This window comes from Curtobacterium sp. BNK-1 (assembly GCF_048685235.1).
Lineage (GTDB): Bacteria > Pseudomonadota > Gammaproteobacteria > Enterobacterales > Enterobacteriaceae > Pantoea > Pantoea agglomerans.
Genome location: NZ_JBLQTJ010000001.1, coordinates 3,777,912 through 3,835,582, shown reverse-complemented (window position 1 = coordinate 3,835,582; position 57,671 = coordinate 3,777,912). Strand labels below are relative to the sequence as shown.

Genomic DNA, 57,671 nt, shown 5'->3' with positions numbered 1-57,671 from the left:
CCCGGCGCTGTCTGAAATCTACCTGGTGGAGGGTGACTCCGCAGGCGGCTCGGCCAAACAGGGCCGTAACCGTAAAAACCAGGCGATTCTGCCGCTGAAAGGTAAGATTCTTAACGTTGAAAAAGCGCGTTTCGATAAGATGCTCGCCTCCCAGGAAGTGGCCACGCTGATCACCGCGCTGGGCTGCGGTATTGGTCGCGACGAGTACAACCCGGACAAGCTGCGCTATCACAGCATCATCATCATGACCGATGCCGACGTCGATGGTTCGCACATCCGTACCCTGCTGCTGACCTTCTTCTATCGTCAGATGCCTGAAATCATTGAGCGCGGCCACGTTTATATCGCCCAGCCGCCACTCTATAAAGTGAAGAAAGGCAAGCAGGAGCAGTACATCAAAGATGATGAAGCGATGGATCAATACCAGATCGCTATCGCGCTTGATGGCGCGACGCTGCACACCAATGCCAGCGCGCCGGCGCTGGGCGGTGAGCCGCTGGAGACGCTGGTCACTGACTTCAACAGCACTCAGAAGATGATCAAGCGTATGGAGCGCCGTTATCCGATGGCCATGCTGCGTGCGATGATTTATCACGACACGCTGAGCGACCTGACCAGCGAAGCAGAGGTTACAACCTGGCTGAATGGTCTGGTGAGCTATCTGACTGAACGCGAAGCGCATGGCAGCACCTATCTGGCACAGGTGCGTGAAAACCGCGAATCAAACCTGTTCGAGCCGGTACTGCGCGTCCGTACCCACGGTGTAGATACTGACTATCCGCTGGATGCTGATTTCATTCAGGGTCCTGAGTACCGCAAAATCTGCGCCCTGGGCAGCAAGCTGCGTGGTCTGCTGGAAGAAGATGCTTATATCGAGCGTGGCGAGCGTCGTCAGCCAGTGGCAAGCTTCGAACAGGCGATTGAGTGGCTGATTAAAGAGTCACGTCGCGGCCTCTCGGTCCAGCGCTACAAAGGTCTGGGCGAGATGAACCCGGAGCAGCTGTGGGAAACCACCATGGATCCAGACAGCCGTCGTATGCTGCGCGTCACCATTAAAGATGCGATTGGCGCTGATCAGCTGTTTACTACCCTGATGGGCGATGCGGTTGAACCGCGCCGTGCCTTCATCGAAGAAAATGCGCTGAAAGCCGCCAATATCGATATTTAACCGGCATCAGAGATGAAAGGCCATCACCCAGGTGATGGCCTTTTTTTGTGCCGTCCGGGCGGAAAACCCGCCAGGGCGTGCCTTCCTGCCCGCATGCTGCGATCCCGATCACGTTTTAACCCGGTCAGCTCCCTTACTCTTGCCCCTCTTTGCGCATTTACCGCGCACTATTCCACACAGGGAGTAACACCATGATTGTTTGCGATCGTCACGACTGGGACAGAGAACGTCACGCCTTTCATCCGGTAGTCGATCAGGCGATAAGCTGGATTGCCAGCACAGATTTCAGCCAGCTGGAAACCGGCAAATATGAGATCCTGCCCGACAACAAAATGTTCTGTCTGGTGCAGGAGATGATGACCGAACCGGCCAGCGCACGCAAAGCGGAGTCCCACTTCAACTACATCGATATTCAGTATCTGCTGGCAGGCACCGAAAATATTGGCGTGGCCCGTGCCCATCCCGACCAGCACATCACCGAAGATTTTGCCCAGCAGCGAGACGTCGTTTTTTATCAAAAGATATTGAATGAGTCTGTGATTACGCTGATGCCCGGCATGTTCGCGCTCTTTTTCCCGCACGATATCCATCGCCCCTGCTGCGCCCCTGGCGAACCCGCAACAATCCGAAAAGCCGTGATTAAAATCCACCGCGATCTCTTTACCGCCTGAACCTGGTGGTCAGCTGGCCGTTCTCGCCTGCCATGAAACTGGTCAATGTGCGCTGAATCGCGCTAGCATTGAACAAAACCCAGACGCTACGAGGACTCTATGGCTATTAAATTGATCGCTATCGACATGGATGGCACCCTGCTCAACCCGCAACATGAGATCACACCGGCGGTGAAATCCGCCCTGGATCGCGCCCGTCAGCAAGGGGTGTCGATTGTTCTGACCACCGGCCGGCCGTTTGTGGGTATCCAGCGCTATCTCATGGAACTGGATATGCAGACGCCCGGCCAGTACGCGATCAGCAACAACGGTGCGCTGGTCCATCAGGCCGAAGATGGTGAGTGCGTGGCGGAAGTGACGCTGACCTTTGACGACTACCTCTTCATTGAGAACCTGGCGCGTGAGCTTGGCGTACATTTCCAGGCATTCGACAAAACCCATCTCTATACCCCTAACAAAGACATCAGCGAATACACCATCCATGAAGCGAGCCTGACCGGCATTCCGGTGCGCTACCGCGCGGTGGAGGAGATGGATCGTGCCATGCGCTTCCCGAAACTGATGATGATCGACCGGCCCGCTCTGCTCGACGCAGCGATTGCCCGCCTGCCCGGGCATGCTCAGCAGACTTACACCATCCTGAAGAGCGCGCCTTATTACCTCGAAATCCTCGATCGTCGGGTGAATAAAGGCCAGGGCGTCAAAATGCTGGCTGAGAAGCTCGGCCTGAAGCAGGAAGAAGTGATGGCGATTGGCGATCAGGAGAATGACCTGGCGATGATCGAATACGCAGGAACGGGTGTCGCAATGGGGAATGCCATTGACTCTGTTAAGAAAATTGCTCAGTTCATCACCAAAACCAATATGGAAGATGGCGTCGCGCATGCCATCGAAGAGTTAGTGCTGTAACGGCCTGTTCTCTGCCGGGCCGCTTCGGCCCGGATCCCCTAACCCGGCAAAAATGCTGCACCGCAAAACAGAATCGCGTAATTTGTCTGGCAACTCTTTCTCCGTGGGTTTCATCATGTCAGAAAAACAGATCACCTTTGCTGCCCGTCAGCATCAGCTCACCAATATTAATGTCTGGACTGCCGACAGCCAGTGGCTGGCGTTTGACGTTCGTCCATCGAGCGCGTCGTTTACCAGTCAGACCATTGAGCGGGTCAATGTGATGACCGGTGAGGTGGAGGTGCTCTATCAGGCCCGGCATGGTGCTCACGTCGGCGTCGTCACGGTCAGTCCCGATCTGCCACCGCGCTACGTCTGCATTCATGGCCCGGAACATCCCGATGCCAACTGGCAGTATGACTTCCACCACCGGCGCGGGGTGATCGTTCAGAACGGTGCAGCGGTGAATCTGGATGCCTGCGATATCACGCCGCCGTTTACCCCTGGCGCGCTGCGTGGCGGCTCGCATGTACATGTCTTCAGTCCCGATGGTTCTCGCCTGAGCTTTACCTACAATGACCACGTGATGCACGAACTGGATAGCCGGCTCGATCTGCGCAACGTCGGCATCGCGGTGCCCCTTTGCGCTGTAACGCCCGAAAAGCAGCATCCGCGCGAATATGACGGCACCTTTTTTTGCCTGCTGGTGAGCCAGACGCATGCGGAACCGCTGCCAGGCAGTGACCAGATTAATCGTGCCTGTGAGGAGTGCTGGGTCGGTGAGCGTGGCTACCAGAAGCCGGACGGCAGCTGGCAGCGCTGGGCGATCGCCTTTATTGGCGACACGCTGACGGCGCAGGGTGAAAAACGGCCTGAAGTTTTTATTGTTGATCTGCCTGATGCGCTGGAGGATTACGCCCGCGCCGGAGAGATGCCGCTGGAGGGCAGCAGCCAGCAGTTACCTGCGCCACCGGCTGGCGTGCAGCAGCGTCGCCTGACGCACAGCCGTGGTGTGGCTCTGCAACCTCGCCACTGGCTGCGCGCCGCACCGGATGGCAGCCAGATAGCGTTTCTGATGGCGGATGCCGCAGAGGTGATCCAGCTCTGGACGGTCTCCCCCAACGGCGGCGAACCGCGTCAGATCACCCGACTCAGCCACAGCATTCAGTCCGCCTTTAGCTGGCATCCTGACGGCCAGGCGATCGCTTTTATCTGCGATAACAGCGTGATGCGATGTGACGTTGAGAGCGGCGCATGTCAGCGTCTGACCCGCAGAACGGAAGAGGCGCCATCAGGTGACGCGGTGGTCTGGTCACCTGATGGTACACAGATTGCTTATATGCGTGAGGTGAATGGCTGGCGGCAACTCTTTACGGTTGCGGCAGTGACCGCATAGGAGGCATAGGCTGCGCCTGCGCCAGGCTTTCCTGCGTATGCGCCAGCCTTTCGCTCTGCAGGATGCGTTCACGTGGAGAGTCGAGAGATTTATCTTTGTCGCTGCGGTAGTAGTCCCACGGCAGCAGCAGCGTATCCAGCACGGCAGAGAAAGGAAGATCGATTAACGCCAGCGGCTTCAGCGCCCAGCTGGTATCACCATCGGACAGCATATCAGCGCTGGCACGGGTGCCTGGATAGTAGCCCTGACTCGCACCTGTGTGAGACATCACGCTGGAACAGCCGGTTGTTGCCATTGCGCAGCACACCACTCCAGCCAGAGGTAAGGTCTTCATCAATTTCATCATCATCATCCCTTCAGTCATGGCATAAGCCTGGCTGAGTTTGCTTGCCAGACAACGTCAACACTCTGGGGCGAAGTCCGTCTGGGTCTGGCAAAAGTAGTCCTGAGTGTATGCCATTTCCTCAAATTGGCGAAAAAAATTGCATTTCACCCTCTTGAAAATGGTCTTGTGGCACCCATTTTTAGTTTACGGACGCACTCACCGTTGCCGCAAGGGACAGTGGGGTGCCGTATCCAGCCTGTCCAGTAGTGGAAGGTTGCCAAAACTTGCTGAAATTCAGGAGTCTTAATATGCGTAATTTTGATCTCACCCCACTTTATCGCTCTGCTATCGGTTTTGATCGCCTGTTTAACCTGCTCGAATCTAATCAGAATCAGAGCAATGGCGGCTATCCTCCCTATAACGTTGAACTGGTCGATGAAAATCACTATCGCATTACTATTGCGGTGGCCGGTTTTGCTCAGAGCGAACTGGATATCACGGCGCACGATAACGTGCTGATCGTGCGGGGTGCCCATCCTGAAGAGCAGACCGAGCGTAAATACCTGTATCAGGGTATCGCCGAGCGTAACTTCGAGCGTAAATTCCAGCTCGCCGACCACATTGTGGTGCGCGATGCCCGTCTCGAAAATGGTCTGCTGAGCATCGATCTTGAACGTCTGGTGCCGGAAGAGGCGAAACCACGCCGTATTGAGATTCTGAAGTAATATTGAGGTTCTGAAACAGTCATTAAAAACGCCGCGTTAGCGGCGTTTTTTTTGCCCTTATATCTGAAGGCAGATTTACCCTTACGGCTGCGTTCGCATCGCTAAGCGCTGACCCAGCACGCCACCAAACACGTTGACCAGCAGCCCCAGTATAATCACCACCGCACCCAGCATCTGCTGCCCGGAGAGATGCTCATCCAGCACCAGCGCGGCGGTAATAATCCCCACCACCGGCACCAGCAGCGACAGCGGCGCGACGCGCCAGGTTTCGTAGCGACTCAGCAGATTCCCCCAGATAGCGTAACCCACAATGGTGGCGACAAACGCCAGATAGAACAGCGCCAGCACGGTCTGCAGGCCGATATGCAGCAGGCTGTAAACGATGGCGGCCTGACCATCAAACAGCAGCGAACAGGCAAAGAAAGGAACGATCGGCACCAGCGCACTCCAGACCACCAGTGACATGATCGGCACGCTGCGGTTCCGCATAATAATCTTATTGGTGATATTACCCAGCCCCCATGAGAGCGCCGCCGACAGCGTCAGCATCATGGTGGTCAGCGTAATACCGGCGCTGGTCTGCCCTTCCATGCCTGCCGTTGCCAGCAAAAACATCCCCAGCGTAGCGATGATAATCCCGACGATATGATTCCAGCGCAGCTTCTCCGCCAGCAACAACGCGCCCAGCAACAGGGTAAAGAATGCCTGCGCCTGCAGCACCAGCGAGGCCAGACCGGCAGGCATGCCGAGCTTGATCGCCAGGAACAGAAAGGCGAACTGACCAAAACTGATGGTCATGCCATAAACCACCAGCCAGCGCAGCGGAATCGGCGGGCGACGCACAAAGAAAATGGCGGGAAAGGCGACCAGGGTAAAACGCAGCCCGGCGAGCAAAAAAGGCGGCATACCCTGCAGCCCCAGCTTGATCACCACAAAATTGACGCCCCACGCCACCACCACGCACAGCGCTAACAGCATATCTTTTACCGACATCAGAAACTCCTTGTCCTGCCGTCAGGCGGTAACCGCAATCGGGGTCGCGATATCGGCACAGCAGCCTTCACCCACGATGCGAAAATAATCATCTACAGCCAGCGCGATCGACTTATCCAGCTCGCCCGCGTTAAACCATAACGTTCCGACCTGTTGCAGCCGGGTATCCACCCGCAGCGCCAGCCGGTCATCAAAACTAAACGGCGGTACCGCGCCCATCACACAGCCCGTCAGCGCCTGCGCCAGCTCTGGTGCGGCAAAAGAGGATTTTTTGCCGCCGATGGCGCGCGCCGCACTTTTGAAATTGATCCGGCAGTCGCCCGGCACTATCGCCAGCAGCTGACGCGATGGCGCACCGTCCGGCATGCTGACCTCCAGCACCATCGCTTTGGCCGCCTGGCCCAGCAGGTTACCGCGTATCTGGCTGATCTGTTCGGTCTGCCCTATCGCCTCATGTTCCACCACGCGGTAGCTGGCCTGCTGCTGATCCAGCAGCGCAGTAATTTTTTCAAACGTCGTCATTCCCTTCTCCTGTTCTGGCACAGCCCGGCTTAGCTCCAGGCGATAGCGTGTTTCATTTTTTTATCGGTCAGCCCGAAAAAGAAACCCATGGTGATACGGGTATCGCCTTCGACCCGATCGATCTCATGATAAAACGCAGGATTAAACAGATAGATATCGCCACTGCGTGGTGAAAATTCGCAGATCTCGCTGTTTTCAATCACCCCACTGCGATAACCCAGCTCCCCGGCGGTTTTGAACTGCTCATCCTCTGGCGACCACTTTTTGTTGTAGATGCGCAGTGCCCCACCCGCGTTGCACTCCTGCAGGCAGACCACGCAGCTGAGCTGATGCAGGATTTGCGTCACCACCAGCGAAGTCTCTGCGGCGTCGCGCACGATATTGTCGTTATGCAGCGGGTTCGCGACGCCATTGGCATGAAAGCGCACGATAGAACCGGCATAGTCTCCACAACCCGGTTCGTGGGCGATGCGTAAACTTTCTAGCCGCAGCGCATGCTGAACCCAGCGGTAAATCTGTTCGCGCAGCGTATTCAGCGAGGGCGGCAACGCCGGCTGGATATCGCGCAGCTCGGTAAAGTAGTTATCGGGAGCCGCAGTATGACGCGCCAGATAGGGGCCGAGCGTGGTCAGCGCGCCATTGGGATAGTGGGAGACACGGATCTTTTCCCGGCAGCTCTGCAGGTCGGTCACCACCGCTTCCCGCACCTCTGGCGTCAGGAAATTACGCAGCACCAGCAGCGGCACCCGTGCGGTAACGATGTCATCCAGCCAGGTCGATTCCACAAACATGTTGGGATTAATCACGCGGAACTGATTGAAAATTGCCATGTTTATCACTCCCTAAACGGTATTTCATAGAGTTCATGATTGTTCATTCGCCGCCAGTTGCCAGCGCTGCCTGGTATTGCCACGGGTTCAGAGGCGATCAGCGTGCAACCATCCTGTTGCTGAAAATGCATCGTAAAATAGTCGGGCCAGGGCGTGTCGTGCGGATACCACTGCCACGCCCAGGCTTTGTCACGGGTGACGAAAATGGCATTCCCTGCGCTGCCGCCCGGCTCTACCTGCGCCATCTTTGCGCGCAGATAGTCGCGGGTGAAATCGGCAGGCGTGGTCTGATCCACCAGATAACGCAGATACTCTTCTGAATCGAAGCGCGATTCGGCCAGACCGAGCTGGCGGTAAATCGTCGGCAGAAAGCCGTTATGCATCATGTACCACTGATGTCCGGCGCTGTTGCGCCACAGCGGATGAGAAAACGCCAGTCCCTGATTTTTACTCAGCGTGGCGTGCCGCACATGCACCGCCAGAAACCGGCTGCGCAGCCGATCCACATCGATACCGGGCAGCGCTTCTGCGAACGCGCCGGTGCCGTGCAGGGTACGAATCTCACCCTCTTCGAGCCACAGACAGCCCCAGCCGTTAGGGTGTGATTTGATCGGGCCATCGTGTTCGGCGCTTTCACCGCAGCTCATGGCGCGCGCCGCCTCCAGAATCTCTGCGCTGTCGAACCGGCCATGCGCCAGAATCATCCTGCACATACTTTATCTCTCCCGGCCGCCACCGGCTGCGCGGCAATCACCTGCTGAAAAGTGGTCATAATCGGCTCACGCGCTGTGGCCGTCAGGCTGAAAGTGGCCAGAATGCCCGCGTGACGCGTCAGGTCGGCATAGAGCGATGAGCGTGACGAAACCTGTAACGCAGGCAATCTGAGTGGCGGTAACAACGCGCCCTGCTGATGCTGATCGATCCAGCGTTCGGCAGCCTGCAGCTGCGCCGGTTGCCGCAACCGCAGCTGGCCGACCGCACCGGGTGTGGTGAAGGCAAAGACAGGTAACGCGCCACCCGCCTCCAGCCGGAAGGTGACTTCCGCCCAGTTGATGCCGGTCGCCTCCTGCACCAGCGTCGCCACACCCATGCCGGAGAGCCGGAACCCCATCTCCAGGAAATGCGGCACGCCGTTGACCACAATAAAATCGATATGAAATGCACCCTGACGATAGCCAAAGGTTTCACAACAGAAGGTCATCAGGCTGCTGAACGAGGCCGGCAGGGCCGCTGCCGCCATCGCCACATGCCCCGACTCATAAAAGCTGACGCAGCCCTCAGCATCCCGGTGCTGCTCAATCACCTTCTGGCAGCAGGTCAGCGCCTGGGGATGTCCCTGATGCACTACGCCCTGTAATGAAAACTCATCGCCAATCAGTGCGCTTTCCACAATAAAGCCGCTGAAGCCGCGTCCGCCGTAGTTCATGGTCTGCACCAGCTGTTTCACTACGCTATGCAGCTGATCGGCATGCTCAATCAGCCAGATACCCAGGCCGCCGCCGCCATCCACCGGCTTCACGACGCAGGGATAGATCAGCGCCTGTCCGGCATCCAGAATGCTGAGCGGCGAGGCGAAAAAGCGGAACTCCGGCTGCGGGAAGCGCGGCCAGGCTTTTTTCAGCGCCATACGCTGCGCATATTTATCCAGCGGAATAAAGGCAGCGGGCGCATCCGGTCCGGCCAGCATCTCGCGCAGTCGTCCGGCGCTGGCGTTGTAGGCTTCAAAGCCCGCCAGCACCACCAGCGGATGCGCCAGTAAACCGGCGTGCAGATAGGCCTGCATCACCTCCCAGGGATTTTCGGGGCGATCGAGGCGAATGATCAGATCAAACGGCAGAGCCAGGCTTAACGACTGGTAATCGACGAAATCACCCATTTCAGCCAGCACGGTAAAATAGCCGTCGCGCTTCGCCACCGCGCAGTAAGGATTTTGCCCGTCGCGGGTGGCGCCAATTTGCAGAAAAATCTTTTTCATCGCCTCGCCTTACCGGGTTAACGCCCGGAAATGATTTCTGTCACGATGTCATTCAGTACACCGTTATTGACCTGAATCACCGCTTTGTGGGGATCAAAACGCAGCACGCGCGACAGCGGATCGGCGCTTTTGCCCTCCAGCAGCGAACTGACCGGCTTGCTCTGCCAGCAGTGCCGCATCTGCGTCAGCGTCATGCCGGAGAGCCGGGTTAACTGCTGTGCCAGCGCGCGATCTTCACTGCGTTGCTCAAGCAGATCGCGGATGGCCGCCTCATCCAGCGTAATCTGCTGCTGCATCAGCCAGTGTCCGAGCTGCTCTCCCTGCGCCAGGAACGGGGAGTAGATCATGCAGATCAGCTGATCTTCGCTGAGGTCAAACGCCTGTATGGCGAAGTCCGCCGCGCGCTGCCGCTGCCGCTGGATCGCGGCGTCATCCTGATAGCGTGCTGCCATCTCATCGATTAGCGCGGGCGGAAAATCTTTCTTCACCATCAGTCCCAGCGCAAAGCGCACATATTCGCGGATCCCTTCGGCATAGTGGCGCTGCAGCAGCGTTTCTGCCCGCAATCCGCGCAGGTGCGCCATCAGCGTCGGATTACCGCAGTCGGATTCGGAAAAACTGAACATCAGCGCATCAAAACGGAAGCGCATAAATTCGCTGAGCAGTGCCCAGTGCGCGCCCGCTTCATAGGCGGTGTCCTGATAGATGTTGAAGAACAGTGGATTGCGCGCCAGCTGGTGGGTGATGCGGTGCGCAGGCGTCAGCTGATCGGCGCCATAAACATCGCTGAAGTAGCGCTCTGCCACGCCATCCAGCGTCTGCAGAAACCCGCTGAAGCCCCGGGTTTTGTCCGCCACTGGCGCATCAAACAGCCGTGAGAGGTGCCGCGCCCAGGCGACATAGGCGGCCTGCTCCTGTGGCGAGTCGCCGGTAACAATCAGATCCACGCCACCGTTGTAGTCTGCCGCCAGGCCAAAGGAGTTCACCATGCTGAGATTACAGGCGTTGCAGAAGGTCGAGCGCGCGTCGGCGCGAAACCGGTGGCCATTCATCAGCACGTCATTGCGGTTCTGCTGCCGCACGCTGTCCGGCATCGGCAGGTCGCGGTCAAACGGCCGGATCAGCAGGCCATCCACGACCAGACACTCCACCCGCTCATCGTCATGCATCGCCAGCGACTGATAAACGCGGTGGATATTCTCCATTACGCTCTGATTCATCGCCGCATGGCGATTGGTGCTGATCCGCAGATGAAAGGTGCTGCCCTGCTGCTGCCAGATCAGTCCCTGAATGTAACGCACGTAAGCCACCATGTAGCTGCTATCTTTTCCTCCGCCATAGGCGAGCAGCACACGGTTATTCTCCAGCTGCTGCTGATCCGGCAACGCTGCCAGCAGGCGAAGAGAGCAGCGCTGAGCAGACTCAATGATGGCGGGTGACAGATACGCTTCCATCTCCTTCATCATGGCGGGCAGATTATTCATTTCTCACGTTTTCCTCAGGTGAACAGAATCACTTTATGGTCTGAAGCCCGGGGCTGACGGGGTCGCCGGGCCGTTTAGCGTTATGAATAATTAAGAGATGCAGCCTAAAGTACTTTGAATGTACTCTGTTGAATATGCACAGATCAGCGCGATATGGGGTGGAACAGATGGCCGATATTATCGGGGAACAGGAGAGTCAGAGCAGTCGTTACCGCCAGATCGCAGAACAGATCAAGCAGGCCATTCATGCCGGTTCGCTGGCACCTGACAGCCGTCTGCCGTCGGTGCGCACGCTGGCGACGCAGTACAATGTCAGCCTTACCACCGCCCTGAAGACACTGCGCACGCTGGAAGATGAGCGCTACGCCGTTGCCCGCCCCAAATCGGGCTTTTTTGTTGCCCCGCAGCGGCCCTCTTCGCGTCAGCTGCCCGCCGTCAGTGAACAGCCGCGCGCCATCGCGCCGCTTGATGAGCAGACAGAGCTCCATCTGGCGATGCTTGGCTCAGACTGCCGGGTGCGTCTCGATCTGGCCAACGGCGACAGTGCGCTCTATCCGGTCAAGCGCATCGGCCTGCTGATGCGTCAGATGGGCTACAGCAAACCGGCCCTGCTCGGGAATACGGTGAAGGGCACCGGCTATGCGCCGCTGAAAACAGAGATTGCCCGCCGGGCAGTGGGTTACGGCTGCAATATCAGTGCTGACGATATTCTGATCACCAACGGCTGCATTGAGGCGATCTCGCTGTCGCTGCGCGCCACGACCCAGCCGGGCGATGTGGTCGCCGTGGAATCACCCTGCTATTTCGTGCTGCTGCAGATGCTGCATAATCTCAATTTACGAGTGATTGAAGTGGAAGCCGGGCCGGAAGGGTATGTCGATGTCGCGAAGCTCACCGGGCTGTTTCAGCGCAAGGCGGTGCGGGTCTTTCTCACCCTGTGCAACGTCAACAATCCGCTGGGAAAAAGCATTCCCAACGAGCATAAGGCCTATATTGCGCGGCAGGCGGATGAAAACGACGTGGTGATTATTGAGGATGATATTTTTGGCGATACTGCCTTCGGTGAACGCCGCCCTTTCCCGATGCGCGCCTTCAGCCCCAACGCCATTCTCTGCAGCGGCTTCTCTAAAACCGTGGCGCCAGGCATTCGTATTGGCTGGGTTCACAGCGTCAACTACATGCGCAAAATCGCCTCGCTGAAATATACCTCAACCATGGGCACCTCGGTGCTGTCGCAGGCGGCGGTGGCGGAACTGCTGCGCAGCGGCGGCTATGATGCTCATCTGCGTAAGCTGCGGCGTGAGCTGGCACGACAAATCCGTGAAATGCGTCAGTCGGTGCTGCGGGAATTTCCGGCGGGAACCCGGGTTTCCGATCCGGAAGGAGGCTATGTGCTGTGGGTTGAGATGCCCCGACAGGCGCTGAACGTGCGCGAGCTGTTTCTGAAAGCGCGCAACGCGGGCATCGGCATTGCGCCGGGCCACATTTTTGCCACCGACCAGCGCTACGATCACTGTTTCCGGCTGAATGCCGGTTTTGGCTGGAATGCAGAGGTGGAACAGGCGATTCAGCAGCTGGCACAGTGGTGCCAGCTGTCGTTAACCGATTCGCAGGATTAGCTGTCGCGCCAGGCGTTCTCAACCTCTTCCGCCAGAATCTGCACCGCCCGCTCAATGTTCTCTGCATCCGGCACGTAATTCATCCGCATACATTGATGGGTGTGCGGCCACGCCTGCTCCAGTCCCGGGAAGAAGAAGTGGCCCGGCACCATCAGCACGCCGCGCGCTTTCAGCCGCTGATAAAGCAATTCGGTGGTGATCGGCAGATCGCGGAACCAGAGCCAGAGGAAAATCGCCCCTTCCGGCTTGTGGATCAGGCAGCGGTCTTCCGGCAGATAGCGCCGCAGGATCGCAATGGTCTGCTGCACCTTCTGCTGATAGAACGGCTTAATCACCTCTTCGGAGAGCCGCAACAGATCGCCGCGACGGATCATCTCATTGGCAATGGCCGGACCGATACTGCCGGGCGCCAGACTGATGATGCCGTTCATATTGCTCAGCGCGGTGATGGTCTTCTCGTCAGCGATAATGATGCCGCAACGCGCACCCGGCAGGCCGAGCTTCGACAGACTCATGCAGAGAATGATGTTGGGGTTCCACAGCGGGCGCACCTCGCTGAAGATGATGCCGGGGAACGGCACGCCATAGGCATTGTCGATCAGCAGCGGCACGTCATGCTGCTGTGCCAGCGCATCGAGCTGCATCAGTTCATCATCGGTGATCACGTTGCCGGTGGGGTTGGTCGGGCGCGATACGCAGATCAGCCCGACCTCTTCATTCATCGGCAGATGCTCAAAATCGACATGATATTTAAACTGACCTTCAGGCAGCAGCTCAATGTTCGGCTTCGCCGACACAAACAGCCCCTCTTCCAGGCCGGCATCCGCATAGCCCAGATACTCAGGCGCCAGCGGGAACAGCACCCGCTTTTTGCTGCCATCGGCCCGGCGCCCCGCATACAGGTTAAACAGATAGAAGAAGGCACTCTGGCTGCCGTTAGTCAGCGCAATGTTCTGTGCGGTGATGGGCCAGCCAAGCTGATCGCTCAGCAGCCCGGCCAGCGACGCCAGCAGCGTCGCTTTTCCGCGCGGGCCGTCGTAATTGCACAGCGCCTCGCTGAGTTTGCCTTCCTCATGCATCTGCTGCAGCAGTTGCTGAAAGTAGTCGTTCATGGCCGGGATCTGCGCCGGATTACCGCCGCCCAGCATGATGGTGCCGGGCGTTCGCAGGCCCGCGCCCATATCTTCCATCAGACGTGAGATGCCGGAATGTTGGGTAAATTTGTCGCCGAACTGAGAAAAAGACATAGCGGTTAAATATTTGTGATAGCGAATCGGGGGTCCACCATAACGCCCGCCATGGGCGGGCGCAATGGAAAGGCGAGGGGATTACTTCAGCGCCTGCGGGTTCACGCAGTTTTTCTCGACGCTTCCACCGAGTGCAGCGAGGAGATTCTCTACCGCATCCTGCATCATGCCGTAGCGGGTTTCGTGGGTGGCAGAACCGATATGCGGCAGCGTCACCACATTGGGCAGCGACAGCAGCGGAGAGTCGGCAGAGACCGGCTCCTGCTCAAACACATCCAGCCCGGCGGCATGCAGTTTGCCCGCCTGCAACGCGGCGATCAGCGCATTCTCATCCACCACCGGCCCGCGACCGGCGTTGATCAGCACCGCATCCGGCTTCATCAGTTCAAGCTCGGCGGCACCGATCAGATGGTGCGTCTCTTCAGTCAGCGGCAAACTGATGCAGACGAAATCACTCTGCTTCAGCAGCGCCTCCAGCTCACAGCGCTGTGCGCCAAAGCGCGACTGCGCCTCTTCATGCTCGCGGCGGGCGTTGTAGAGGATTTTCATGCCGAAGCCAAAGTGGGCGCGCTGCGCCAGCGCCATCCCGATACGTCCCATGCCGAGAATACCCAGCGTTTTATGGTGCACGTCGATGCCGAACTGTGCCGGACCGATGCTCTTCTGCCAGTTGCCCGCTTTGACCCAGGCATCCAGTTCCGGCACCCGACGCGCGGTGCTCAGTACCAGCGCCATCATGGTGTCCGCCACGGTTTCGGTCAGCACGGTGGGCGTGTGCATCAGCACCACGTGACGCTGATTCAGCGCTTCTACATCAAAATTGTCATAGCCTACAGAGACGCTGGAGCAGACGCGCAGATTGGGCATCTTCGCCAGCAGCTCACCATTCACTTTACCGCCCGATCCCAGCAGACCTTCTGCCTGTTGGAACGCCGCAGCATGTTCCTGCTGGCTTTCCGGCGAGAGATCGCTGATTTCCGTCACGTCACACTGTTCAGCCAGGCGAGCATAGAGATCATCGGGCAGTTTTTTATAGAGAATTACAGCGGGTTTCATTCGGTGGCTCCCGGTCAATAAGTAGCGGGCGGCTTGCAGGCCGCCCGGAGAAATAGAGGCTAACGTTTACGCTTTCAGGCGGGTTTCGCACCCTGCAGCGGCGGCGCTTTGTTCTGCGCCGGTTTCACAATCAGCGTCAGCCACACCGAAACCAGCAGGGCCGATCCCATAAAGATGTAGGACGCGGACGGGCTGCCGGTGGCTCCATTAAGATAGCCGACAATCCATGAACCGATAAACGACCCCAGCGCACCCATACTGTTAATCAGCGCCATTGCGCCACCGGCGACATTGCGTGGCAGCATCTCAGGAATAATGGCGAAGAACGGCCCGTAAGGCGCATACATCGCGGCACCGGCAATCACTAACAGGGTGTAGGACATCCAGAAATTGTTCGATCCCACCAGATAAGAGCCGAGGAACGCCAGCGCGCCCACCAGCAGCAGCGGCCAGACGAACAGCTTACGGTTCTGGGTTTTATCCGACGCCCAGGAGACCACCACCATCGCAATGGTCGCCGCCAGATAAGGCACCGCGGAGAGCCAGCCCGCTTCTACCATGCCCATCTGCGTGCCGTTACGCAGAATCGACGGCAGCCACAGCACAAAGCCATAGACGCCGATGCTCCAGGCAAAATATTGCAGGCAGAGAATGATCACGTTGCGGTTGCGGAACGCTTCGCTGTAGTTGCGCACCGCTTTAATATTTTCCTGCTCTTTCTGTAGTTCAGCCTGCAATGCCGCTTTCTCGGCATCGCTCATCCAGCGCGCCTGTGCCGGCTTATCCTGTACCAGGAACCACCAGGCGATAGCCCAGACCACCGCCGGAATCCCTTCGAAGATAAACATCTCACGCCAGCCAAACGATTCGATCAGATAGCCTGACACGACCGACATCCACAACACCGTGACCGGATTACCCAGGATCAGGAAGGTGTTGGCGCGTGAACGTTCCGACCTGGTAAACCAGTTGCTGATGTAGATCAGCATCGCGGGCATCACCGCGGCTTCCACCACGCCCAGAATAAAGCGAATGGCCGCCAGCATCGGAATGTTGCTGACCACACCGGTCAGTGAGGCACAGCCGCCCCACAGGATCAGGCACCAGAAGATCAGTTTCTTGACGCTGCGGCGTTCGGCGTAAATTGCACCCGGGATCTGGAAAAAGAAGTAACCCAGGAAGAACAGCGCACCCAGCAGCGAGGACATGCCTTTGGTGATGCCGAGATCGTCATTAATCCCGGCAGCAGAGGCGAAGCTAAAATTTGCACGATCGAGATACGCCAGGCTGTAGGTGATAAACACGATGGGCATGATGAACCACCAGCGTTTTGGCGCGATTGTCTGCTTTTTCATCGGGAACTCCTGTGACTGTAGAGGGGCGCGAACTACACGTCGCCCAGTTGCTGACGCGTCGGCAGACCTTCGCTGTCACCAATGACCTGAATCGCCATCGAACCAATTTTGTTGCCGCGACGAATCGCCTGCGGCAGCGACTGACCTTCCAGCAGGGCGCTGATGACGCCAACGGCAAAGCCGTCTCCGGCGCCTACGGTATCCACCACGTTGTCGACTTTTATCGCCTCAACCTGGCCCTGCTCGCCCTGCGCCGTTTTATACCAGGCACCGTCACAACCGGTTTTAATCACGACCGCTTTCACGCCCTTATCGAGATAGAAATCCGCGATCGCTTCTGGCTGACGATAGCCGGTCAGAATCAGCCCCTCTTTTTCGCCCGGCAGTACCCAGTCGGCATACTCCGCCAGCAGATTGAGCTGCTTACGCATCTCCTCTTCGCTGCGCCACAGTACCGGCCGCAGGTTAGGGTCAAACGAGATAGTTTTACCGCGCGCACGCATCTCTTTGGCGGTGTGCTTCAGCAACTCCAGCGAACTCTCTGACAGCGCCGCCGCCACACCGCTCAGGTGCAGATGTCGCGCCGAACCAAAATAGTCCGCGTTAAAATCGTCGACCGACAGATGGCTGGCCGCCGAGCCTTTACGAAAATATTCCACCAGTGGATCAGAGCCGTCATCGACTTTGGACTTGAGCTGAAAACCGGTGGGATAGCGCTTATCGACCGTCACCCGGGCGTGGTCGATACCCTCTTTTTCCAGCTGCTGGCAGATAAACCGGCCAAAAGCGTCATCGCCAATACGACTGACCCAGCCCACTTTCAGGCCAAGACGAGCCAGGCCGGTCGCCACATTGAGTTCAGCGCCCGCCGCGCGTTTAACAAAGGTCTCTGCTGCGGCCAGGTCGCCGGTTTCACGGGCGATGAACATCGCCATCGCTTCACCGATAGTGACAACATCAAGCGGACCGTTGTGATGCATAGTGTGATGCGTGGTCATCTTCACTCCTTACACGTTACGCAGCAGCGACACGTAGTGGCGTGTCACCGCAGTCAGATCGTCGCCTTCCAGCGGAAATTCAATACCGCGCGGTGCCTGTGCGGGCAACTGTTGCAGCAGTGTGCGCCAGTGGTCATCAGCCTCATCCAGCGCAATCGCGCGGTAGCTATCCTGGTGCGCCACGGCGGCTTTGACATGCACATAGCCCACCTGCGCAGCCAGCTGTTGCGCCGCCTGATCGGCATCCTCACCGGTCCAGCACCAGTTACCCATATCAAAGGTCATGCTGATCGGCAGATCCGCTTCCCTGACCGCCGTGAAAAAGGCGACTGACGGAGCCAGTCGGCCATGCTCAGTCTGGTCGTTTTCTACCGTCAGCTGAAACGGCAGATCCGCCAGCAGCGCCTGCAACGCTTCGCGAGGCAGCGCACCGGTGAACTCTCCCAGCGCCACTTTCAGCCGCTGAGCGTTTAACTGGCGTGCTTCTTCAACGTAGTGGGTTATACGGGGATTGATTTCGCCGCCGTCACAAAACAGCGTATCGGGCACCGAATAGCTGCTGTGCAGCTGATGCTGCGCCACCGCCCGGGCCAGTGCCGGCAGATCGGCCAGTGCCGCGTCATCAAGCAGTTCGCGGCGGATTTCGACCCCGTCTGCGCCCGCCTGCTGGATAATCGGCAGCAGCGCACGCTGACCGCCGAGAGCGGCGATCTGTGCGTGGCCATATGCGGCGGTCACCACGATGATGTCAGGTTTCATGTTCTACTCCATGGCAGGGTTCTGCCCATAACGAATACAAAAACCCTAAATGGAACCGGTTCCAAAGCAAAGCAGCAAACTGTGAAATTATGATCGTGCTCACGAAGCGAGCACGTAAACGGAAGGTTAAATCTGAAATTCAGTTAAGAGGCTGGCTGGAGCCGCGAACGATAAGTTCGCCAGAGAAGACCTGCTCGGCAACCGGCAATCCGCTGCCTTCGATGCGCGTAATCAGCCGTTCCAGCGCACTGTAGCCAATCTGCCAGGTGGGCTGTTTCAGCGTGGTGATACCGACACCGGCCAGCGCCGCCCACTCCAGTTCGTCAAAACCGAGCAGGCCGATATCGCGGCCCCAGTGCAGATTGAGTCGCTGTAGCGATCGCGCTACCTGCAGGGTCAGCGCCCCGTTGGCGACCATCACTGCGCAACGTTTGCCGGTGTGACGCTGATGAAAGGCCAGCAGCGCCTGATCCAGCGCGGCGGGCTGATGCAGCGCCACTTCCGTATTCTCATGCTCAACCTGCGGATGCTCTGCCAGTAGCTGGCGGAAGGCCTGCAGGCGCTCACGGCGCGTGTTGACGCTGCCCAGCGGCTCGCTAAGAAACAGCAGCGCATCATAGCCATTGTCGACCAGATGCCGCGTTGCCGTTTCAGCTGCCTCGGCGTTATTCAGGCCCACCACATCGCAGGGAAAATCGGGGATTTTACGGTCAATCAGCACCATCGGCAGCAGGGATTGTTGCAGATGGTTCAGCACCTCTTCGCGCATCCCGACGGCGTTTACCACAATGCCCTCAACCTGATAGCTGCTCAGCAATTGCAGATAGTGCTGCTCCAGATCCACTTCGTTATTGGTGTTACACATCAGCAGCGTGAAGCCCTGCTCGCGGCAGGCAGCTTCAATACCGCTCATGACATCAACAGAATAGGGATTGGTGATATCGGCGATAATCAGCCCGATCAGGCGGGTACGTCCGCGCTTCAGGCCGCGCGCCATCTGACTCGGGCGATAGCTGAGATCAGCAATAGCCTGTTCGATCCGCGCTTTCAGACCGGCAGAGAGCAGATGCAGTTCACCATTGAGATAGCGTGAAACGCTGGTTTTACCGGTTCGTGCCGCGTGAGCAACATCGCTGATGGTGGCGCGAGGCGGCCTGATTTTCATGAGATATCCTGCGTAATAAGAAACCCGGCAGAGACTAGCACAAGCAAAGCCCGGCGCAAAAAGCGCTACGCCGGTAATTGCAGCCAGGGTTGCCACAGGGTCTGTAACGTTTCCGGCGGTGCGCCATCAATCAGCCGGATGACCATTTCAGCCACCTGTTCACCGGCCTGATGCGGCGTCGCCTGGCGAATGGCGACAATGGGATGATCGAGAATCGCATCTCGCGGCAATCCTTCCCAGCCCGCCAGCAGAATGGCACCCTCGCCCGCTGCACGCCCCGCCAGTTGCAGCGCCAGAGCCGCGCCTTCAGCCAGCGCAGCGCAGTCGGTGATGATCACTTCCGGTACTGGCCCCTCTGCCAGCCACTCCCGGGTTTGCTGATAGCCGGCGCGACGCGACGGCGCCACCGCCGCCATCGCATAAGGCGTAACCTCCCCCAGCGCCGTCAGATAACCCTGACGCCGGTCACGCACCCGCGTACTGTTTTCATTGCTGCCAAGCCAGGCTATCTGCTGCCGTCCCTGCGCCAGCGACCAGCCCACCGCCAGCTGTGAACCGGCAAGGTGATCAACATCAAACCACGCATAGGTCGATGGCAGATCGCTGCGGCCCAGCGCCAGAAAACGAAAATTGGTCTGGAGCAGAGCATGAAGCCGACTGTCTTCTGGCGTAGTGTGGCCGACGATCAGGGCATCAACGGCGCCACTGCGCAGCAGGCGTGTCAGCGTCGCCTGACTCTGCTGCTTATCCGCCAGCAACAGCAGGTTAATGTCATAACGGGCAAGGTGATGCTCCAGCGCCAGCAGCATGTCGCTGAAGTCGCTGCCATTCAGGGGAGAGGCACCGATCGGGTAGACGAACCCCACCGCGTTAGCACGGCCGGTTTTCAGACGCCGGGCCGCCGCATTAGGCCGGTAGCCACGCCGCTGCGCTTCCTCTTCGATGCGTTTACGCGTCTCCTGAGCGACATCCTGATAACCGTTGAGGGCGCGGCTGACGGTCGTTACGGAAAGACCTAAAACCGCAGCGATGGCTTTAAGAGACATACGAAGGCGTCCATTGATCAATTTTTGATCAGGCTACCATAAAGCCTCTGCTGGCTCTATTCGCAGAAACATTACAGATACTTTTAACGCGATGCTTTACAGAAAAAAGGCGCCCCCGTGCGGGGGCGACCGCGTTTATCCCAGCGGGCTGAGCGTGATCTCAACACGACGGTTTTGTGCTTTGCCTGCTTCGGTGCTGTTGCTGGCAACCGGGTTATCCGGGCCTGCACCTTGGGTGCGCAGGCGATCGCTGGCAACACCCTGCACGATCAACGCGCTGGCGACGCTTTCAGCACGCTGCTGTGACAGACGCATGTTCAGCGCGCGGGTGCCGGTGCTGTCGGTATAACCCACTACGTTTACCGCGGTTTTCGGATACTCTTTCAGCACCATTGAAACACCTGTCAGGGTGTTCGCGCCGGCAGGTTTCAGATTGCTGCTGCTGGAGTCGAAGGTGACATTATTTGGCATATTCAGGACGATGTTATCGCCATTACGGGTCACGCTGACGCCCGTTCCGCGCATCTTGTCGCGCAGTTTCGCTTCCTGCACATCCATGTAGTAGCCCACGCCACCGCCCAGTGCGGCTCCGCCTGCAGCACCAATCAGCGCACCTTTACGGCGATCTTTCTTCGACGAGGAGAGTACACCGACACCGGCACCCACTAACGCACCCAGGCCTGCGCCCACACCTGACTTACCCGCCTGAGATTCGCCGGTGTAAGGATTGGTGGTACAACCTGGCAGGGCCAGACTGCCGCTTAATAACAAGGTGATGGCGATTAATTTCTTCTGCATTTTTGTTCCCTTACATTCGACACACAGGGGAAAACCTTTCCCATAAGTGGCACGATTATGCCGCCTGGTGGCCGGGAATGTAGTGAGGAAAAATCCTGATTTAGCGGGAATTACGCCTTTTGGTTGTCAGGATGACAAAAACAGTTGCTCTGATGATCGTTTATCAGCCCGCAGGCCTGCATAAAGGAGTAGCAGATTGTGGGGCCGATGAATTTGAAACCACGCTGCTTTAGCGCCTTCGAGAGCGCAATGGCCTGCTCTGAGGTGGTGGGAGCCTGACTATAGTCAGGATAATGGTGGACGATTTGCGCGTTATCGACAAATTGCCAGACGAAGTGGCTGAAATCCTCGCCTTGCGCTTCCATCTGGAGATAAGCACGAGCGTTGGCGATAATCGCCGCGATTTTACCGGCGTGGCGGATAATGCCGCTGTTGAGCATCAGCGTGTCGATCTCTGCCGCATCCATCAACGCTATGGCCTGCGGATCAAACTGGTGAAACGCCGCCCGATAGTTTTCCCGCTTTTTCAGCACGGTTATCCAGGATAACCCCGCCTGCTGTCCTTCCAGACAGAGCATCTCAAACAGCGCACGCTTGTCTCTCTGTGCCACACCCCACTCCCTGTCGTGATAAGCCAGATAGAGGGGATCCTGCGTTACCCAACCACATCGTTGCATCGCATTGTTCCTTTATAACGAGAATATTTTAGCGGTCCGCTTGATCTTAGAATTAATCGGTTGATAGTTAAACGATCACCGGTTAAATAACAGAGACGGGCCGAAATTTAATTTAAACGCCGGATAATAACTTCAGCCTTGCCTGGAGAAGCGATGTTGCCGAGAAGCGGTTGGAAAGGTCTGCGGATCTGCTGTGCTGTATGGCTGTTAATCTTAACGCAACCGACTTTTGCGCGCGGCGGCATCTCTGCGCCTCAACATCCCGACTTTCTGCCCGACTACGATACGATTCTGGCGGAGAAGATCGCCCTGACGCCACTCGCCTTCAGCGATGAGAGCCGCGCCCTGTTTGAAGCCGCCATCAACTCTCCCACCGCGTCACCCATCGCCGTCCACAGTGAAACCGGCAGCGTAGGCACCACCCCGCTGGGAAAACGCTATCGGGCTGGGGTTGACCTGCCCATTGCCCCGTCATTTACCACCGGGCCGGTGGCGCAGTATGCCGTTGATCCGCAGCAGATGAACTGTCTGCAATGTGACTACAGCGATCAGCAGAGTCGTGAGCAGAGCGCCAGCGTCGGCTGGCGCATCGATTCGCAGCAGGGATGGATATCGCCCTGGGCGCAGCTGAGTTATCACTATCTGCTGGCAGACACGCCGCAGAATCCCCGGCGTGAGGCGACGAACGGCACCGATCAGTCCGAAGGCATCGATCTGAGCATCGGTGCACAAGTGCCTCTGAACGATAATCTGGCGGCTTTCGCCGCGTTTTCACAAAGCGAAGCGCTGAATAACCAGGAGCAGCAACTTTATACCTTTGGCTTCAGCGCCAGCTTCTGACCGAGGCATGAAAAGAGAAAGGGAATCGGGCGTTTAAAATATAATGAGTCCGCTAATCATTATACTGGTAACACTATGCGCAACGATTTGACAATTATTGGCCGTGAAATGACGGTCTTCATACTGGCAGCACTCTTTCTCGCTCTGATGATATTGCCCATCTATATTGATGTGGCCTGGATGAATGATGCGCTGCACGAAACTTCTTTTACTGAAACCACCCAGGAAATCATGCTGGCGGTGATTGCCGCCCTGTTCTTTATTGCGGCCCAGCGCCGTCCGGCTCAGCGCGGCGCGCTGACCTTAGTGGCGGGCTTCTATAGCTGTATGCTGATCCGTGAACTCGACTTTGTGTTTGATGCCATCCAGCATGGCAGCTGGATCTGGTTCGCCCTGGCGGTGACGGCCGGTTGTCTGGCCGTCGCGCTGCGAACGCCGAAAAAAACCCTGCATGCGCTGGCCAGGCTGCTGCAGCACCGCAGCTGGCCGGTGATGGCCTCCGGCTTTTTAGTGGTGCTGGTCTTCTCACGACTGTTTGGTATTCATGCGTTGTGGCAGCACCTGATGCTGGGCGATTACAACCGCGTGGTGAAAAACATGGCCGAAGAGGGTACCGAACTGCTGGGTTACGGCCTGTGCTGGCTGGCCTCGGTTCGCTATCTATGGCAGACCCGTCCGGCCGCCGCGGCCGTCAGCGTGCACGCCACCGAATCTGCACCTGCCCGTCACGCCACTTCTCCGCTCACCTCGCACTGATCCGCACTCTTGCTTTTTAAGCGATCCGCATCATTAAAAAAGGTACAATAAACACTTCTGCGTCGGCGACGGGTTCCCGGCGCAAGGTGTTCGTTAACCTCAGGTCTTTTCATGTCAGCTAAAATCTTAACTTCAACGCTCATTGGCCTGGATGCCTTCCGACAGGATCCGCTGACTGCCCTGCAGCAGGCGGAAAAGGGCACGCTGGCGGTGTTAGATAATTATGCGCCGGTGATGTACGCCATCACACCTAAGCGTCTGGCTGAGCTGCTGGCGCTGGAAGCCGCCGCCCGGCAGCCGAATGATGTGGCGCTGGATGACAGCCTGTATGACGATTCTCCCGCCGCGATCCATACGCCGGCTGGTAAGTTCGCCATGTATCAGGGCTGGCAGCCGGATGCCGACTTTACGCGCCAGGCCGCGATCTGGGGTGTGTCGCTGGGCGAACCAGTGACCCCCAGCGAGCTGGCGGCCTTTGTGGCTTACTGGCAGGCGGAAGGCCGGATGTTCCATCATGTACAGTGGCAACAGAAACTGGCACGCAGCATTCAGATGAACCGTGCCGCAAACGGCGGGCAACCGAAGCGTGATATCACGCAGTTGCCCGATCCTGACCGTACCATTCCCGATGGTTTCCGAGGTGAATGATGAAAACGCCAAACGATCTCTTTAACCGTCTGAAAAAAATGATGCCCGCAGGCACACGTCCTAAATTTGCCAATGGCGAAGAGCTGCTGGCGTGGAATCAGGAGCAGGGTCGCCTGCGATCAGAGGCGATTGTGCGTGAGAATCGCGCAATGAAAATGCAGCGCGTAATGGGCCGTTCCGGCATTCGCGAGCTGCATATGAACTGCTCATTTGATAATTACCGGGTAGAGAATGAGGGGCAGCGCAAAGCGCTGGAACTGGCGCGTCAGTATGCCGCTGAATTTGATGGCAGCATCGCCAGTTTTGTCTTTTCAGGCCGTCCCGGCACCGGTAAAAACCATCTGGCCGCCGCGATTGGCAACGACCTGATCCTGCGCGGTAAAAGCGTGCTGATCGTGACGGTTGCTGATTTGATGTCGAGCATGAAGGGCACCTTCAGCGGCAGCAGCGGCATTACCGAAGAGCGGCTGATTCAGGATCTCAGCAGTGTTGATCTGCTGGTGATTGATGAGATCGGTATGCAGAGCGAATCGCGCTACGAAAAAGTGATTATTAACCAGATTGTCGATCGCCGATCCTCCTCGAAACGCCCGACCGGCATGTTATCCAACCTCGACCATGCGGGCATGAATACGCTGCTGGGCGAACGTGTCATGGACCGTATGCGCCTCGGCAACAGCCTGTGGGTGCGCTTCGACTGGGAAAGCTATCGCAGTCGGGTACGCGGCGACGAATATTAAACAGTGACCCGGCAGCGCCGGGTCACTGCGCTTATCGGGCCTGAAGCCCCTCTTTATAACGACGCGCTACACCGCCTTTGCCCTTCCGCCCATGCCCGGCGCAGCCGGACGCGCTGAGTCAGGATCATCCCGACGTCCGGCCACTGGTGCAGCAGAAAACCCGGCATTAATCCCACGATCTGATCGCGGTCACGATCTTAGCTACAGGCGATCGGGTTGTGTGAAACCGCCCGCAAAAGTGTGGGATGTGGAATACGTATGGGCTGATACACTCAATTCTTACTCCTCTGTTGAGTGAACCCGTAATGAAAACGAACGGCAAAGGCCCTGCACTACTGAGACTGAATAACCAGAAACGGGTGATGACTCAGCTGCGTAAGCTGCGCGTGACGTCGCGTCAGGATCTGGCGGAGACGCTGACACTCAGCAAAAACACCGTATCCTTAATCATTGATGACCTGCTGGAGCAGGGCCTGATAGAGGAGCTGGGGCCGGTCAGCGTCGCGTCAGCCGGACGGCCTAAAATCGGGATTACCCTGCGGCCGGAAAAGCTCAAGAGCGCAGGCATCATGGTGGAACGCAACGTCATCCACTGGCGGGTCTGCGACTATTTTTCACAGGTGCTGGCTGAAAAGACGCTGCGCACCGATACCAGTAACCCGACCCGACTGCTGGCTGAGCTGGCGATGCTGTGCCGGGAACTGATGAAAAGCTATCCTGATTTGCTCGGCATTGGCCTGGGTTTTCCCGGTATCGTCGATCCCCGGCGCGGCTGGATGCATATTTCATTGCCCCTCGAATGGCAGGATGTTGACCTGCTGGGCGCGCTGAGTAAGCACGTCAGTCTCCCCATCCGCATTATGAATAATGTCAAAGCCGCTGCGCTGCTGGCGGTACAGCTACGTGGATTATCTGTGGAGAGCGGTCACTTTTATCTGCGTATTTCCGAGGGAATTGGCGGCGCACTGGTACAGCATGGCGAAGTATTTACCGGGCACAGCTGGACGGCGGGCGAGGCGGGACATCTGGTTGTCCAGCCCGACGGCCCGCGTTGCAGCTGTGGCCGCCGCGGTTGCCTGGAAGCGCTGGTCAGCCAGCCTGCGGTTAAACAGCAGCTGGCGCAGCGTCAGCCTGGCCTGAGCTGGCAGAACCGCGACAGCGCGCCACGGGTGGTGGATGAGGTGATGGCGCAGGCGGGTGGCTATCTGGGTGCGGCGCTGAGTCAGATTATGCTGCTGCTCAATCCCGCCACCATCATCATTGATTGTCCGTGGAACGCCAGTGAAGTCTTCTGCAAGGCGGTGCGCACTACCGCACACGGCAACGCGCTGGCCTTTACCGCCGCACATACCCTGCTGCACTTTCCTGAGCAGCGGATCGATCCGGCCAACGGGCTGGCGCTGGCGGTGCTGGAGCAGAGTGAGCAGCGGATGATCTAGTGGCTCAAGCCGCCCTCATTCATCCGGTATCCATCCACCTCAGACTGAACGCTTCCTGCTACAACACATTCTCCCCAAAATGCTGGCGATACTCTTTTGGCGTGGTGTCGTAGCTTTTGCGGAAGACCGAATAGAAGTATTGCAGCGAAGGATAGCCGCACATCTGCGAGATCTCGTTGATGTTGAGCGATGAAGAGGCCAGCAGTTCGCGCGCTTTTTCCAGTTTTTCACGGTGGATCATCGCATGGAGGGTGTCGCCGGTCTCATCCCGAAAGCGTTTTTCCAGATTAGAGCGCGACAGCCCGACTGCATCCAGCACCTGCTCCACTTTGATCCCCTTACAGGCGTTGAAGCGGATGTAGTGCATCGCCTGAATCACCGCCGGATCGCGCAGCGAGCGGAAGTCGGTAGAGCGCCGGGCGATGACTTTCACCGGCGGCACCAGGATACGCTGAAGCGGTAAGGGCTGCTTATCCAGCAGCCGATGCAGCAGTTTGGCCGCCTGATAGCCCATCTGCCGTGAGCCCTGCGCCACGGACGAGAGCGCCACGCGTGACAGATAGCGGGTCAGCTCCTCATTATCAATCCCGATCACCGTAAGCTTCTCCGGCACCGGTATTTTCAGATGCTCGCACGCCTGCAGCAGGTGTCGCGCCCGTGAATCCGTGACGGCGATAATGCCGGTTTGCGGCGGCAGTGTCTGCAGCCAGTCGGCGAGACGGTTCTGGGCGTGCTGCCAGTTTTCCGGCGCGGTTTCCATGCCCTGATAGACCACGCCCTGATAGCGCTCACGTCCCACCAGCTGGCGAAACGCCTGTTCACGCTCCTGTGCCCAGCGCTTGCCGCTGGAGACCGGTAAACCATAAAAGGCGAAGCGGTTAATGCCCTTCTCTTTCAGATGCAGAAAGGCTTTCTCCACCAGCGCGGCGTTGTCAGTGGCAATGTAGTGCACCGGCGGATAATCCTCCTGCCGGTGGTAAGAGCCGCCAACGCCGACAATCGGCACGGAGACATTCGACAGCAGGGTTTCGATAGAGCGATCGTCGTAATCGGCGATCACCCCATCGCCCAGCCACTCCCGGATGTTGTCGATGCGGCAGCGGAAATCTTCTTCGATGAAGATATCCCAGTCAGTCTGCGAAGCCTGCAGATACTCACCGACGCCCTCCACAACCTGACGGTCATACACTTTGTTGGCGTTAAACAGCAGGGTAATGCGATAGCGTTTCTCATGCATGATGGCGCGTTCCCTTAAATCCTCAGCGCATTGCATAACACGGCTGAAAGGGGCAAAAAAATTGTTTGCGCCACAATGTGATCGCCCGCGCGATTACACCCGACGCCGCGTTGCCGTATCCATCCACACCGCCAGCAGCAGAATCGCGCCTTTGACGATGTACTGCCAGAAAGTCGGCACATCCATCATGCTCATGCCGTTATCCAGCGAGGCCATAATAAACGCCCCCATGACTGCGCCCGCAACCGAACCTACGCCACCCGCCAGGCTGGTGCCGCCGATGACACAGGCGGCGATAGCGTCGAGTTCCGCAATGTTACCCGCCGACGGCGAGCCTGCGCCCAGTCGTGAACTGAGGATCAGCCCGGCAATCGCCACCATCACACCGTTGATGGCAAACACCGCCAGCTTGGTGCGCGCCACGTTAATGCCAGACAGGCGCGCAGCATCAATGTTGCCGCCGATGGCGTAGATACGACGGCCAAAAGCAGTGCGGGTTGCCATAAACATGCCCGCCAGCAACAGCACGGCCAGCAGTAACACCGGGGTCGGCACGCCGCGATAGTCGTTGAGCAACCAGATGGCACCCAGCACTAAGATGGCGATGATCGCCTGACGCCCGACGGTGCCGCTGGCTGCGCCCTGCGCCAGTCCGAGCTGCTGACGACGCAGCCGCAGCCGCCACTGCCACAACATAAACAACGCCACACCGGCAAAGCCAAAGCCGAAACCGACGCCGCCCGGCAGATAACTCTGACCAATCTGCGACATGCCTGGCGTGATCGGCGCAACCGTAGTGCCATCGGTAATTCCGACCAGAACACCGCGGAAAGCCAGCATTCCCGCCAGCGTCACGATAAACGAAGGCACTTTACGGTAGGCCACCCACCAGCCATTCCACGTGCCAAGCAGCAATCCCATCACCAGCGTCACCACGATGGTCAGCGGCAACGGCCAGCCGAGCCAGACGTCGAATATCGCCGCCGCGCCACCCAGCAGGCCCATCATGGAACCTACTGACAGGTCGATCTCCGCCGAGATAATTACGAACACCATACCCACGGCCAGAATGCCGGTAATGGCGGTCTGACGCAGCAGGTTGGAGACGTTACGCGCACTGAGCCACGAGCCGTCTGTGGTCCAGGTAAAGAACAGGGCAATCAGCACAATTGCGCCCAGCATCACCAGAACCTGCAGATTAGGCAGTGTGAACCTGCCCGGTGACGGTTTGCCCGGCGTGCCGGAGAGGCGGCTTTGGGTACTTTCACTTTTAAGCATAATGTTCACTCCGCAGGGCAGCTTCCATCACCTGCTCCTGAGTCAGGTTATCGTTAATCAAATCGGCTTTGATCTGCCCTTCATGCATCACCAGCACCCGATCGCTCAGGCCCAGCACTTCCGGCAGCTCAGAGGAAATCACAATCACCGCGATACCCTGCTGAACCAGCGCATTGATCAGCAGGTAGATCTCCTGACGTGCGCCCACATCAATGCCGCGCGTCGGTTCATCGAGGATCAGGATTTTTGGATTGAGCAGCAGACATTTCGCCAGAATTGCTTTCTGCTGGTTGCCGCCGCTTAAACGGCCAATCGGCAGTTCTGATGAGGAGGTTTTCACCCGCAGCCGACCGATCGCGTCGTTGATCGCCTGCTGCTCCTGCGCTTCATCCAGCGTTGAGAGCCGGTGGCTGAACTGGTCCAGCGCCGCCAGGGTAATATTTTTTCCCACCGCCATCAGCGGCACGATGCCATCTTTTTTACGATCTTCCGGCACCATCGCGATGCCGTGCGCAATGGCGGCGCGGCAATCGGTGATGTTGACCTGTTTGCCATTAATCCAGATATCGCCCTGCCAGCGCCCCGGCCAGACGCCAAACAGACATTGGACTGTCTCAGTCCTGCCCGCGCCCACCAGCCCGGCGATGCCGAGGATTTCACCGCGTCTGAGCGAGAACGAGACATTGTTAACGCGGCGGATGTGGCGGTTAACCGGATGCCAGGCGGTGAGGTTTTCAACTTTCAGTATCACGTCGCCAATCTGATGCGGCGCGTGGGGATAGAGCGCGGTCAGCTCGCGTCCCACCATCATGGTGATGATGTCATCTTCGCTCAGGCCCGCTGCCGGACGGGTAGCAATATGCTGGCCGTCACGAATCACGCAGATGGTATCGGAGATCGCCTTAACCTCATTCAGCTTGTGCGAGATGTAGATGCAGGCAATGCCGTGTTCACGCAGATTGCGGATGATGCCGAGCAGCACGTCCGTTTCCTGCTCCGTCAGGGAAGAGGTCGGCTCATCCAGAATCAGCAGCCGGACCTGTTTGTTAAGGGCGCGGGCAATCTCCACCAGTTGCTGCTGCCCAAGGCCTAACTCACCGACCCGGGTGGCGGGAGAAACGTTCAGCCCGACCCGCGCCAGAAGTTGCTGGCAGCGCAGGGTCATGGTTTCATCATCCACCATGCCGAAACGGCTCAGTTCGGCACCGAGGAAGATGTTCTCCATCACCGTCAGTTGCCGCACCAGCGCCAGCTCCTGATGAATAATCACAATGCCTTTACGCTCGGTATCGCGAATGGTCTGCGCCTGAATGTCGTCGCCAGAGAAGTGAATCTGCCCTTCAAAATCGCCGTGCGGATAGAGTCCGCACAGGATTTTCATCAGCGTCGATTTGCCCGAGCCATTCTCACCACACAGCGACATCACTTCGCCCGCCTCAAGTTGCAGGCTGACATCATTCAGCGCCTTCACGGCACCGAAACGCTTGGTGATATTTTTCATTTCCAGCAGCATCGACTGTTCTCCCTCACGCTATGCGCAGTCAGAGTTCGCTCTGTTTGTGGAAACCGTCTTTCACCACGGTGCTTTCAATATTGTCTTTGTTGACCGGAATCGGCTTCAGCAGCCGTGACGGAACCTCTTTCAGACCATTATTCAGCGTGCTGTTGCTGGCAGGTGTTTTGCCCTCGCCCAGCTCGACGGCAATTTTCGCCGCTTCGGTGGCGAGCTCAGTGATCGGTTTGTAAACCGTCATGGTCTGGGTGCCCGCTTTGATACGCTTAATGGCTGCCAGATCGGCATCCTGACCGGAGATCGCCACTTTTCCTGCCAGCCCTTGCGCGCTCAGAGCCTGAATCGCGCCGCCTGCGGTGGCATCGTTAGAGGCCACCACCGCATCGATATGGTTGCCGTTGGCGGTCAGGGCATTTTCCATAATTTTCAGGGCATTTTCCGGCAGCCAGGCATCGACCCACTGGTCGCCAACAATTTTAATGCTGCCGTTATCAATATAGGGTTTTAACACCTTCATCTGTCCGGCACGGAACAGGCGTGCGTTATTATCCACAGGCGATCCGCCCATTAAAAAATAGTTGCCCTTAGGCACCTGTTTCACAATGCTCTCGGCCTGAAGCTCGCCCACTTTTTCATTATCGAAAGAGATATAAAAGTCGATATCGGCATTATTTATCATTCGGTCATACGCCAGCACTTTAATGCCTTCCCGTTTCGCTTCAGCGACAACATTACTCAATACCTGACCGTTGTAGGGAATAATCACCAGCACATCGACACCGCGATTGATCATATTTTCAATCTGCGACATCTGTGTCTCTTCGTTGCCGTTGGCTGACTGAACAAACACCTTCGCGCCCAGCGTCTCAGCCTGTTTTACGAAAATATCGCGGTCTTTCTGCCAGCGTTCGAGTCGCAAATCGTCAATCGCCATACCGATCTTCACTTCTTTTGCCACGCTGGTCTGGCTGAACAGCGCCAGCGCCGCACAGGCGGCGAGCAGTGCATGTTTCATCTTCATTGTGATCATCCTGTAGGTTGAGGCTATTGTCGTTTCAGGCCTATAAACCAGGCGGATGAATTGTTGCCCTTATTTTCCTGTTACAGCAATTACTGATTTTTATCCGGCTATTACGTTTTTTGGTTTATTTCATTTTTTATGAGCGCGATCGAGGTTTCATCTTTTTCGGACAAGAGAGCGATAATGATAAACCATCCCGTAAATAACATTATTTTGCGAGCCAGCGCACAAATAATAATTATCTGACACCCGTAGTGAAATATCGTAATTGAGCTGAGGCAGCAGCCAATATCAAATATTGCTTCAACGCAGGCCATTCGGGTACTGATGCTAAGGAGCAAACCATGCACGCTTATTTCGATCAGATCGATCGGGTTCGTTATGAAGGCACCCAGTCGACTCATCCTCTCGCTTTCCGCCACTACAATCCCGATGAGGTGATCCTCGGCAAGACCATGGCGGAGCATCTGCGCTTTGCCGCCTGTTACTGGCACACCTTCTGCTGGAATGGCGCGGATATGTTTGGTGTCGGCGCTTTTGATCGTCCGTGGCAGAAAAGCGGAGATGCGCTGCAGCTGGCAAAACTGAAAGCGGATGTGGCCTTTGAGTTTTTCCACAAGCTGAATGTGCCGTGGTACTGCTTCCATGACGTTGATGTCTCACCAGAAGGCGATTCGCTGCACAGCTACAAAGAGAATTTTGCCGCCATGACCGATAAACTGCTGGAGAAACAGCAGGAGACCGGCGTGAAACTGCTGTGGGGCACAGCCAACTGCTTTACCCATCCACGCTACGGAGCCGGGGCTGCCACCAATCCCGATCCTGAAGTTTTTGCCTGGGCAGCGACGCAGGTCTGCAGCGCCATGCAGGCGACCAAAACCCTGGGCGGCGAAAACTATGTGTTGTGGGGCGGACGCGAAGGGTACGAAACTCTGCTGAATACCGATCTGCGCCAGGAGCGCGAGCAGATTGGCCGCTTTATGCAGATGGTGGTCGAGCACAAACACAAAATTGGCTTCCAGGGAACGCTGCTAATTGAACCGAAACCGCAGGAGCCGACCAAACATCAGTATGACTATGATGTCGCGACGGTTTATGGCTTCCTGAAACAGTTCGGACTGGAGAAAGAGATCAAGGTTAACGTTGAGGCGAACCACGCCACGCTGGCGGGTCACTCTTTCCATCATGAAATTGCGACGGCCATTGCGCTGGGCATTTTTGGTTCCGTGGATGCCAACCGCGGCGATCCGCAGTGCGGCTGGGATACCGATCAGTTCCCGGTCAGCGTGGAAGAGAATGCGCTGGTGATGTACGAAATTCTCAAAGCGGGCGGCTTTACCACTGGCGGCTTAAACTTTGATGCCAAAGTGCGTCGTCAGAGCACTGATAAATACGATCTCTTCTACGGTCATATTGGCGCGATGGATACCATGGCGCTGGCGCTGAAGGTCGCCGCTCGCATGATCAGCGACGGTGAACTCGATAAGCGTGTGGCACAGCGCTACAGCGGCTGGAATGGTGAGTTCGGCCAGCAAATTTTGAAAGGTGAGTTTTCACTGGAGGCGCTGGCGGCGCATGCTCAGCAGCAGCAGCTCAATCCGCAGCATCAGAGCGGACGTCAGGAGCAGCTGGAAAATCTGGTGAATCACTACCTGTTTGATTTCTAACCCTTCAGGAGCAGAGCATGTTTATCGGGATCGATTTAGGCACCTCTGGCGTCAAAGTGGTGCTGATGGATGCACAAGGCAACGTGGTGGCGACGGAAATAGCGCCGCTGCAGGTTTCGCGTCCGCAGCCATTGTGGAGCGAACAGGATCCCGAAAGCTGGTGGCAGGCGCTGGATTTGGCCATGCAGGCGCTGAGCGCGCAGCAGGATCTGCGCGCGGTGCAGGCCATCGGGCTGAGCGGACAGATGCATGGTGCAACGCTGCTCAACAGTGCAAACCAGGTATTACGACCGGCCATGCTCTGGAATGATGGGCGCAGCGAGGCGCAGTGCCGTGAGCTGGAACAGAAGGTGCCGGATTCGCGGGCGATCACCGGCAACCTGATGATGCCCGGCTTCACGGCTCCCAAGCTGCTGTGGGTTCAGCAACATGAACCGGCAATATTCAGTCAGATCGCTCACGTGCTGTTGCCCAAAGATTACCTGCGCTGGCGATTGAGTGGCGACTTCGCCACTGATATGTCAGATGCAGCAGGCACAATGTGGCTGGATGTGGCACGGCGTGACTGGAGCGATGTGATGCTGCGCGCCTGCGACCTCAGCCGCGATCAGATGCCGCAACTCTATGAGGGCAATGCCCTGACCGGCACCTTACATGCCGAACTGGCCACACGCTGGAAGATGAACGCCGTGCCGCTGGCGGCGGGCGGTGGCGACAATGCTGCGGGTGCGATTGGTGTCGGCATGACCGAACCGGGCCAGGGCATGCTGTCGCTGGGTACGTCGGGCGTCTACTTCGTGGTGAGCGACGGCTATCTCAGCAATCCGCAGCGCGCGGTACACAGCTTCTGTCATGCGTTACCCCAGCGCTGGCATCTGATGTCGGTGATGCTCAGCGCAGCCTCCTGTCTGGACTGGGCAGCGACGCTGACCGGTTGCAGAGATGTTCCTGAGCTGCTGGCTGAAGCTGAACGCGCACGCGATGACCTGCCCGGGCTGTGGTTTCTGCCCTATCTTTCCGGTGAGCGCACGCCGCACAATAACCCGAATGCCCGGGGTGCTTTCTTTGGCTTTACCCACCAGCATGGCCGTCCCGAGCTGGCGAGATCGGTGCTGGAAGGCGTAGGGTTTGCGCTGGCGGAGGGCATGGACGCGCTGCACGACTGTGGCGTTCAGCCAAAGAGCATTATGTTGATCGGCGGCGGCGCACGCAGTGCACTGTGGCGTCAGATGCTGGCAGACATCAGCGGCCAGACGCTGGATTACTGCCATGGCGGGGAGGTTGGCCCGGCGCTGGGGGCCGCCAGGCTGGCACAGCAGGCGCTGGATGCAGAGGTCACCGTGCCGACGCCGGTTCTGGTGCAGCGACACCAGCCGGATCCGGCCCGGGTAGCGCACTACCAGCCACGTCGTGAGACCTTTGCGACGCTGTATCAACAGCTCCTGCCGCTGATGAAGTAAACCTGTGAGAACGCTCCGCCTGTTATGGATTTAAATCGCCTGTTAACGGATCCCCCTGCCATGTAATGCCAGGGGGGTAATGAAGGCAGAACAGGTGATCGTGAGCCATATTACTGACCCGGAATGGCCGGGATGACACTTACCCAGCCATACCATCACGGTAGCATCAGCCAATCGCGCCCAGCGTATCTTCCTGACCCTGTTTCTTCGGCAGCAGGAACAGCGTCGCTGCAATATCCAGCAGATAAATCAGCGCCAGCAGGGTAATCGCCGCCGTAAACGAGAACTGGCTCGCCAGCAGACCAATCACCACCGGGCCGAAGCCGCCCACACCGCGGCCAAGGTTGAACAGGACGTTTTGCGCGGTGGCACGCACCTGCGGCGGAAAGGTATCGGAAATCAGCGCGCCATAACCGCCAATCATGCCGTTAACAAACATCCCCATGATCGCGCCGGTAAATAGCATGATGTTCGGGTCGCGCAGCTGAGCATACACCACCACCATCACTACAGCGCCAAACTGATAGAGCAGGAAGATTTTCCAGCGAGCGAAGCGGTCGGCCAGTACGCCAAACAGCCAGATGCCAAAGGTCATCCCGACCACGGTCACCGCGGTCCAGAGACCCGACTTCGTCAGGCTGAAGCCAAAGCTGGAGGAGAGGTAACTCGGCATCCAGATCATCAGCCCGTAGTAACCAAAGTTCTGTACTGAACAGAGGATAAAAATGCCCAGGCTGGCTTTGGCGGTGGCGCGATCGCGCACCAGCAGTTTCAGGCGCGCCGGAAAAGAGAGTGACGGCACATGTTTAACCTGCCGTTGATACGCCTCCGGTTCACCCATGCCGCGACGAATGGCAAACGAGACCAGCGCAGGCAACAAGCCGACCAGAAACATGCCGCGCCAGCCGATGATAGTCAGCAGCGGCGGTGTGATAAAGGCCGCCATCAGCACCCCGAGTTGCCAGCCGATGCCAACCCACGCTGATGCGCGATTGCGCTTCTCCGCCGGCCAGGCTTCGGCAATCAGCGCCATGCCGATACCGAATTCGCCACCCAGACCAACACCCGCCAGCGTTCGCCAGGCGAGCAGATCCCAGTAGCCCTGCGCCACCGCGCACAGGCCGGTAAAGACCGAGAAGACCAGAATCGTGACGGTGAGCATGCGGATGCGGCCATAGCGGTCGCTGAGATGACCAAATACGATGCCACCGATAACCGCGCCAATCAGCGTCCAGGTCACCAGCGATCCCGCCTGTGATGGATTGAGCGCCAGCGAAACACTGATAGCCGGCAGCATAAAGCCGAGTATCAGCAGGTCAAATCCATCCATGGCATAACCGCTGACCGCAGCCAGCATCGCTTTGCCTGGCGTTACGCCGGGCTTAGATTGGGGAGAAGGGGACATCGTTGCGCACCTCATAAAGAAAAGTGCCGCAATTATAGAGAGAGTTCAGGATGTGACCAATTGAAAAGGCTTATCCCTGCGCCGATCAGGCGCAGGAAGAAGATTTATCAGGAAGGTCTGTTGCTGCCGTCATCGCCCGACAGTAATTCATCGAGCCGGTCACCGCCAACGTGACGGAAATCCTGACCTTTGACGAAATAGAAGATGATTTCGCAGATGTTCTGGCAACGATCGCCGATACGCTCAATGGCGCGGGCACAGAACAGCGCCGTCAGCACGCTGGGAATGGTGCGCGGATCTTCCATCATGTAGGTCATCAGCTGGCGCACAATGCCTTCGTACTCTTTATCCACCTTTTTATCTTCACGGTAGATAGTGATCGCTTCGTTGAGATCCATGCGTGCAAAAGCGTCCAGCACATCATGCAGCATCTGTACGGTGTGACGACCCAGCGACTCAAGGCTGACCAGCAGCGGCAAATGCTGCTGACCAAACTTCTCCAGCGCCGTGCGGCTGATCTTCTCCGCCACGTCGCCAATCCGTTCCAGCTCAGAAATGGCTTTGATGATCGCCATCACCAGTCGCAAATCGATCGCGGTTGGCTGACGTTTGGCGATGATGCGCACGCAGGCTTCATCAATCTCCACTTCCATCATATTGACCTTCTGGTCACCGTCGATCACCCGCTGCGCCAGTTCGCCATCCAGATTATGCATGGCGGTAATCGCATCGGTCAGCTGCTGCTCGACCATACCGCCCATGATCATCACCTGGGTACGGATATGCTCCAGCTCGGCATTGAACTGACCGGATATGTGCTTATTCAGATTAAGATTATCCATGTCGATCTCCTGTCAGATCAGCCGTAGCGGCCAGTTATATAATCTTCGGTTTGCTTCTGGGCGGGTTTAGTGAACAGCGTGTCGGTATCGCTGAACTCAATCAGTTCGCCCAGATACATGAAAGCCGTATGGTCAGAGCAGCGTGCAGCCTGTTGCATGTTGTGCGTCACGATCACCACGGTGTAATCCTGTTTCAGCTCGGTGATCAGCTCCTCAATACGGCCAGTAGAGATAGGATCAAGCGCAGAGCAGGGCTCATCCAGCAGTAAGACTTCCGGGCGAATCGCGATACCGCGGGCAATGCACAGACGCTGCTGCTGGCCGCCGGAGAGACTGTAACCGCTCTGATGCAGCTTGTCTTTGGTTTCATTCCACAGCGCGGCTTTGGTCAGCGCCCACTGCACGCGCGCATCCATATCGGCACGCGACAGCTTTTCAAACAGGCGAACGCCAAAGGCGATGTTGTCATAGATCGACATCGGGAACGGCGTAGGCTTCTGAAACACCATGCCGACCCGGGCGCGCAGCAGCGCGATATCCTGCTGAGTCGCCAGAATGTTTTCGCCATCCAGCAGAATGTCCCCTTCAGCCCGCTGATCCGGATAGAGCGAGTACATTTTGTTGAAGGTCCGCAGCAGGGTCGACTTACCACAGCCCGATGGCCCGATAAACGCAGTCACCTGATTCTTAGCGATATCCAGATTGATGTTCTTCAGCGCATGATATTTGCCGTAATAGAAGTTCAGATTACGGACCTGAATTTTATCGGCTGATGCTGTCGCGATACTCATAATTCATCTCTCTTATACGGCGCCGCACAGGGCCGCGCCGGAAATTAACCGTGTTTACCTTTGGCGAAAATCACCCGCGCCACGATGTTCAGCACCAGCACGCAGAGGGTGATAATCAGCACACCTGCCCAGGCCAGGCTCTGCCATTCGGCGAACGGGCTCATGGCGAACTTAAAGATGGTGACCGGCAGGTTCGCCAGCGGCTGCATCATGTCGGTGCTCCAGAACTGGTTCGAGAGCGCCGTGAACAGCAGCGGTGCCGTTTCACCTGCAATGCGCGCAATCGCCAGCAGCACACCCGTGATGATGCCGGAGACCGACGCTTTCAGGGTGATAGACGCGATCATCTTCCACTTGGGCGTACCCAGCGCGTAAGCCGCTTCACGCATGCTGTCTGGCACCAGTCGCATCATGTTTTCGGTGGTACGAATCACAATCGGCACCTGCAGCAGCGCCAGCGCAATCACCCCGGCCCAGCCGGAGAAGTGCTGCATCTGCGACACCACAAGGGTGTAGACGAACAGGCCGACCACAATCGAGGGTGCCGAAAGCAGAATGTCGTTAATAAAGCGGATCACTTCTGCCAGTGGCGACTTGCGCCCATATTCCGCCAGATAGATACCCGCCATGATGCCCAGCGGTGTGCCGAAGAAGGTAGACCAGAAAATCAGCAATCCGCTGCCCGCCAGGGCGTTAGCCAGTCCGCCGCCCGCAGTATTGGGTGGCGGCGTTGATTCGGTGAACAGGGACCAGGAGAGTCCATCCACGCCGCGCGATACGGTGGTGAACAGGATCCACACCAGCCAGAACAGGCCAAAAGCCATGGTCAGCAGCGACAGCGTCAGCGCAATTTTATTTTTAGTGCTGCGCCAGGACTGCATTTTACGGCGTGATGCGTCCAGTTCGGCGCGCGCCTGAATTTCAATTGTGGTCATGAGCGCGCTCCTTCACTTTTCGCCAGCCGCATAATCATCAGCTTTGAAATCGCCAGCACGATAAAGGTAATCACAAACAGGATCAGTCCCAGCTCCATCAGCGCGGCGACGTGCACGCCCGATTCCGCTTCAGCGAACTCGTTGGCCAGCGCCGAGGTGATGCTGTTACCCGGCATAAACAGTGACGGGCTGTCGAGCTGGTAGGTGTTGCCGATAATAAAAGTCACCGCCATGGTTTCACCCAGCGCACGACCCAGTCCGAGCATCACACCGCCAATCACGCCATTTTTGGTAAAGGGCAGTACGATGCGCCAGATCACTTCCCAGGTGGTGCAGCCGATGCCGTAGGCTGACTCTTTCATCATCACCGGGGTCTGCTCAAAGACGTCGCGCATCACCGAGGCGATATAAGGGATGATCATGATCGCCAGAATCACACCCGCCGCGAGGATGCCGATACCGAAAGCGGGGCCGGAGAAAAGCTCGCCGACAATCGGAATGCCCGATAGCACGTCATTGACCGGTGTCTGGAAGTATTCGGCAAACAGCGGCGCGAAAACAAACAGACCCCACATGCCATAAACAATACTGGGAATGGCCGCCAGCAGCTCAATGGCGGTGCCCAGCGGGCGACGCAGCCAGCCTGGCGCGAGTTCGGTCAGGAACAGCGCGATACCAAAACTCACCGGTACTGCGATAATCAGGGCAATAATGGAGGTCACAAGGGTGCCGTAGATCGGTACCAGTGCACCAAATTGTTCGTTGGGCGCATCCCAGGTTTTGGTCCACAAAAAGGCGAAACCAAACTTCTGGATGCTGGGCCACGAGGAGATGATCAGGGAGACAATAATGCCGCCCATCAGTAACAGGACAATCAGCGCAGCCAGCCTGACCAGCGCGCCAAAAATTCTGTCACCTTGTTTGCCTGGGGCTTTGAATGCCGGCTTCGTTGCAGCCATAGAAGTCTCAGTCTTCAGAAGTTATCAGGACGGCATGACGCCGCCCGTTGAGTCTGACCGGACTGCTGTCCGGTCAGGGTCGGTCAATTACTGATAAAGCGCTTTACCAGAACTGTCTTTGATGTTGGCTTTCCAGGCGGCGCGAATCTGTTCAGTCACGCTCTCTGGCAGCGCAGCATAATCCAGCGCTGTGGCGGTTTTGCTGCCACTTTTGTAAGCCCAGTCGAAGAATTTCAGTACTTCAGCGCCTTTGGCCGCATTAGCCTGATCTTTGTAGATCAGAATAAAGGTGGTTGACGAGATTGGCCAGGCATCAGCGCCCTTCTGGAAGGTCAGATCCTGCGCGAACGATTTGCTCCAGTCAGCGCCTTTCGCGGCATTACTGAAGCTGGTTTCGCTTGGGGCGACCGCTTTGCCATCGGCATCGATCAATTTGGTGTAGGTCAGGTTGTTCTGTTTGGCGTAGGCGTACTCCACGTAGCCGATTGAACCCGGCAGACGCTGAACAAACGCGGCGACGCCGTCGTTGCCTTTACCACCCAGACCGACCGGCCAGTTAACGGTGTTACCTTTACCAATTTTGCTGTTCCAGTCCGGGTTCACTTTCGCCAGATAGCTGGTGAAGACGAACGAGGTGCCTGAACCGTCAGCGCGACGTACCACGTTGATGTTGGTCTCTGGCAGTTTCACGCCTGGGTTAAGTTTGGCAATCGCCGGGTCGTTCCACTTTTTGATGGTGCCGAGGTAGATATCACCGACGGTTTTGCCATCCAGCGTCAGCTGACCTGACTTGATACCCGGCAGGTTAACCGCCAGCACTACGCCACCGATCACGGTAGGGAACTGGAACAGGCCATTTTTCTGCAGATCTTCATCTTTCATTGGCGCATCGGACGCACCGAAATCGACGGTTTTAGCGATGATCTGTTTCACGCCGCCAGATGAACCAATACCCTGGTAGTTAACTTTGCTACCGGTGGCTTTTTGATATTCTGCTGCCCACTTGGCATAAACCGGCGCCGGGAACGTCCCGCCTGCGCCAGTGAGATCGGTTGCCGCAAAAGCAGATACCGCGCTTACGGCGAAGGTGGTGGCGAGGATTCGGGCTACGGTGCTACGCATCAGTGTCATATTCCCTCCAGGGGAGAAAAGTCAGGCTTGGGGCCGTTTTAGTAAGAATCTGTGATTGCTGCAGGAGGGAAAATAGGACAGTTTGATGACAGTGAAATGTACGAAATATGACAGTTATATGACAGAGGGCCAGAGCAAAGTGGGCCCGCGACGGGGCCCACCCGGTTATTCCACAGTAACCGATTTTGCCAGGTTACGTGGCTGATCGACGTCGGTCCCTTTGATCAGGGCGACGTGATAGGAGAGTAACTGTAGCGGCACCGTGTAGAAGATGGGCGCAATGACCTCTTCGACATGCGGCAACGGGATGATCTTCATGCCGTCACTGTCGCTGAAGCCCGCATCCTGATCGGCAAAGACATAGAGCAGGCCGCCGCGTGCGCGTACCTCTTCGATGTTGGATTTGAGCTTCTCCAGCAGTTCGTTGTTAGGTGCTACCACGATCACCGGCATGTCCGCATCAATCAGCGCCAGCGGGCCATGTTTCAGCTCGCCTGCGGCGTAGGCTTCCGCATGAATGTAGGAGATCTCCTTGAGCTTCAGCGCCCCTTCCATGGCAATCGGATATTGATCGCCACGCCCCAGGAACAGTGCGTGATGCTTGTCAGAGAAGCCTTCCGCCAGATTCTCAATCAGCTTATCCTGCGCCAGCATCTGCTCAATCCGGTTCGGCAACGCCTGCAGTGCATGAACGATCTCATGTTCAGTCTCGGCAGACATCCCTTTCAGACGGCCCAGTTTCGCCACCAGCATCAGCAGCACCGCTAACTGGGTGGTGAACGCTTTGGTAGAGGCGACGCCGATTTCGGTGCCCGCTTTGGTCATCAGCGCCAGGTCAGATTCCCGCACCAGTGATGAACCGGCCACGTTGCAGACCGCCAGCGATCCCAGGTAGCCCAGCTCTTTAGAGAGACGCAGCGCCGCCAGAGTATCTGCCGTTTCACCCGACTGCGACAGGGTGATCAGCAGGCTGTTTTTGCGCACCGCTGATTTGCGGTAGCGGAACTCCGAGGCAATCTCGACATCACAGGGCAGGTTTGCCAGCGACTCAAACCAGTAGCGTGACACCATGCCGGAGTTGTACGAGGTGCCGCAGGCGATAATCTGGATATGCTCAACCTGGCTCAGCAGCGCTTCTGCGCCCGCGCCCAGTTCGCTGAGATCAACCTGACCCTGGCTGAACCGACCGCTCAGGGTGCTTTTCAGCGCCATGGGCTGTTCGTAGATCTCTTTCTGCATGTAGTGACGGTAAATGCCTTTGTCACCGGCATCATATTGCAGGTTCGACTCGATCTCGGCGCGGGTCACGGTGTTGCCTTCACGGTCAATCACCGTGACATCGCGACGGCTGATCTCGGCGATATCACCCTCTTCCAGATAGATGAACCGACGGGTCACCGGCAGCAGGGCCAGCTGATCCGAGGCGATAAAGTTTTCGCCCATGCCACGACCAATCACCAGCGGGCTGCCGGAACGGGCCGCCACCAGCAGTGACGGATCGCGGCTGTCCATGATCACCATGCCATAGGCACCGCGCAGCTGCGGAATCACACGCAGTACGACTTCACGCAGCGAACCGCCCTGCTTCTGCTCCCAGTGAACCAGATGCGCCACCACTTCGGTGTCCGTTTCAGAGGCAAAGACATAACCGCGCGCGATCAGTTCAGCACGCAATGGCTCATGATTTTCAATGATGCCGTTGTGCACGATGATGATGTGCTCTGAGACGTGCGGATGCGCGTTCGCTTCCGACGGCTCGCCATGGGTTGCCCAGCGCGTGTGCGCGATGCCGGTGCCACCAATCAGCGGTTGCTGTTCAGCGGCTTCCGCCAGTTTCTGCACTTTCCCTAAACGCCGCAGGCGCGTGACGTGCCCCTGACGATCGACCACGGCCAGACCGGCCGAATCATATCCGCGATATTCAAGACGACGCAGACCTTCCAGCAGAATCTCTGCGATATCACGTTGCGCTACTGCACCAACAATTCCACACATAATGATGTTTTCCTGACTACATGGCTTTTCGCCACTTCTGTTGTCATGCGACCTGATATCCGGCTTTGCCGGTTCCCCGAGCCTTGTAGAGAGTGGGGATTATAGTTTTGGCACTGCACTGCATCGGCCCGCATTAAAGCGGGCCGTTAAAATTTATTTTTTCTTCACCGGACGCTGCCAGTCCGCTTTGTGATTCTGCTCTTTACGGTTATAGACCAGACCGGCCTGGGTCACATCTTTCATAATGGTGCTGCCCGCCGCAATGGTGGTCCCTGCCGCGATGCTGACAGGCGCCACCAGCTGGGTATCTGAGCCCACAAATACGTCATCGCCAATTACGGTTTTGAATTTGTTCGCACCGTCGTAGTTGCAGGTAATGGTGCCTGCACCGATATTTACGTTGTCGCCAATCTCCGCATCACCGAGATAGGAGAGGTGCCCCGCTTTCGATCCTCTGCCCAGACGCGCTTTCTTCATTTCGACGAAGTTGCCCACGTGGGCAGCATCGGCCAGTTCGCTGCCAGGACGCAGACGGGCAAAAGGTCCGACGGTGCAGGCAGTGGCGAGATTCGCATCCTCGATCACCGAATAGGGGCTGATTTCACAGTCATCGCCAATCACACTGTTTTTGATAATGCAGCCCGCGCCGATTCTGACGCGTGCGCCCAGCGTGACCTGGCCTTCAATAATGACGTTGGTGTCAATTTCAACATCCCGTCCGTGCGTCAGCGTCCCGCGCAGGTCAAAACGGGCCGGATCGCGCAGCATCACGCCAGCCAGCAGCAGCTTTTCCGCCTGTTCAGCCTGGTAAGTGCGCTCTAATGTCGCCAGCTGCAGCCGGTTATTGACGCCATCGGTTTCACTAATGCGTGCCGGATGAACCGCGTTGATCACCCGACCTTCCTGATGCGCCAGCGCGATAATATCGGTGATGTAATATTCACCCTGCGCATTATTGTTGGTGAGCTGCGCCAGCCAGCGTTTTAAATCGCCGCCGTTGGCGATCAGAATGCCGGTGTTGATCTCTTTAATGGTGAGCTGCGCCGGACTGGCATCTTTCTGTTCGATAATGCCGGTGATGGTGTCGTTCTCACGCACAATGCGGCCATAGCCGGTTGGGTCGTCCAGTACCACGGTAAGTAAGCCAATGCCGCCCTGCGGTTTGGCTTCGCGCAGCCGCTGTAGTGTCGCCTGAGAGATCAGCGGCACGTCACCGTAAAGCATCATGATATCTTCATCATCCGCGAATGCGGGCGCTGCCTGCTGCATCGCATGGCCAGTGCCGAGCTGCTCGGCCTGCAGCACCCAGTTGAGCGAGCTGTCAGTGAGGGTCGCCTTCAGGCGATCGCCGCCGTGACCATAAACCAGATGGACCTGCTGTGCGCCCAGCCCTTTAGCCGCGTCAATCACATGCTGAACCATGGGTTTGCCTGCCAGCGTATGCAGAACTTTAGGCAGATCGGAATACATACGGGTGCCCTTGCCAGCAGCAAGGATCACCACACTCATCGCACTGTTAGACATAACTATCCTGAGTGAATTTTTACGGGTGAAAGTAAAACGGTTTGGGATTGAGATTACTACATTTTTCTCAGGCCGAAATTAGGCGGACAGGCAGATCAGGCGCAGCAGACAAAAAAAATGCCAGCCCGAGGGCTGGCATTTCATGACGCATAAAGCTGGATTACATCGCTTTTTTGGTCAGTTCGATCACGCGCAGTTTAGCAATGGCTTTCGCCAGCTCGGCAGAGGCCTGAGCATAGTCCACGTCGCCGTGGCTGCTGTTCATATGGTCTTCTGCTTTGCGTTTTGCTTCCAGAGCGCGCGCTTCGTCCAGATCGGTACCGCGGATAGCGGTATCGGCCAGAACGGTGCTGCTGCCCGGTTGCACTTCCAGCACGCCGCCAGAGAGGTAGATAAACTCCTCTTCGCCGTGCTGTTTCACGATACGGATCATTCCAGGCTTAATGGCAGTCAGCAGCGGCGCATGGCCAGGGAAAATCCCCAGTTCACCTTCGCTACCTGACACCTGAATTTTCTGTACCAGACCAGAGAACAACTGCTCCTCTGCGCTGACCACATCCAGGTGATAAGTCATAGCCATAATCTTCCTCCCGGGAAACCGTTATTACAGTTTCTTCGCTTTTTCCACGGCTTCTTCGATGGCGCCAACCATGTAGAAGGCCTGCTCTGGCAGGTGGTCAAACTCACCTTCCATGATGCCTTTAAAGCCACGGATAGTGTCTTTCAGCGTCACGTATTTGCCCGGTGAACCGGTGAATACTTCTGCAACGAAGAACGGCTGAGACAGGAAGCGCTGAATCTTACGCGCACGTGCCACCAGCAGTTTGTCTTCTTCAGACAGCTCATCCATACCGAGGATGGCGATGATGTCTTTCAGTTCCTGATAACGCTGCAGCAGTGACTGAACGCCACGTGCAACATCATAGTGCTCCTGACCGACAACCAGCGGATCCAGCTGACGGCTGGTAGAGTCCAGCGGGTCAACGGCCGGGTAGATACCCAGAGAGGCGATCTGACGGCTCAGCGTTACCGTTGAGTCTAAGTGCGCAAAGGTAGTTGCTGGTGATGGGTCAGTCAGGTCATCCGCAGGGACGTAAACGGCCTGTACGGAGGTGATTGAACCGGTCTTGGTGGAGGTAATACGCTCCTGCAACACACCCATCTCTTCTGCCAGCGTTGGCTGGTAACCTACCGCAGATGGCATACGACCCAGCAGTGCAGAAACTTCTGTACCGGCCAGGGTATAACGGTAGATGTTATCGATGAACAGCAGAACGTCGCGGCCTTCATCACGGAATTTTTCCGCCATGGTCAGACCGGTCAGTGCTACGCGCAGACGGTTACCCGGCGGCTCGTTCATCTGGCCATAGACCAGTGCAACTTTATCGATAACGTTAGAGTCAGTCATTTCGTGGTAGAAGTCGTTACCCTCACGAGTACGCTCACCCACACCGGCAAACACTGAGTAACCTGAGTGTTCAGCCGCGATGTTACGGATCAGTTCCATCATGTTGACGGTTTTACCTACACCCGCACCACCGAACAGACCGACTTTACCGCCTTTAGCAAACGGACACATCAGGTCGATAACCTTGATGCCGGTTTCCAGCAGTTCCTGCGAGTTAGACTGATCTTCATAAGAAGGGGCTGCGCGGTGAATAGAGGCGATCTCTACTGCGCTGCCATCTTCTTCTTTCAGCTCGCCTTTCATATCGATTGGCTCGCCGAGAACGTTCATGATACGGCCCAGGGTCGCTTTACCGACGGGTACCTGAATCGGTTTCTGCAGGTCGTTGACGCTCAGACCACGCTTCAGGCCGTCAGACGTACCCATTGCGATGGTACGTACTACGCCGCCGCCGAGCTGCTGCTGAACTTCCAGCACCAGACGCGCATCACCATTCATAACCTCGAGGGCGCTGTACACTTGCGGTACCGCGTCCTGAGGGAATTCGACGTCAACAACGGCGCCGATAATCTGGACAATCTTTCCAGTTGCCATCTTGAATCCTCTACCTAATTCCAAACCTGGTTAAACCGCGGAGGCTCCACCGACAATCTCGGTAAGTTCCTGGGTGATGCTGGCCTGACGAGCTTTGTTGTACACCAACTGCAGCTCTTTGATCAGATTTCCGCCGTTATCGGTTGCGGCTTTCATCGCTACCATACGTGCGGCCTGCTCACTGGCCAGATTTTCCACCACACCCTGATAAACCTGCGATTCGACATAACGACGCAGCAGGGTATCCAGCAGCGCTTTCGGATCGGGTTCATACAGGTAATCCCAGGTCTTCGCCTTCATCTCTTCTTCACCTTCCGCTGGCGGTAACGGCAGCAGTTGGGTGATGGTCGGAGTCTGAGACATGGTGTTATTGAATTTGTTATTGACGATCATCAGCTTGTCGATGCGGCCTTCATCATAAGCCTGCAACATCACTTTTACCGGGCCAATCAGGTCAGACAGGGTAGGTTTATCGCCCATGCCACTGACTTGCGCCACAATGTTGCCACCCACAGCATTAAAGAATGACGCCCCTTTTGAACCGATAATCGACAGATCGCTCTGCACGCCTTTATCGGACCAGGACTTCATATCCGCCAGTAACTTTTTGAACAGGTTAATGTTCAAACCACCACAAAGCCCGCGGTCAGTTGAAACGACCAGGTAGCCGACGCGCTTCACGTCGCGCTCTTCCAGGTAAGGGTGCTTGTATTCCAGATTACCCAACGCAAGGTGACCAATCACTTTGCGCATGGTTTCTGCATACGGACGGCTGGCCGCCATGCGTTCCTGCGTTTTACGCATCTTGGAGGCGGCGACCATTTCCATCGCTTTGGTGATCTTCTGCGTGTTTTTCACGCTTCCAATCTTGCTTCGTATCTCTTTTGCGCCGGCCATTAGCTTCTCCTCAAAGCCTTGCGGCCTGCCTTTTCAGACAAGCCGCCAGACATTACCAGGACTGGGTTGCTTTAAACGTCTCGACCAGGCCTTTCAGCTTGGCTTCGATATCGTTATTAAAGTTACCCGACTGGTTGATTTCAGCCATCAGCTCAGCGTGGTCGCGATCGGCGAAGGCCAGCAGTGCAGCTTCGAAGCTGCCAATTTTTGCCAGTTCAACGTCGTTCAGATAGCCACGCTCTGCAGCGAACAGAACCAGACCCTGCTGTGCGACAGACATCGGCGCATACTGTTTCTGCTTCAGCAGCTCGGTCACTTTCTGACCGTGGCTCAGCTGTTTGCGGGTTGCATCATCCAGATCAGAGGCGAACTGCGAGAATGCCGCCAGTTCACGATACTGTGCCAGCGCGGTACGGATACCACCGGACAGTTTCTTGATGATCTTGGTCTGTGCAGCACCACCTACGCGGGATACCGAAATACCTGGGTTAACGGCCGGACGAATACCGGAGTTGAACAGGTTCGATTCCAGGAAGATCTGACCATCAGTAATCGAGATTACGTTGGTCGGAACGAACGCAGAAACGTCGCCCGCCTGGGTTTCGATGATCGGCAGCGCGGTCAGTGAACCGGTTTTACCTGTCACTGCGCCATTGGTGAAACGCTCTACATAATCAGCGCTTACGCGTGATGCACGTTCCAGCAGACGGGAGTGGAGATAGAACACGTCGCCAGGGAATGCTTCACGACCTGGTGGACGGCGCAGCAGCAGAGAAATCTGACGGTACGCGACAGCCTGCTTAGAAAGGTCATCGTAAACGATCAGCGCATCTTCACCACGGTCACGGAAGTATTCGCCCATCGCACAGCCTGCGTACGGAGAGAGATACTGCAGTGCAGCAGATTCAGAAGCAGACGCCACAACAACAATGGTGTTCTGCAGTGCGCCATGCTCTTCCAGCTTACGAACCACGTTAGAGATGGTTGAGGCTTTCTGACCAATCGCAACGTAGACACACTTGATGCCTGAGTCGCGCTGGTTGATGATCGCATCGATCGCCATCGCGGTTTTACCGGTTTGACGGTCACCGATGATCAGCTCACGCTGGCCACGACCGATTGGAATCATCGCATCGACCGACTTATAACCGGTCTGAACCGGCTGGTCGACTGACTGACGATCGATAACGCCAGGTGCAATGACTTCAACCGGTGAGAAACCGTCGTTGTCGATTGCGCCTTTACCGTCGATAGGAGCACCCAGGGTGTTCACTACGCGGCCCAGCAGGCCACGGCCTACCGGTACTTCAAGAATACGGCCAGTACACTTAACCTTCATGCCTTCGGCGAGGTCAGCGTAAGGGCCCATCACCACTGCACCAACCGAGTCACGCTCGAGGTTCAGGGCGATAGCGTAACGGTTGCCCGGCAGGGCAATCATCTCACCCTGCATGACATCGGCCAGGCCGTGTACGCGGATGATACCGTCACTTACAGAAACAATCGTACCTTCGTTGTGAGCTTCACTCACGACATTGAACTGAGCAATGCGCTGCTTGATCAGTTCGCTGATTTCGGTGGAATTCAGTTGCATATGCTCCAGTCCCCTTAAGACTGCAAGACGTCAGCCAGACGGTCAAGACGGCCGCGTACGCTGCCATCAATAACCAGATCACCCGAACGGATGATCACGCCTGCCATCACAGACTTATCAATTTTGCAATTCAGCTTAACTTTGCGTGACAGACGTTTTTCCATCGCGGCGCTGATTTTATTCAGCTGGTCGTCACTCAGCGTACTGGCGGAGATAACATCAACTTCAGCGGTGGCTTCATGAGCGTCACGCAGTTCGATGTATTGGGCCAGTACAGCCGGAAGCGCTGTCAAACGTCCGTTTTCCGCCATCACCTTAATCAGGTTCTGCGCGGGTTCATCCAGTTGATCACCACAGACTGCGTTAAACGACGCTGCCAGCGCTTCGGGTGCTAATGCACCTGAGAGAAGATCAGCCATCTGTTCATTGCGAGCCACTTCTGCGGCAAACGCCAGCATCTGTTGCCAGCGTTCAATACTTTGATGCTCAACAGCAAAGTCAAAAGCTGCTTTGGCGTAGGGGCGAGCTACAGTAATCAGATCAGACATCAGCCCCTCCCTCCTTACAGTTCAGCGACCAGTTTATCAACGATGTCGCTGTTAGCAGCTTCATCCACGGAGCGTTCGATGATCTTCTCGGCGCCAGCCATAGCCAGCAACGCGACCTGCTTACGCAGTTCTTCACGCGCACGTTTGCGTTCAGCGTCAATTTCAGCCTGCGCTTGTGTCACGATGCGATTACGTTCGTTTTCAGCTTCGGTTTTGGCTTCGTCCAGAATCTGCGCGCGACGCTTGTTCGCTTGCTCGATAATGACCTGAGCGTCTTCTTTGGCTTTTTTCAGCTGGTCGGTCGCATTAGCCTGCGCGAGATCCAAATCTTTCTTTGCACGTTCAGCAGAAGCAAGGCCTTCAGCAATTTCTTTCTGGCGCTTTTCGATAGCAGCCATGAGCGGCGGCCATACGTACTTCATGCAGAACGCGACAAACAGGATGAACGCGATAGCCTGGCCGAGGATTGTTGCATTAATGTTCACAGCACAATGCCTCTAGATTGAGTATTTAACTTTTCTGCCGTTATCAACGATAAGCGGCAGAATCCGTTCACCCTTGCACATTGTGCGCTGAGTGAACACAGGGCTTTAGGCGACAGCAAACATCACGTACAGACCCAGACCAACAGCGATCATCGGGATTGCATCCACCAGACCCATTACAACAAAGAACTGCGTACGCAGCAGAGGAATCAGGTCAGGCTGACGAGCAGCGCCTTCCAGGAATTTTCCTCCGAGGATGCCGATACCGATCGCAGCACCGATTGCCGCCAGGCCCATCATCACAGCGGCAGCCATGTACAGCAGATCCATATTCAGGTTTTCCATGACAGTCTCCAGTTTGTTTCAGTTAAATGCTCCCTTCATCTTCCGGGCTTCAGCGGTGTGCGCTGCAACCCGAAATCAAGAGGGAAAGTAGTGTTGAGAAAAAAATCAATGTTCTTCAGATGCCATCGACAGATAGACAATCGTGAGGACCATGAAAATGAAAGCCTGTAGCGAAATGATCAGGATGTGGAAAATGGCCCACGGCACATTCAGCACCCACTGCGACCACCACGGCAACAGACCGGCAATAAGGATAAAGATCAGTTCACCCGCATACATGTTACCGAACAGTCGTAAACCCAGTGATACAGGCTTAGACAGCAGGCTCACACCTTCCAGAATCAGGTTGATCGGGATGAAGATCGGGTGGTTAAAAGGCTGCAGCGTCAGCTCTTTAGTGAAGCCGCCAATGCCTTTCATTTTGATGCTGTAGAACAGAATCAAAATAAATACGCCCAACGCCATAGATAGCGTGATGTTCACGTCTGCAGACGGTACGACGCGCAGCGCCGGTAACCCCAATACGTGCTCGCCAATATATGGCAGCAAGTCGATTGGCAGCAGATCCATGAAGTTCATCAGGAAGACCCAGACAAAGATTGTCAGAGCCAGCGGGGCGATAAGTTTGCTCTTACCGTGATACATGTCGCGCACGTTACTATCGACGAAACCGACAACCAGTTCGATAGCCGCCTGCATTTTCCCTGGCACACCGCTGGTGGCAGATTTTGCCACGCTACGGAACAACACCAGGAAGATGATTCCCAGCACCATAGAGAAAAACATGGAATCGATATTTAATACCCAGAACGTCGCGGGAGCGTCGTGCGGATTCACTATCTCGAAGGTACGCAGGTCCAACTGAAGATGAGTCAGGTGGTGACCAATGTACTCTTGCGGAGTAGAGATTTCTCCTGCAGCCATGATGCCTCTTACCCTTTGTTGTTAATTACCGCCGGTGCCAGCATTTGTACCACCAGCACCGATAACCAGGTTATTCCGACCGGCCAGAAAACCGCTCCGAATAGACCCAACGCCACAATGAGCAAAATGATGGTCGCAAACACTTTGGCTATTTCACCCAAAGCGAAGCTCCACGCGACTCGCCCCGAAGCTGGGGTTTGCCCCTGCAGGCGCCAGGCTAAAAACAAAAACAATACGTTTGGCAGCCAGGCTGCCGCACCGCCAGCAAGAGCAGAGAGACCCCAGATGACATCTTTAAGAGCAAAGAGTGCACCGATGATGACTATCGTCACCAGCTGAATCATCAGCACCGTTCGGGCGTATTTTACACTGTAAAGAGACACTGACATGACGCTGATACTCTCCTGCCCCGTTAGGGGTATGTCGCGTGTCGTATAAGACTGCCTTTGCGCAGTTGAGTCAAGCAGCAAAAGCCGTGCAAATTATACGGGCCGCACCTGCGATTTCAATCGGTAAGTAGCGAAAAGGTGAACAATTATTTAAATTTCTTTCCGGAGGGCTATTTTTCCAAAGATTACCCTGCAGAGATTCACCCTAATCTGACTGAAAATTCTCTCGCAACTTGCTTTTAAAGCGTGCTTTAGATCACATAATAAGCACTTTCGCTACACTGAGTTTTATCTTCGCGCTATTTAAGAACAATCTGTATTACAGATATATTTAATAAAATCAAAGAATTAAAATTATAAAAATGCATCTGCAAGACTATTTTCACAGAAAACACGCTATTGACATCGAACTGTGCTTAAGAATCGTGTAATTGATATTACGCACGCAAAGTTATTACTGCGATATATTTTCTGCCGTGACTACTTTTATTCAGCGACCCGCCTATACAAGTGATATTTCTGATAACTGAATGTGAATTAAACGTTAAATGTAACAGAGCTTTTCGGATAATTTCCGTCAGCGTTTTAACCTTCGGTCAGCCAGGGCTTAATCAAAATCTTTTATTGATAGCGCATCATCTGCACTTTTTTCATCCCGGAACTGATGAAAATCACTGGCAGATAAACGCTAAATCTCTGCCAGTCGAAAGCCTATTGGTGACGAAGAATGACCAGGTGGCGATCACCTTCCAGCTGCGGTACCTGCAACTTAATCACAGCATCAGAGACGTAGCCTGCCGGTAACTCCGCAATTTCATCGTCCGGACGCACGCCTTTAAGCGCGAAAAAGCGCCCTTCTCTTCCCGGCAGATGATGACACCAGTTCACCATGTCGGTCAGCGAGGCAAATGCACGACTGATCACGCCATCAAAGGGCGGCTCAGCCGGGAACGCCTCAACCCGGCTCTGCACCGGAGTAATGTTAGTGAGTCCTAACTCATGCTGAACCTGACGCAGGAAACGCACCCGCTTGCCCAGGCTGTCGAGCAACGTAAAGTGCGCATCAGGCATCACGATAGCCAGCGGAATGCCAGGCAGTCCTGGTCCGGTTCCCACATCAATGAAACGTGAGCCTTGCAGATGCGGCGCCACCACGATGCTGTCGAGGATATGGCGTACCAGCATCTGCTGCGGATCGCGCACTGATGTCAGATTGTAGGCTTTGTTCCACTTATCCAGCAGGCCGACATAGGCAACCAGCTGCTGTTTTTGTTGATCGGAGAGGGAAATACCGGCTGCCTGTAGCAGCGACGTGAGTGTGTTGATCACAGCATAAGTCCATTCAGCGGGGGCGAGTCTCCTCGCCCCGTTTTCAGATCAGGCGCTTTTACGCAGCAGACCCTGTTTTTTCAGATAGATAAGCAGAATTGAGATGGCCGCCGGCGTAATGCCGGAGATACGCGTCGCCTGACCAATCGAACTCGGTTTGTGATCGTTCAGCTTGGCGATCACTTCATTTGAGAGGCCGTTCACCTGGCGATAGTCGAGTTCCACCGGTAACAGCGTGTTCTCGTTGCGCAGCTGGCGATCGATCTCTTCCTGCTGACGCGCGATATAACCTTCATATTTGACCTGAATCTCAACCTGCTCAGCGGCCTGCTCATCAGCCAGTGCCGGACCAAAGGCATCCAGCGTCATCAGCTTCAGATAGGTCAGCTCAGGACGGCGCAGCAGATCTTCGCCGCTCGCTTCTTTAGTCAGCGGCGCGCTGAGTACCGTATTCACTTCCGTCACGTGCTCTGACTTCGGATGGACCCAGATATCGCGCAGGCGCTGACGCTCCTGTTCAATCGCTTCCAGCTTCTGATTGAAACGTGCCCAGCGCGCATCATCCACCAGACCCAGTTCACGACCGGTTTCGGTCAGACGCAGATCGGCATTGTCTTCGCGCAGCATCAGACGATATTCAGCACGGGAGGTAAACATCCGGTACGGCTCTTTGGTACCGAGCGTACAGAGGTCATCAACCAGTACGCCCAGATAAGCCTGGTCACGACGTGGTGCCCAGCCCTCTTTGTCCGCAGACTGACGGGCGGCATTCAGACCCGCCAGCATCCCCTGCGCAGCGGCTTCTTCGTAGCCGGTTGTGCCGTTGATCTGGCCGGCAAAGAACAGGCCGTGAATAAATTTGCTCTCCAGCGTCAGTTTGAGATCGCGTGGATCGAAGAAGTCATACTCGATGGCATAGCCCGGACGCACGATCTTCGCATTCTCCATGCCCTGCATGGAACGAACGATCTGAATCTGCACGTCAAATGGCAGACTGGTTGAGATGCCATTCGGGTAGATCTCATTGCTGGTCAGCCCTTCCGGCTCCAGGAAGATCTGATGCGAGTTACGATCGGCAAAGCGCATCACTTTGTCTTCGATAGACGGGCAGTAGCGTGGACCGATCCCCTCGATGATCCCGGCATACATCGGGCTGCGATCCAGATTATTGCGGATCACCTCATGGGTTTTCTCATTGGTGTGAGTGATCCAGCATGGTACTTGCTGCGGATGCTGAGACGCATTGCCCATAAACGAGAAAACCGGCATCGGGTTATCGCCGTGCTGCGGGCTGAGCACTGAAAAATCGATGGTGCGCGCATCGATACGCGGTGGCGTACCAGTCTTGAGGCGGTCTACCCGCAGCGGCAGCGCACGTAGTCGTTTTGCCAGCGGAATGGACGGGGGATCACCTGCGCGACCGCCACTGTAATTATCCAGACCGATATGAATTTTGCCGTCAAGGAAAGTGCCGACGGTGAGGACGACGGTTTTCGCGCGGAACTTCAGTCCCATCTGGGTGACTGCACCCACCACACGATCGTTTTCCACGATAAGATCGTCGACCGCCTGCTGGAAGATCATCAGATTGGGCTGGTTCTCCAGTGCCGTACGCACTGCCTGGCGATAGAGCACGCGATCCGCCTGAGCACGGGTTGCCCGCACTGCCGGACCTTTGCTGGCGTTTAGTATCCTAAACTGGATACCCGCCTGGTCAATCGCACTGGCCATCAGACCACCCAGGGCATCCACTTCCTTCACCAAATGTCCTTTGCCAATCCCACCAATCGCCGGGTTACAGGACATTTGTCCAAGCGTATCAATGTTATGGGTGAGTAACAGGGTTTGCTGACCCATTCGGGCTGCCGCCATTGCGGCTTCGGTGCCCGCATGACCACCACCAATTACGATGACGTCAAAAGGATCCTGATAAAACATGAAGTGGTACCTCGGTTGATGAACTTGCAGGATCGTCGTCCTGGGGCGTGGATTCTACTCAAATTCCGTCTGGGGTGAAAGCCACGGGATCGTCCGGTTTTAAAAGAAAGGATCTTAGATCTGTATATGATCTTTCTGTTAGATCTCTTATTAGGATCCCGCTTTTCTGTGGATATGTGCCAGAAGCACAGCAGAAACAACAGGATGAAGAGGATCACTACCTGTTAGTGATCGGTGATCCTGATCCGTATAAGCTGGGATCAAAATGGCATGTTATCCACAGCTCAAAATTCATTCTGCGGTTGTTCTTTGGATAACTACCGGTTATATGCAGTAAAAGAGGGTAGTTATCCACAAAATAAACGAGCGGAAAAGGATAAAATCAGCATCTTCCACTGGGGATCGTCACTATTTCGCGATCCCCAGCCCCCTTCAGATCGCCTTTTTCCAGCTTTCCAGCCAGGCTTCTGCGGGATCTTCAGGGATCTCATGCTCCAGCACATCAATCTCCAGACGATCGCCGATCTGGCGGGCACCCTGAGCAATTAACAGGGCTTCAATCTGGCGGATCGCGCCACAAAAGAGATCATATTCATGATTGCCGAGTCCGATGGCACCAAACCGGACCTGCGAGAGATCGGGCTGGCTTTCCGTGATGGCTTCGAACAGCGGCAGCAGGTTATCGGGAATATCGCCTGCACCGTGAGTTGAACAGACCACCAGCCAGATACCCTCATGTGGCACTTCATCCAGCTCCGGGCCATGCAGCATCTGCGTTGAGAAGCCCGCTTCCTGTAATTTTTCTTCCAGATGTTCAGCCACATACTCTGCGCTACCCAGAGTACTGCCACTGATTAAGGTAATATCGGCCATCTTGCTCTCCCGGACATTAAGGCGAGCATTGTACGCTGTGATCAAGCGGTGATCCACCTGTGGACAACAGGGTTAATAGATTAAGAGAAGCGAACGCAGCCGTTGCCAGCCGCCACATTCGTCAGGGATAAGATTATGCACAAGGCGGAGAAGGATCAGGGCTTGATAGTGCGCATGATCGGGTTTTGCAGCGAGATCAGCGTTTCCGTCGACTGAATTTCATCTATGGTCTGGATCTTGTTGATCAGCACCTGTTGCAGGGCATCAATGGATCGGCACATCACCTTAATAAAGATGCTGTAGTGGCCGGTGGTGTACCAGGCTTCAACCACTTCATCCAGCGCATCCAGTTTGCTCAGCGCCGCCGGATAGTCACGCGCGCTCTTAAGGATGATGCCGATAAAACAGCAGACATCAAACCCCAGCTGGCGCGGATCGATATCAACCCGGGTGCCCAGGATAATGCCCGCCTGCTTCATCTTCTCCACGCGGACATGAATGGTGCCGGGGCTGACGTTAAACTGTTTTGCCAGCTCGGCGTAAGCAGTGCGCGCATTGTCGAGCAGGGCATTCAGAATGCCGCGATCCAGGTTATCGAGCTGCAGATGTTCGGCCATGGCCATCCTCGTTATTGGTCTGCTTAAGTAAACAAGGATGAATGTGCAGCAAAATAGTGGTTCAGGCAACTCCCGGTAGCGACGGGCGTCGCTGCCGGTTCACTTAGCGTTTGCGCCAGACGGTGACCTGCGCCAGCGTGTGCTGGAACTTGCGGGCCGTTTCGCGGATCACAAACGGTTTATCCTGCGGTTCATCGACCAGGTCGAAGTCGGCCGCCAGCAGACGTTGCAGTGCCTGCAGCGTCGTCAGTGCCTCACCGTTTTCACGCACGCCGCCCAGCCAGTTCTCCTTCGGCGTGAAATCCTCCAGCCAGGTATAGGGCGATGAGAGCACCAGAATGCCGCCCTGACGCAGCATCGGCGTGACATCCCGCAGGAAGCGTGCGGGCTGACGCAGGCGATCGATCAGGTTGGATGCAAGTACCAGATCGTAACGGGCGGGTTGCGGCTTAAGGTTACAGGCGTCGCCCTGAACAAACTGAATCCGCTGCGCCAGTTCGCTCTCCAGCGCGAAATCTTTCAGGCGAACCTGGCGATACTCCACCAGATCGCCTTCCTGTGGCAGGAGATAACGGAAGTCTTCGCCGCTGGCCAGCTGAAGCGCCACATCGATGAAGCGCGCCGAGTAGTCCATGCCGGTGACACGTTCAAAGTGGCGGGCCAGTTCAAAACTGGCGCGTCCGGTGGCACAGCCGATATCCAGTGCCTCGCCGCGTGCCGTGGTGTAGTTCAGCGCCAGGTTTACCAGGCTTTCAACATAGTTATCCACGCCGAAATAGCGCGGGCCATACTGGAAGTCGAGGTATTGCGACACCATGGCGTCAGATTCATACGGGTTCAGCGCCATGGTTTCCTGATGGCTGGAAACCACGTAGCGGAAACCGGCATGCTGGAAGAAGTGGCGGCGGAACGCATAGCGTGCCGATTTCAGCGCTTCGTTGCCGGTCGATATCCAGCTACCGCCTTTGATCAGCGAATGTTTGCCATCAAAGGTCGGGGTAGAGAAATCATCGTAAAGCGGGTGGACTTTAAAACCTTCAAAGCCGTTGGTCGGCGTGGTCGTCCACTGCCAGACGTTACCGACGATATCGAAGAAGTCACCCTGGGCGAAGAGATCGACCGGTGAAGAGGAAGCCCAGTACGCCAGGTTAATGTTACCCGGTGCCCGATCCCAATCCGGCTGATCGCCCGCGACCTGTTCGCGCAGCTGAGCCCACTCCGCTTCACAGGGGAGCTGAACACTCATTCCCGTCTGATCCGCTTTCCAGCGGCAGAAGGCCGCCGCTTCCAGCTGGTTAACCTCGGCTGGCCAGTCCCACGGCATCGCGACTTCTTCACACATCAGACGCAGTTTAAGCTGATCGGGCATCGCAGGCGTGCCGACCCAGAAGGTGGGCATCTCCGCTTTAGCAAACTGACACCAGCCCCAGCCTTCGTCATCCCACCAGCGAGCGTCCTGATAACCCCCCGCCTCAACGAACGCCAGGAATTCCGCGTTGCTGACCAGCATTTTGCTCGCCCTGAACGGCTGCAGCGCGATCTGCTGGCGGCCATATTCGACATCCCAGCCATAGGTCTCGTCTGTTTTACCCAGCGTGACGGTGCCGCCGGGCATCGGCAGCAGGGTATTGGCCGGAACAGCCTCGCGCTGGTGGCGCGCCATCGGGCAGACCGGCCACGCGGGCTGGGGTTTCACCCACCCGACCGGTAACTGGCGTATCAGTACGCTGGACGTTTCCAGATGAATACGCTCATGCTCAATGCCCATCAGGATCACCCAGGCCGGACTCTCCCAGGTGATCGGCAGAGTCAGCGGCAGGGTCTGGATCAGATCGCTGACCAGCGCTTTAAC

General features: G+C 56.5%; 55 protein-coding genes (2 of these 55 cut by a window edge). 13 read left to right on the top strand and 42 right to left on the bottom strand.

From position 1 onward, the window contains the following. The 4 genes from gyrB to ACMGGP_RS18150 form a co-directional block, all read left to right on the top strand. Positions 1–1,168, top strand: partial view of a DNA topoisomerase (ATP-hydrolyzing) subunit B gene (gene gyrB, locus ACMGGP_RS18165; protein WP_010258926.1) — the 3' end only. The gene continues 1,241 nt to the left of window position 1, outside the view; 1,168 of the gene's 2,409 nt are visible here — the last part of the coding sequence; the start codon falls outside the window, past its left edge; its stop codon occupies positions 1,166–1,168. 191 nt (positions 1,169–1,359) lie between these two features. Beyond that, a complete protein-coding gene (locus tag ACMGGP_RS18160) occupies positions 1,360–1,839 on the top strand; it encodes a NanQ anomerase/TabA/YiaL family protein (RefSeq protein ID WP_010258925.1) in 480 nt (159 codons plus the stop codon). Between the two features lie 99 nt (positions 1,840–1,938). Then, positions 1,939–2,748, top strand: a complete 810-nt coding sequence (gene yidA, locus ACMGGP_RS18155; RefSeq protein ID WP_498798682.1) for a sugar-phosphatase — start codon at positions 1,939–1,941, stop codon at positions 2,746–2,748. A gap of 115 nt (positions 2,749–2,863) precedes the next feature. Next, positions 2,864–4,123 (top strand): YidR family protein, encoded by a 1,260-nt coding sequence (locus tag ACMGGP_RS18150; protein WP_498798681.1) that lies wholly within the window; start codon positions 2,864–2,866, stop codon positions 4,121–4,123. On the opposite strand, the gene ACMGGP_RS18145 is transcribed toward ACMGGP_RS18150, so the two are convergent. After that, complete coding sequence (locus tag ACMGGP_RS18145) at positions 4,098–4,457, bottom strand: YceK/YidQ family lipoprotein (protein ID WP_498798680.1); 360 nt, start codon at positions 4,455–4,457, stop codon at positions 4,098–4,100. The two genes, ACMGGP_RS18150 and ACMGGP_RS18145, sit on opposite strands and share 26 nt — an antisense overlap. 299 nt (positions 4,458–4,756) lie before the next feature. Here ACMGGP_RS18145 and ibpA point away from each other — a divergent pair, with 299 nt between their 5' ends. After that, a complete protein-coding gene (gene ibpA / locus ACMGGP_RS18140; RefSeq protein ID WP_010258920.1) occupies positions 4,757–5,173 on the top strand; it encodes a small heat shock chaperone IbpA in 417 nt (138 codons plus the stop codon). A gap of 81 nt (positions 5,174–5,254) precedes the next feature. Here the strand turns inward: ibpA and ACMGGP_RS18135 are convergent, their stop codons facing one another. Genes ACMGGP_RS18135 through ACMGGP_RS18110 form a run of 6 tightly spaced genes read right to left on the bottom strand, consistent with a single transcriptional unit; the run spans position 5,255 to position 10,977 of the window. Beyond that, the gene (locus ACMGGP_RS18135) at positions 5,255–6,166 is read right to left on the bottom strand and encodes an EamA family transporter (RefSeq protein ID WP_033773205.1); all 912 of its coding nucleotides are present in this window, start codon (positions 6,164–6,166) and stop codon (positions 5,255–5,257) included. Positions 6,167–6,187: 21 nt separating this feature from the next. Continuing rightward, the gene (locus ACMGGP_RS18130; protein WP_010258916.1) at positions 6,188–6,688 is read right to left on the bottom strand and encodes a YbaK/EbsC family protein; all 501 of its coding nucleotides are present in this window, start codon (positions 6,686–6,688) and stop codon (positions 6,188–6,190) included. A gap of 29 nt (positions 6,689–6,717) precedes the next feature. Further along, positions 6,718–7,518, bottom strand: a complete 801-nt coding sequence (locus ACMGGP_RS18125) for a 2OG-Fe(II)-dependent halogenase WelO5 family protein (RefSeq protein ID WP_010671609.1) — start codon at positions 7,516–7,518, stop codon at positions 6,718–6,720. 5 nt (positions 7,519–7,523) lie between these two features. Beyond that, entirely contained in the window at positions 7,524–8,231 is a 708-nt protein-coding gene (locus ACMGGP_RS18120) for a class II glutamine amidotransferase (RefSeq protein ID WP_022624802.1), read from the bottom strand. After that, entirely contained in the window at positions 8,219–9,493 is a 1,275-nt protein-coding gene (locus ACMGGP_RS18115) for an ATP-grasp domain-containing protein (RefSeq protein WP_052270964.1), read from the bottom strand. The genes ACMGGP_RS18120 and ACMGGP_RS18115 overlap by 13 nt, the downstream gene beginning before the upstream one ends. A 17-nt stretch (positions 9,494–9,510) precedes the next feature. Beyond that, positions 9,511–10,977, bottom strand: coding sequence for a hypothetical protein (locus ACMGGP_RS18110; RefSeq protein WP_498798679.1), 1,467 nt, complete (start codon positions 10,975–10,977; stop codon positions 9,511–9,513). Between the two features lie 167 nt (positions 10,978–11,144). Between ACMGGP_RS18110 and ACMGGP_RS18105 the strand changes: the two genes are divergently transcribed. Next, a complete protein-coding gene (locus ACMGGP_RS18105; RefSeq protein ID WP_010671605.1) occupies positions 11,145–12,596 on the top strand; it encodes an aminotransferase-like domain-containing protein in 1,452 nt (483 codons plus the stop codon). Here ACMGGP_RS18105 and ACMGGP_RS18100 read toward each other — a convergent pair. The 9 genes from ACMGGP_RS18100 to ACMGGP_RS18060 form a co-directional block, all read right to left on the bottom strand. Continuing rightward, positions 12,593–13,843 carry a valine--pyruvate transaminase gene (locus ACMGGP_RS18100; RefSeq protein WP_010258911.1) on the bottom strand — a complete coding sequence of 417 codons (1,251 nt, stop codon included), beginning with the start codon at positions 13,841–13,843 and terminating at the stop codon, positions 12,593–12,595. The two genes, ACMGGP_RS18105 and ACMGGP_RS18100, sit on opposite strands and share 4 nt — an antisense overlap. 81 nt (positions 13,844–13,924) lie before the next feature. Further along, complete coding sequence (gene ghrB, locus ACMGGP_RS18095; RefSeq protein WP_158148902.1) at positions 13,925–14,899, bottom strand: glyoxylate/hydroxypyruvate reductase GhrB; 975 nt, start codon at positions 14,897–14,899, stop codon at positions 13,925–13,927. 74 nt (positions 14,900–14,973) lie between these two features. Beyond that, complete coding sequence (locus ACMGGP_RS18090; protein WP_022624800.1) at positions 14,974–16,254, bottom strand: MFS transporter; 1,281 nt, start codon at positions 16,252–16,254, stop codon at positions 14,974–14,976. Positions 16,255–16,286: 32 nt separating this feature from the next. After that, a complete protein-coding gene (locus ACMGGP_RS18085; RefSeq protein WP_010258908.1) occupies positions 16,287–17,252 on the bottom strand; it encodes a sugar kinase in 966 nt (321 codons plus the stop codon). 9 nt (positions 17,253–17,261) lie between these two features. Then, positions 17,262–18,011 (bottom strand): hypothetical protein, encoded by a 750-nt coding sequence (locus ACMGGP_RS18080; RefSeq protein ID WP_010258907.1) that lies wholly within the window; start codon positions 18,009–18,011, stop codon positions 17,262–17,264. Positions 18,012–18,150: 139 nt separating this feature from the next. Next, positions 18,151–19,176, bottom strand: a complete 1,026-nt coding sequence (locus ACMGGP_RS18075; protein ID WP_010258906.1) for a LacI family DNA-binding transcriptional regulator — start codon at positions 19,174–19,176, stop codon at positions 18,151–18,153. Positions 19,177–19,241: 65 nt separating this feature from the next. After that, on the bottom strand, positions 19,242–20,222 hold the full coding sequence (locus ACMGGP_RS18070) for a LacI family DNA-binding transcriptional regulator (RefSeq protein ID WP_498798678.1): 981 nt from the start codon (positions 20,220–20,222) through the stop codon (positions 19,242–19,244). Positions 20,223–20,357: 135 nt separating this feature from the next. Beyond that, on the bottom strand, positions 20,358–21,020 hold the full coding sequence (locus ACMGGP_RS18065) for an OmpA family lipoprotein (RefSeq protein ID WP_010258904.1): 663 nt from the start codon (positions 21,018–21,020) through the stop codon (positions 20,358–20,360). Between the two features lie 110 nt (positions 21,021–21,130). Beyond that, positions 21,131–21,697: a DNA-3-methyladenine glycosylase I gene (locus ACMGGP_RS18060; protein WP_033785863.1), complete on the bottom strand. Its 567-nt coding sequence runs from the start codon at positions 21,695–21,697 to the stop codon at positions 21,131–21,133. Between the two features lie 153 nt (positions 21,698–21,850). Between ACMGGP_RS18060 and ACMGGP_RS18055 the strand changes: the two genes are divergently transcribed. The 5 genes from ACMGGP_RS18055 to ACMGGP_RS18035 all read left to right on the top strand — a co-directional run bounded on the left by ACMGGP_RS18055 (position 21,851) and on the right by ACMGGP_RS18035 (position 26,120). After that, positions 21,851–22,537, top strand: a complete 687-nt coding sequence (locus ACMGGP_RS18055; protein ID WP_010258902.1) for an autotransporter — start codon at positions 21,851–21,853, stop codon at positions 22,535–22,537. 75 nt (positions 22,538–22,612) lie between these two features. Then, entirely contained in the window at positions 22,613–23,293 is a 681-nt protein-coding gene (locus ACMGGP_RS18050; protein WP_498798677.1) for a hypothetical protein, read from the top strand. Between the two features lie 111 nt (positions 23,294–23,404). Continuing rightward, positions 23,405–23,941 (top strand): primosomal protein DnaT, encoded by a 537-nt coding sequence (gene dnaT / locus ACMGGP_RS18045; protein WP_010258900.1) that lies wholly within the window; start codon positions 23,405–23,407, stop codon positions 23,939–23,941. After that, the gene (dnaC, locus tag ACMGGP_RS18040; RefSeq protein WP_498798676.1) at positions 23,938–24,681 is read left to right on the top strand and encodes a replicative helicase loader DnaC; all 744 of its coding nucleotides are present in this window, start codon (positions 23,938–23,940) and stop codon (positions 24,679–24,681) included. Before dnaT ends, dnaC begins: the two co-directional genes overlap by 4 nt. 305 nt (positions 24,682–24,986) lie before the next feature. Beyond that, positions 24,987–26,120 carry an ROK family protein gene (locus tag ACMGGP_RS18035; protein ID WP_010672193.1) on the top strand — a complete coding sequence of 378 codons (1,134 nt, stop codon included), beginning with the start codon at positions 24,987–24,989 and terminating at the stop codon, positions 26,118–26,120. 58 nt (positions 26,121–26,178) lie between these two features. Here ACMGGP_RS18035 and xylR read toward each other — a convergent pair whose 3' ends face one another. The 4 genes from xylR to xylF form a co-directional block, all read right to left on the bottom strand. Beyond that, a complete protein-coding gene (xylR, locus tag ACMGGP_RS18030; protein WP_010672192.1) occupies positions 26,179–27,357 on the bottom strand; it encodes a D-xylose utilization transcriptional activator XylR in 1,179 nt (392 codons plus the stop codon). Positions 27,358–27,450: 93 nt separating this feature from the next. Further along, entirely contained in the window at positions 27,451–28,635 is a 1,185-nt protein-coding gene (locus tag ACMGGP_RS18025) for a sugar ABC transporter permease (protein WP_258993228.1), read from the bottom strand. After that, on the bottom strand, positions 28,628–30,148 hold the full coding sequence (locus ACMGGP_RS18020) for a xylose ABC transporter ATP-binding protein (RefSeq protein WP_010258889.1): 1,521 nt from the start codon (positions 30,146–30,148) through the stop codon (positions 28,628–28,630). Before ACMGGP_RS18020 ends, ACMGGP_RS18025 begins: the two co-directional genes overlap by 8 nt. A 28-nt stretch (positions 30,149–30,176) precedes the next feature. After that, positions 30,177–31,169: a D-xylose ABC transporter substrate-binding protein gene (xylF, locus tag ACMGGP_RS18015; protein WP_010258888.1), complete on the bottom strand. Its 993-nt coding sequence runs from the start codon at positions 31,167–31,169 to the stop codon at positions 30,177–30,179. A 344-nt stretch (positions 31,170–31,513) separates the two neighbouring features. Here xylF and xylA point away from each other — a divergent pair, with 344 nt between their 5' ends. Next, complete coding sequence (xylA, locus tag ACMGGP_RS18010; RefSeq protein ID WP_010258886.1) at positions 31,514–32,836, top strand: xylose isomerase; 1,323 nt, start codon at positions 31,514–31,516, stop codon at positions 32,834–32,836. A 17-nt stretch (positions 32,837–32,853) separates the two neighbouring features. Then, positions 32,854–34,296, top strand: coding sequence for a xylulokinase (gene xylB / locus ACMGGP_RS18005; RefSeq protein ID WP_163850889.1), 1,443 nt, complete (start codon positions 32,854–32,856; stop codon positions 34,294–34,296). Positions 34,297–34,462: 166 nt separating this feature from the next. Here xylB and ACMGGP_RS18000 read toward each other — a convergent pair whose 3' ends face one another. From ACMGGP_RS18000 to ovoA, 22 genes are all read right to left on the bottom strand, one after another. After that, the gene (locus tag ACMGGP_RS18000; protein ID WP_010258883.1) at positions 34,463–35,701 is read right to left on the bottom strand and encodes an MFS transporter; all 1,239 of its coding nucleotides are present in this window, start codon (positions 35,699–35,701) and stop codon (positions 34,463–34,465) included. Positions 35,702–35,808: 107 nt separating this feature from the next. Beyond that, positions 35,809–36,543, bottom strand: coding sequence for a phosphate signaling complex protein PhoU (phoU, locus tag ACMGGP_RS17995; protein WP_010258881.1), 735 nt, complete (start codon positions 36,541–36,543; stop codon positions 35,809–35,811). 17 nt (positions 36,544–36,560) lie between these two features. Next, positions 36,561–37,334, bottom strand: a complete 774-nt coding sequence (gene pstB, locus ACMGGP_RS17990; protein WP_010258879.1) for a phosphate ABC transporter ATP-binding protein PstB — start codon at positions 37,332–37,334, stop codon at positions 36,561–36,563. A 44-nt stretch (positions 37,335–37,378) separates the two neighbouring features. Further along, positions 37,379–38,269: a phosphate ABC transporter permease PstA gene (pstA, locus tag ACMGGP_RS17985; protein WP_010258878.1), complete on the bottom strand. Its 891-nt coding sequence runs from the start codon at positions 38,267–38,269 to the stop codon at positions 37,379–37,381. Further along, positions 38,266–39,228 carry a phosphate ABC transporter permease PstC gene (pstC, locus tag ACMGGP_RS17980; RefSeq protein ID WP_022624789.1) on the bottom strand — a complete coding sequence of 321 codons (963 nt, stop codon included), beginning with the start codon at positions 39,226–39,228 and terminating at the stop codon, positions 38,266–38,268. The genes pstA and pstC overlap by 4 nt, the downstream gene beginning before the upstream one ends. 87 nt (positions 39,229–39,315) lie before the next feature. After that, entirely contained in the window at positions 39,316–40,359 is a 1,044-nt protein-coding gene (gene pstS / locus ACMGGP_RS17975; protein WP_010258875.1) for a phosphate ABC transporter substrate-binding protein PstS, read from the bottom strand. A gap of 165 nt (positions 40,360–40,524) precedes the next feature. Continuing rightward, positions 40,525–42,354: a glutamine--fructose-6-phosphate transaminase (isomerizing) gene (gene glmS / locus ACMGGP_RS17970; RefSeq protein WP_010672188.1), complete on the bottom strand. Its 1,830-nt coding sequence runs from the start codon at positions 42,352–42,354 to the stop codon at positions 40,525–40,527. A 153-nt stretch (positions 42,355–42,507) separates the two neighbouring features. Further along, the gene (gene glmU, locus ACMGGP_RS17965; RefSeq protein ID WP_167430515.1) at positions 42,508–43,878 is read right to left on the bottom strand and encodes a bifunctional UDP-N-acetylglucosamine diphosphorylase/glucosamine-1-phosphate N-acetyltransferase GlmU; all 1,371 of its coding nucleotides are present in this window, start codon (positions 43,876–43,878) and stop codon (positions 42,508–42,510) included. 160 nt (positions 43,879–44,038) lie between these two features. Further along, positions 44,039–44,458 carry a F0F1 ATP synthase subunit epsilon gene (locus tag ACMGGP_RS17960; protein WP_010258871.1) on the bottom strand — a complete coding sequence of 140 codons (420 nt, stop codon included), beginning with the start codon at positions 44,456–44,458 and terminating at the stop codon, positions 44,039–44,041. Between the two features lie 24 nt (positions 44,459–44,482). Continuing rightward, complete coding sequence (gene atpD / locus ACMGGP_RS17955) at positions 44,483–45,880, bottom strand: F0F1 ATP synthase subunit beta (protein WP_010258870.1); 1,398 nt, start codon at positions 45,878–45,880, stop codon at positions 44,483–44,485. 30 nt (positions 45,881–45,910) lie between these two features. Next, on the bottom strand, positions 45,911–46,777 hold the full coding sequence (gene atpG, locus ACMGGP_RS17950) for a F0F1 ATP synthase subunit gamma (protein ID WP_010258869.1): 867 nt from the start codon (positions 46,775–46,777) through the stop codon (positions 45,911–45,913). 52 nt (positions 46,778–46,829) lie between these two features. Continuing rightward, on the bottom strand, positions 46,830–48,371 hold the full coding sequence (atpA, locus tag ACMGGP_RS17945) for a F0F1 ATP synthase subunit alpha (RefSeq protein WP_010258868.1): 1,542 nt from the start codon (positions 48,369–48,371) through the stop codon (positions 46,830–46,832). Between the two features lie 14 nt (positions 48,372–48,385). Next, positions 48,386–48,919, bottom strand: coding sequence for a F0F1 ATP synthase subunit delta (gene atpH / locus ACMGGP_RS17940; RefSeq protein WP_003849530.1), 534 nt, complete (start codon positions 48,917–48,919; stop codon positions 48,386–48,388). Positions 48,920–48,933: 14 nt separating this feature from the next. Then, positions 48,934–49,404: a F0F1 ATP synthase subunit B gene (gene atpF / locus ACMGGP_RS17935; RefSeq protein WP_003849528.1), complete on the bottom strand. Its 471-nt coding sequence runs from the start codon at positions 49,402–49,404 to the stop codon at positions 48,934–48,936. Positions 49,405–49,509: 105 nt separating this feature from the next. Then, positions 49,510–49,749, bottom strand: a complete 240-nt coding sequence (gene atpE, locus ACMGGP_RS17930) for a F0F1 ATP synthase subunit C (protein WP_003849523.1) — start codon at positions 49,747–49,749, stop codon at positions 49,510–49,512. A gap of 105 nt (positions 49,750–49,854) precedes the next feature. Next, positions 49,855–50,673 (bottom strand): F0F1 ATP synthase subunit A, encoded by an 819-nt coding sequence (atpB, locus tag ACMGGP_RS17925; RefSeq protein ID WP_010258863.1) that lies wholly within the window; start codon positions 50,671–50,673, stop codon positions 49,855–49,857. Positions 50,674–50,681: 8 nt separating this feature from the next. Further along, a complete protein-coding gene (atpI, locus tag ACMGGP_RS17920; RefSeq protein ID WP_010258861.1) occupies positions 50,682–51,062 on the bottom strand; it encodes a F0F1 ATP synthase subunit I in 381 nt (126 codons plus the stop codon). Between the two features lie 711 nt (positions 51,063–51,773). Then, positions 51,774–52,391, bottom strand: a complete 618-nt coding sequence (gene rsmG / locus ACMGGP_RS17915) for a 16S rRNA (guanine(527)-N(7))-methyltransferase RsmG (protein WP_010258859.1) — start codon at positions 52,389–52,391, stop codon at positions 51,774–51,776. Positions 52,392–52,439: 48 nt separating this feature from the next. Beyond that, on the bottom strand, positions 52,440–54,329 hold the full coding sequence (mnmG, locus tag ACMGGP_RS17910) for a tRNA uridine-5-carboxymethylaminomethyl(34) synthesis enzyme MnmG (protein WP_010258857.1): 1,890 nt from the start codon (positions 54,327–54,329) through the stop codon (positions 52,440–52,442). Positions 54,330–54,761: 432 nt separating this feature from the next. After that, positions 54,762–55,202, bottom strand: a complete 441-nt coding sequence (gene mioC / locus ACMGGP_RS17905; protein ID WP_010258855.1) for an FMN-binding protein MioC — start codon at positions 55,200–55,202, stop codon at positions 54,762–54,764. A 155-nt stretch (positions 55,203–55,357) separates the two neighbouring features. Further along, the gene (gene asnC / locus ACMGGP_RS17900; protein WP_003849496.1) at positions 55,358–55,819 is read right to left on the bottom strand and encodes a transcriptional regulator AsnC; all 462 of its coding nucleotides are present in this window, start codon (positions 55,817–55,819) and stop codon (positions 55,358–55,360) included. Positions 55,820–55,922: 103 nt separating this feature from the next. After that, a protein-coding gene (ovoA, locus tag ACMGGP_RS17895; RefSeq protein ID WP_064690423.1) for a 5-histidylcysteine sulfoxide synthase crosses the window boundary here: on the bottom strand, positions 55,923–57,671 show its 3' portion. Its footprint extends 390 nt past the window's final position; 1,749 of the gene's 2,139 nt are visible here — the last part of the coding sequence; its start codon lies off the right edge, out of view — the gene reads right to left on this strand; its stop codon occupies positions 55,923–55,925.

Bases quoted from the DNA above. Each gene is read 5' to 3' on its own strand.
- xylR (WP_010672192.1), bottom strand. From the start codon at position 27,357: ATGCATGAGAAACGCTATCGCATTACCCTGCTGTTTAACGCCAACAAA.
- atpA (WP_010258868.1), bottom strand. From the start codon at position 48,371: ATGCAACTGAATTCCACCGAAATCAGCGAACTGATCAAGCAGCGCATT.
- xylA (WP_010258886.1), top strand. From the start codon at position 31,514: ATGCACGCTTATTTCGATCAGATCGATCGGGTTCGTTATGAAGGCACC.
- ACMGGP_RS18130 (WP_010258916.1), bottom strand. From the start codon at position 6,688: ATGACGACGTTTGAAAAAATTACTGCGCTGCTGGATCAGCAGCAGGCC.
- ACMGGP_RS18070 (WP_498798678.1), bottom strand. From the start codon at position 20,222: ATGTCTCTTAAAGCCATCGCTGCGGTTTTAGGTCTTTCCGTAACGACC.
- dnaC (WP_498798676.1), top strand. From the start codon at position 23,938: ATGATGAAAACGCCAAACGATCTCTTTAACCGTCTGAAAAAAATGATG.
- atpH (WP_003849530.1), bottom strand. From the start codon at position 48,919: ATGTCTGATCTGATTACTGTAGCTCGCCCCTACGCCAAAGCAGCTTTT.
- ACMGGP_RS18050 (WP_498798677.1), top strand. From the start codon at position 22,613: ATGCGCAACGATTTGACAATTATTGGCCGTGAAATGACGGTCTTCATA.
- xylF (WP_010258888.1), bottom strand. From the start codon at position 31,169: ATGAAGATGAAACATGCACTGCTCGCCGCCTGTGCGGCGCTGGCGCTG.
- ACMGGP_RS18035 (WP_010672193.1), top strand. From the start codon at position 24,987: ATGAAAACGAACGGCAAAGGCCCTGCACTACTGAGACTGAATAACCAG.
- ACMGGP_RS18085 (WP_010258908.1), bottom strand. From the start codon at position 17,252: ATGACCACGCATCACACTATGCATCACAACGGTCCGCTTGATGTTGTC.
- asnC (WP_003849496.1), bottom strand. From the start codon at position 55,819: ATGGCCGAACATCTGCAGCTCGATAACCTGGATCGCGGCATTCTGAAT.
- ACMGGP_RS18110 (WP_498798679.1), bottom strand. From the start codon at position 10,977: ATGAATAATCTGCCCGCCATGATGAAGGAGATGGAAGCGTATCTGTCA.
- xylB (WP_163850889.1), top strand. From the start codon at position 32,854: ATGTTTATCGGGATCGATTTAGGCACCTCTGGCGTCAAAGTGGTGCTG.
- ACMGGP_RS18125 (WP_010671609.1), bottom strand. From the start codon at position 7,518: ATGGCAATTTTCAATCAGTTCCGCGTGATTAATCCCAACATGTTTGTG.
- ACMGGP_RS18150 (WP_498798681.1), top strand. From the start codon at position 2,864: ATGTCAGAAAAACAGATCACCTTTGCTGCCCGTCAGCATCAGCTCACC.
- atpG (WP_010258869.1), bottom strand. From the start codon at position 46,777: ATGGCCGGCGCAAAAGAGATACGAAGCAAGATTGGAAGCGTGAAAAAC.
- ghrB (WP_158148902.1), bottom strand. From the start codon at position 14,899: ATGAAACCCGCTGTAATTCTCTATAAAAAACTGCCCGATGATCTCTAT.
- ACMGGP_RS18025 (WP_258993228.1), bottom strand. From the start codon at position 28,635: ATGCTTAAAAGTGAAAGTACCCAAAGCCGCCTCTCCGGCACGCCGGGC.
- atpD (WP_010258870.1), bottom strand. From the start codon at position 45,880: ATGGCAACTGGAAAGATTGTCCAGATTATCGGCGCCGTTGTTGACGTC.
- ACMGGP_RS18160 (WP_010258925.1), top strand. From the start codon at position 1,360: ATGATTGTTTGCGATCGTCACGACTGGGACAGAGAACGTCACGCCTTT.
- ACMGGP_RS18120 (WP_022624802.1), bottom strand. From the start codon at position 8,231: ATGTGCAGGATGATTCTGGCGCATGGCCGGTTCGACAGCGCAGAGATT.
- yidA (WP_498798682.1), top strand. From the start codon at position 1,939: ATGGCTATTAAATTGATCGCTATCGACATGGATGGCACCCTGCTCAAC.
- ACMGGP_RS18060 (WP_033785863.1), bottom strand. From the start codon at position 21,697: ATGCAACGATGTGGTTGGGTAACGCAGGATCCCCTCTATCTGGCTTAT.
- atpB (WP_010258863.1), bottom strand. From the start codon at position 50,673: ATGGCTGCAGGAGAAATCTCTACTCCGCAAGAGTACATTGGTCACCAC.
- atpE (WP_003849523.1), bottom strand. From the start codon at position 49,749: ATGGAAAACCTGAATATGGATCTGCTGTACATGGCTGCCGCTGTGATG.
- ACMGGP_RS18075 (WP_010258906.1), bottom strand. From the start codon at position 19,176: ATGAAAATCAGGCCGCCTCGCGCCACCATCAGCGATGTTGCTCACGCG.
- ACMGGP_RS18000 (WP_010258883.1), bottom strand. From the start codon at position 35,701: ATGTCCCCTTCTCCCCAATCTAAGCCCGGCGTAACGCCAGGCAAAGCG.
- glmS (WP_010672188.1), bottom strand. From the start codon at position 42,354: ATGTGTGGAATTGTTGGTGCAGTAGCGCAACGTGATATCGCAGAGATT.
- pstS (WP_010258875.1), bottom strand. From the start codon at position 40,359: ATGACACTGATGCGTAGCACCGTAGCCCGAATCCTCGCCACCACCTTC.
- ACMGGP_RS18020 (WP_010258889.1), bottom strand. From the start codon at position 30,148: ATGCTGCTGGAAATGAAAAATATCACCAAGCGTTTCGGTGCCGTGAAG.
- ACMGGP_RS17960 (WP_010258871.1), bottom strand. From the start codon at position 44,458: ATGGCTATGACTTATCACCTGGATGTGGTCAGCGCAGAGGAGCAGTTG.
- ACMGGP_RS18090 (WP_022624800.1), bottom strand. From the start codon at position 16,254: ATGAAAAAGCAGACAATCGCGCCAAAACGCTGGTGGTTCATCATGCCC.
- ACMGGP_RS18055 (WP_010258902.1), top strand. From the start codon at position 21,851: ATGTTGCCGAGAAGCGGTTGGAAAGGTCTGCGGATCTGCTGTGCTGTA.
- phoU (WP_010258881.1), bottom strand. From the start codon at position 36,543: ATGGATAATCTTAATCTGAATAAGCACATATCCGGTCAGTTCAATGCC.
- ACMGGP_RS18065 (WP_010258904.1), bottom strand. From the start codon at position 21,020: ATGCAGAAGAAATTAATCGCCATCACCTTGTTATTAAGCGGCAGTCTG.
- pstA (WP_010258878.1), bottom strand. From the start codon at position 38,269: ATGACCACAATTGAAATTCAGGCGCGCGCCGAACTGGACGCATCACGC.
- pstB (WP_010258879.1), bottom strand. From the start codon at position 37,334: ATGAGTATCGCGACAGCATCAGCCGATAAAATTCAGGTCCGTAATCTG.
- ACMGGP_RS18145 (WP_498798680.1), bottom strand. From the start codon at position 4,457: ATGAAGACCTTACCTCTGGCTGGAGTGGTGTGCTGCGCAATGGCAACA.
- mnmG (WP_010258857.1), bottom strand. From the start codon at position 54,329: ATGTTTTATCAGGATCCTTTTGACGTCATCGTAATTGGTGGTGGTCAT.
- mioC (WP_010258855.1), bottom strand. From the start codon at position 55,202: ATGGCCGATATTACCTTAATCAGTGGCAGTACTCTGGGTAGCGCAGAG.
- pstC (WP_022624789.1), bottom strand. From the start codon at position 39,228: ATGGCTGCAACGAAGCCGGCATTCAAAGCCCCAGGCAAACAAGGTGAC.
- atpI (WP_010258861.1), bottom strand. From the start codon at position 51,062: ATGTCAGTGTCTCTTTACAGTGTAAAATACGCCCGAACGGTGCTGATG.
- dnaT (WP_010258900.1), top strand. From the start codon at position 23,405: ATGTCAGCTAAAATCTTAACTTCAACGCTCATTGGCCTGGATGCCTTC.
- glmU (WP_167430515.1), bottom strand. From the start codon at position 43,878: ATGTCTAACAGTGCGATGAGTGTGGTGATCCTTGCTGCTGGCAAGGGC.
- ACMGGP_RS18115 (WP_052270964.1), bottom strand. From the start codon at position 9,493: ATGAAAAAGATTTTTCTGCAAATTGGCGCCACCCGCGACGGGCAAAAT.
- ACMGGP_RS18135 (WP_033773205.1), bottom strand. From the start codon at position 6,166: ATGTCGGTAAAAGATATGCTGTTAGCGCTGTGCGTGGTGGTGGCGTGG.
- ibpA (WP_010258920.1), top strand. From the start codon at position 4,757: ATGCGTAATTTTGATCTCACCCCACTTTATCGCTCTGCTATCGGTTTT.
- ACMGGP_RS18105 (WP_010671605.1), top strand. From the start codon at position 11,145: ATGGCCGATATTATCGGGGAACAGGAGAGTCAGAGCAGTCGTTACCGC.
- ACMGGP_RS18100 (WP_010258911.1), bottom strand. From the start codon at position 13,843: ATGTCTTTTTCTCAGTTCGGCGACAAATTTACCCAACATTCCGGCATC.
- ACMGGP_RS18080 (WP_010258907.1), bottom strand. From the start codon at position 18,011: ATGAAACCTGACATCATCGTGGTGACCGCCGCATATGGCCACGCACAG.